Consider the following 57,671-nt stretch of genomic DNA (forward strand, 5'->3'; position numbering starts at 1 on the left):
CGAGTCCTGCCTGTGGAGCCATTTTTTTGTATAAAAAATTATTTTGCCGCTTTAGCTCAGTTGGTAGAGCACTTCCATGGTAAGGAAGGGGTCGCCGGTTCAAGCCCGGCAAGTGGCTTAATGAAATTCTTTGCAAAAGACAACGGTGCTGATAGTACTATCAGCACCGTTGTCTTTTTTTATTTATCAAAAACCGTTTTTTTATAAGATAAGGATGACTATCTTCAACTAGGAAGGTTTAAAAAGCTGGAATGAAAATGTGCCCATCAACTAAATAATAACTAATCCACTTAAATGAATGAAAGAAAAATCGAAAATCATGTGAAGCCATCTTTATGAAGAGGCTTGTTAGATGCTCGCCTGTCAAGCTAATGATAGGCGAGCAGTCTATAAAACATGATTTTCGATTCTTTCTTATTTTCATTAGAGTAGAACTTCTTTATTACCGCTGACTCCTATTGGCTGTTAAAAGCTTATTTCTTGATGAGGTCAAGCGCTGTGCTGGCAATATTTTCAGCACTCAAACCATAGCGCTCATAAAGCTCTGCTTGTGGGATTTCATCTGTGAATTCTTTGGCTGCACCGAAGGATTTTACTTTGATGGAGCTGTCGCCGTAGTAATGAGCGATTTTTTCACCGAAGCCGCCGGACAGGCTGCCGTCTTCTAGGGTTAGCACGAGCTGATGATTGGCTTTTAGGCGTTCAAGGGTCACTTGGTCGTAAGCCGTGATAAATTGAGGATTGATCAGAGTGGCATTTATTCCTGATGCGGCCAACTTTTGGTGAACCTCTTGGCCTAACTGGAAGAAGCCGCCGAGTGCTAAAATGGCCACTGTGTCGCCTAGATGTGTGACTTCATAGTGCGGTTTGGAATAGTCGCGACTTGTTGGTGCCCCGTGAGTGACGCCGTGTTCTGGGATGCGGATGGCGACTGGATGGTCTTTTTGCGTGAGTGCCCAGTCTAGCATGGCGGTCAGTTGTTCTGAGGTGGCAGGGGCCAGATAGACGATATTTGGGATGCTCGACAGGATTGGGATGTCGTAGAGGCCTTGGTGTGTGACTGCGCCGCCAGAGATGGAGCCGCCTCGGATGATGAGGACAGCTGGATTGTCATTGATGGCTAGGTCATGCGAAAGCTGGTCATAGGCCCGTTGCAGGAAAGTGCTCGAATGGAAAACCACTGGGCGGATACCGGCAGATGCCAAAGCGGATGCAAAGGTGATGGAATGGCCTTCTGCAATGCCAACATCGAAGTAGCGGTCAGGATGGGCTGCTTGGAATCGTTTTAGGCCAAACATGCCAGGGATGGCGGCATTGATTGTGACAATTGGCAGCTGGTCGCTTTCGATTTTTTTTGTTAGTTGGTCGACAATTAGGTCGCTGTAGTTTTCGCCGCTTGTTTGATTGATTGGTTCGCCCGTTTCTAAATCAAATGGGGTGCGCCAGTGATAGAGCATTTTATTTTCGACGGCTTTTGCAAAACCGTGTCCTTTTTCGGTATGGACATGGAGGACGATTGGATGGTCGATATCTTTGACGTTTTGGAAAGTGTCAATCATTGTTTGCAAATCGTTGCCCTCTTCAATGTAGCGATAATCGAAGCCCATTGCTTTGAAAAGGTTATTTTCTGAGGTACCTTTTGAGGCGCGAAGTTCAGCCAGCGTCCGGTAGAGTCCGCCAAAATTTTCATCGATGGACATTTCATTATCATTGAAAATGACGATTAGGTTGCTGTTTAGTTCTGCGCCATTGTTGAGTCCTTCAAATGCTAAGCCGCCACTCATGGAGCCGTCGCCAATCAGTGCCAGTACATTGCCGCTTTCGTTTTTTAGATCGCGTGCTTTGGCAAGACCTACTGCTAGGCTGATCGATGTGGAAGTATGTCCGACCGTGAAAAAGTCATGCTTACTTTCATGCTGGGAGGTGTAGCCGGTAATGTCAGTGAAATGTGCGGGATCTTCAAAGCCGGATTTTCGACCTGTTAAAATTTTATGCGGGTAGGCTTGATGGGAGACGTCCCATACAATTTTATCCGTTGGGGAATCAAAGACATAATGAAATGCTAGGGTGAGCTCAACAACGCCTAAATTCGGGCCGATATGTCCGCCGTGTTGGCTGTCTTTAAATAAAATTAGCTCGCGAATTTCTCTGGCTGCTTGTTCCATTTCTGAAATCGTTAATTTTTTTACATCGTCTGGACCATGGACTTGATCAAGAATGATGGTTTCTGTAGTGTTTGACAAAATGTGCCACCTCGGTTAATTTTTATTTTTGTGAAGAACTGTGCTAAGTTTACACCCTTGAGTGGGCTCCAAGTCAACTGTTTTGTGAAAAATTTTTCTTACTGACGGTCTAACTGGTATAATGGAGGGAGTAGCAGAATCACGAGGTTTTCTTTCGGGAAATTGATGAAAGGGGCAGTTTTTTGCATCTTTTTGTCCGTGTGCAGGAATTTGAACGAAGAGTAGTAGAAGTGAAACAAGAGTTGGAAAATAAACAAGATTGAACTATCGGTTTATTTATTCTATACTACAAGTATAAAATAAGGATCAGGGGCTGAGAACTTGAAAGATAAGAAACGGAAAATCATTACAGAGGCAAAAACAATCTTTCGTAAAAAAGGGTATTTGCTGACGTCTGCGGCTGATATTGTCGAGGCGAGCGGGATTTCAAAAGGGACGTTCTACAATTATTTTACCTCGAAAGAAGAACTGGCGATTGTCATTTTTAAACAGGAATATTCCGTGCTTCATCAGAAATTGGAACGGATGATGGCGGATGAAACACATACGAAAAAAGAGAATTTTATGGCAACCATGAATGTATTGATTGAATTTCATAGCAAAAATGCAGAGATTCTCAATATAACTTTTTCGCAGGCGATGGTTGATGATGATTTCAATCAATTTTTGGCTAGTGTGCGGCTTAGAAGCTTAGAATGGGTGAAAAAGCAGATTCTATTGATTTATGGCGCGGAGACGGAGCCATATGTGAATGATCTGACGTTGCTCTTAGTCGGGATGACCTTTATGTTTGTCTTTGTCAGTGGTGCGGCTAAAGAGGAAAATAAACTGATGGATGAGATCGTGCCTTATGTGTTTCACAGAATGGATGCACTCGTAGCAGATATTATCGCGACAAAAGAAGTGATGATTACAGAGGAGGATACGGCTTGCTTCATTCCAGATAGTGTGGGGCTTCGGAATAAACGAATGGCAAATTTACGGAAGAGTGTGGAGCAGCTGACGCAAAAAATCGATACGCTTACGATCGCGGATTCGGATAAGTGGCAGTATAAAGAGTCACTCAATGCGATTTTGGTCGAGCTGAACAACAAGGAGCTGCCCCGTGATTTTATTATTCAAGGGACGCTGCTTTACTTGAAACAACAGGCGCCGAAAGAGCTCAGCAAGGAAGTGCTACTGGTTGAAAAATTTGTGAATGATTTGTTATAGAATTTTTTTGAACGGTGCGGTCATTTATTCTTGACTGTATCGTTCTTTTTCTTTATACTAACTCTATCATTTTGAAAATGAATGAAAGGGGAATTATAATTGAATAGTTTAGCATCTGAAAAACCTGTAGACGTGAACGGCAGACCGTTTAATCGGAATTTGCTCGTTATAACAATGATTGTTGGTGCTTTTGTGGCGGTTCTTAATCAGACACTTCTGGCCACTGCCTTGCCGATGATCATGGACGATCTGGATATTACGGCGGCTACTGGGCAATGGCTTACGACTGCGTTCTTACTGACCAATGGGATTATGATTCCTATTACCGCTATGCTGATTGAAAAAATCAGTTCTAAAGTGCTGTTTATTACAGCGATGGTCGTGTTTACGATCGGTACAGTTATTGCGGCTGTCGCTCAAAGTTTTCCAATTCTCTTGACAGGACGGATCGTTCAAGCTGCCGGAGCTGGGATTATGATGCCGCTTCTGCAAACGATTTTTCTACTGATCTTCCCTCGTGAAAAACGCGGGGCGGCGATGGGAATTATGGGGCTAGTGATGGCTTTTGCACCAGCGATTGGCCCGACACTTTCAGGCTGGATCGTCGACTCTTATGACTGGCGCGTTCTGTTTATCGTGCTGATTCCAATTGCTGTTTTTGACATTATTCTAGCTTTCTTTGGAATGAAAAAGGTCGTGGCTTTAAAAGAAAATAAAATTGACATTCTGTCGATTATTCTATCATCTGTGGGCTTCGGTTCGATGCTCTATGGCTTTAGTTCTGCCGGAAATGATGGTTGGGGAGACCCGGTCGTTGTGACCACACTCATTATCGGAGCGGTTGTTACAGTACTCTTTATCTGGCGGCAACTCTCGATCGAGCATCCAATGCTTGAGTTTCGCGTATTCCGCTATCCGATTTTCTCCCTATCTGTCATCTTGAGTTCGATTGTCACGATGGCCATGATCGGCGCAGAAATCGTCCTGCCGCTTTACATTCAGTCTATTCGTGGTGAGACGGCGCTGCAATCCGGTCTGCTGCTCTTACCGGGAGCTATTGTCATGGGGATCATGAGTCCGATTACGGGGATCATTTTTGATAAAATTGGGGCTAGATGGTTGAGCATTAGCGGGCTGACAATTTTGACGCTCGGTACAATTCCATTTATGTTCCTGACAGCTGATACGCCACTTTGGTACATTGTTGTATTCTATGCGATCCGGTTCTTGGGGATTTCGATGGCGATGATGCCGATTGGGACGGCTGGAATGAATGCTTTACCGAATGAGCTGATCAATCACGGTTCGGCGGTCAATAATACGATTCGCCAAATTGCCGGTTCGATCGGGACGGCTGTTCTGATTACCGTTTTGACGAATGTAACGAAAGATCAGATGCCGGACAAAATGCTGGCTGCAACGGATCCGGCCGGCTTTGCTCAAAAAGCAATGGACGCTAGCCTGGATGGGATGAAAGCGGCTTTTCTAGTGGCGGTCATCTTTTCTGCAATCGGCATGGTGCTGAGTTTCTTTGTTAAGAACAAACAAAAACCGGCAATCGTCAGCAAAACCATAAAAGAAAATGTTTGATCAAGTCCTGAAATCGGGGGGCAGCTGGACAATTGCTGTTTCTGGCTGATTTCAGGTTTTTTTTAGTCGAAAAAAATGGCCATGCGTGGTATGATTTGTTGTAGATGAGGATGTGAGAAGATGGGGGAAATACGGGAAGCTTTGGCAGAGGATTTTCCAAAACTGCGTGATATTTTTGCAGAGAGTCGGAGGCAGCACTTTTTCTGGCTGGAGGAAAGGCAGATTGTGCTGGAAGACTTCGATCGACTGACGCATGATGAGCGGATTTGGCTTTATCAAGATGAAAATGGTGAACCGATCGGCTTTATTTCGGTCTATGAGCCGGAAAATTTTATCCATCTGCTGTTTATTGCAAATGACTGGCAGGGGCATGGGATTGCGACGCAGCTGCTGCAATTTTTGGTTGCGAAAGGGCCGGTTGATTATACACTCAAGTGTGTGGCTAAAAATGAAACGGCGCTCACTTTTTATCAGAAAATGAATTTTAAAGTCATTGGAGAAGGTATGGACCCTTTGGAAGGGAAATATTACGAATTATTTTTAAAAGGACGTGGCGAATCATGAAGGTAGGATTTATTGGTTTGGGAAATATGGCAACAGCAATCATCGGCGGGTTGCTTGAAAAAGGTGTGCTTACGCCGAAAAATATCCATGTAGCGAGCCGGACTTTTGAAAAGGTGCAGGCTTTTAGCGAGAAAACGGGCATCACGGCTGTCCAAGATGCGGGGCAACTGGTGCGGGACGTGGATGTGCTGATTCTGGCTGTGAAACCAAATATGTTTCAAAAAGTGCTGGCGCCGCTTCGGGAGGATCTGCAGGCCAGTCGTCCGCTCGTAATTTCGATTGCCGCTGGACTGACGCTCGACCAGCTGGCTGAGCTTACAGGTGGTGATCATCGAATTGTCCGCGTCATGCCGAATGTCAATGCGACGATTGGGGAATCCATGTCGGGCATCTGTGCCAATTCGTTTGTTACGGAGAAAGATTTGCAAGCGGCAGAAATGATTTTTGGAGCAGTAGGCAAAACCATGGTGCTGGATGAAAGTGAGTTCAGTATTTTTGCGGCGATTGCTGGTAGTTCGCCTGCCTTCATTTATCTGTTTATCGATTCATTGGCTCGCGGTGCGCTGAAAGCCGGGATGCCGAAACAAAAAGCCGTGGAGATTGTGGCGCAAACGGTTCTGGGCAGTGCCAAGATGGTGCTTGAGAGCGGGGAGCATCCATTCAGCCTGATTGATAAGGTCTGCTCGCCGGGTGGGACGACGATTGCTGGTGTGGCGGCGCTTGAAGATGAAGCTTTTATTTCGGCTGTCATGAAGAGTGTGGAAGCGACAATTGCACGGGAAAAAGAAATGACGGAAAATAGTTGACGGTGAAACCTTGTCTTGATTGTGAAGACAGGGTTTTTTTCTTGAAAATAATCGATTAAGATGGGCATCTTTCGGCTATACTAAGAGAAAAAGGAAGTGGGGGAGCAGCATGGTCAAACCAAAATTATTTTCAGCGGTGACAATCGGCTCGCAAAGTGTGACGCTTAAAATCATGGATATCAGTCGGCAAGAGGTTCTGGAGGCGCTGCGTGCGGATGTATCGATCGGGACGGACATTTATAATCACAAAACAATTGCTGCCAGCACCATGCATGAGACTTCGACGGCTCTGGCTGGATTTGTTCAACTGATGCGGGATTATGATGTAACGGAATATCGGGCGGTGGCTACAGCATCTGTCCGGGAAGCGCTCAATGCCGAATATGTAAAAGAACAGATCCGTTTGCAGACGGGGCTTGAGATTGCCTGGGTATCGAATGCGGAGGAACGATTTTTACATAGTCAGGCGGCCGCTCTCAAAACGCCCAATTTTAGCCAGCTGATCAGTGAGGGCACCATGCTGATCGATATTGGTTCGGGCAGTATTCAGCTGACGGTTTATGATGAAGGCGAGTTTATGTTTTCGCGCAATATCAAGCTGGGGCCGCTGCGGGTACGGGAACTTCTGGCGGAGCTTAAGGTGCAGACGAGTAATTTTGCGGATTTGTTGGAGGATTTCATCTTTAGCAAGATTCGCGACTATGCCCAATTTGCGCCGAAAGATGTGGCCTACAAACACTTTATTCTGATCGGGACGGACTTATTATTTTTTAAGCAGGCGTTTATGGGCGGCTCAGAGGATCATCAAATTACGCGGGACTATTTTGACCAGCTCTACATGCACATGCTCGAGATGCCGGAACAGGTTTTGGCGAAAAAGTATCAGCTTTCCTACGATGCGATCAGTCAACTGCTACCTTCTGCGATGCTTTTGAAGGAGCTTTTAAAGGTGACGGGGGCGGAGAGTATTTTGCTTTCGGATGCGGAACTGGTGGATGGAATCCTGGTGGAGGAGTCGATTCGCTATAAGAAAATTAAACTGAGCCATGACTTTAATGAGGACTTGATTGCTTCGGCTGAACATATCTCACGCAGGTACATGACCGATCAGAAACACAGCGAGATTGTACGTAAATTCGCGCTTCACCTTTTCAACCAATTAAAATCGCTGCACGGATTGAAAAAAAGAGAGCGGTTGTTGCTGGAACTGGCGGCAATTTTGCAAGATGTTGGTAGCTTTATCGATATGAATAATCATTACGTGCACTCGGAATATCTGATTGAGGCGACGGAATTGATTGGCTTATCGGAAACGGAGCAAAAAATCGTGGCGGCTGTGGCGCGCTATCACAGTACGGAAACGCCCTCAGCCGGATTGGAAAATTTTGGTCGATATGATACGGCAACGCGGCTGACAATTGCCAAGCTGACGGCGATTTTGCGCATTGCAGATGCACTGGATGACAGTCATCAGCAGAAGGTTGAACGGATTTCTGTTTCGCTGAAAAAAGAGCTGTTGCAGATTTCAGTATGGGCGAATGATGATTTGATGCTTGAAAAATGGACATTTGATGAAAAGGCAGAATTTTTTGCGGAAGTGTATGGAATCAAACCACAAATTATAGAAAAGGGTGGACTCTCATGACGGAAAAATTTGCAGAACCTGATCATTTTACGAATCGTGAGCTGAGTTGGCTCGACTTTAATTATCGTGTCTTGGAAGAAGCGCGGGACAAAGAGAATCCACTGCTTGAACGGCTGAAATTTCTTGCGATCACAGCCAGCAATCTGGATGAATTTTTTATGGTGCGGGTGGCATCGCTCAAAAAGATGGTTTCAGTTGATTATAAAAAACCGGATGCGGCAGGGTTAACACCGCGTGCGCAGCTGCATGCTATCAATGAAAAAACGCATCAGATGACGGACAAGCAGTACAATACATGGAATCGGACACTCTTAAAGCTGCTGGGAGAGCATCAGATCAATCTGCGTAAAATTCACCAGTTGACGGATAAGCAGATGGAATTTATCAAACATTACTTTGAGCAGGAGATCTATCCGGTTGTCACACCGATGGCGGTCGATTCCGCGCGGCCGTTTCCACTGATTGTCAATACCAGTTTGAATATCGCCGCTTTGATTTACAAGGAGGATGAGCCGAAGAAGAAGGAGTTTGCCACGGTGCAGGTGCCGACTATTTTTCCGCGGGTGGTCAAACTGCCGGATGCTCCGAATGATTTTATTTTGCTGGAGGAGATTATTAAGCACTATCTGGCGCGTTTTTTCCTCGGATATAAGTTGAAGGAAACTGCCTGCTACCGGATCATGCGAAATATGGACATGGATGTGGCGGAACAGGATGCTTCGGATTTGCTGAAAGAGATTGAAGAGCAGTTGAAAAAAAGGGAACGCAGTGCGGTGATTCGATTGGAAGTGGAGGCGGAAATCAGCAAGCATCTGAGCAAACGGCTTGTGAAAGCACTGAAAGTCGATGAAGATGAAATTTATCGCATCAAGGGTCCGCTCGATCTGACCTTTCTAGGAAAACTGGCGGGGCAAATCGAGGGGCACAGGGCCTTGGTCTACCCGCCGTTCAAGCCCTATCTAGCCAGCCATCTGCAAACGGCCAACTTATTCGAGCTGATTCGCAGTCAGGACATTTTTCTCCACCATCCGTACGATTCCTTTCAAACAGTGGTTGATTTTATCCGGCAGGCGGCACACGATCCGGATGTACTGGCAATCAAAATGACGCTTTACCGCGTTTCAGGCGATTCGCCAATCATTCGCTATCTAGGCGAGGCGGCTGAAAATGGCAAGCAAGTCACCGTGCTGCTTGAAGTCAAGGCGCGGTTCGATGAAGAAAATAATATCCACTGGGCGCAGGAGCTTGAAAAGGCCGGCTGTCACGTGATTTACGGACTTATTGGGCTGAAAACGCATTGCAAGCTGACACTGGTCGTCCGGCGAGAAGCGGATGGCATTCGCCGCTATATGCACATGGGAACGGGGAATTATAATGATATTACCGCTCGATTTTATACGGACCTGGGGCTTCTGACAGCTGATGCGGAAATGGGCATCGACGCCTCGAATATTTTTAATATGATTTCCGGTTACTCGGAGCCGCCGGTCTTCCATCAGTTGACGATTGCGCCGCACTGGCTGCGCAGCGAGCTGGTCGATCAGATTGAACAAGAGGCGGAACTTGCCCGCCAAGGCAAACCGGCCATCATCAAAATGAAGATGAACTCCCTTTCAGATACAGAAATGATTAAAGCGCTGTATCAGGCATCGGAAGCGGGCGTGAAAATCGAGCTGCTAATTCGCGGGATCTGTTGTTTGCGGGCGGGGGTAAAGGGCTTGAGTGAAAATATCACCGTGCATTCGATCGTTGGCCGGTTGCTTGAACACAGCCGAATCTATTATTTTGGTGCTGGCGGGGAAGAGCGTCTTTATTTATCGAGTGCGGATTTGATGCATCGAAATTTAAACCGGCGTGTCGAGCTGCTTTTTCCCATTCAGGATGAAAAAATCAGGCAGCGGATTATGGCGGAATTTGGTCAAATGTTTGCAGATAACGTGAAGACGCGTGTGCTGCGCGCGGATGGTAGCTATCATAAATTAGATAAGCGCGGCAAACAGCAGTTCAGTTCGCAGCAGTGGTTTATGGAGGCGGCTGAGAAGAAAAGTGAAGCAGAAGCAATCGAACTAAAAAGTAAGTCGCGGGTGTTTATCCCGATGAAACAAGAAGAGGATGAGGAGTGAGGCTGATGGAACATTTTGCGGTGATTGATTTAGGTTCAAACTCGGCGCGAATGACGATTACAAGGATTGAAGAGGATGGCAGCTTTGAAGTGGTTTGCCAAATGAAGGAAATGGTTCGACTTTCGGAAAAAATGGGCGAAAAGAAAGAATTGCAGGATGCCGCCATGAAGCGAACGGTCGAGGCCTTGAAAAAATTCCATAAAAAAAGCCGTGAATTCGATCAGCTGAAGATGCGCGCGGTCGCCACGGCAGCCACACGTCAAGCGGTCAATCAGAAGAAATTCTTAACGCGGGTCAAAGAAGAGGCGGGGATTGAGCTAGAGGTGATCAGCGGCAATCAAGAGGCTTACTATGATTATCTGGGCATTATCAACACGCTTCCTGTTACCAACTGTGTAATTATCGATACAGGCGGTGGTAGCACGGAGCTGATTCTCGTTCAAAATGACCGGCCAATCAATCTGATCAGCTTACCTTATGGGGCGGTCAATTTAAGCGAGCGCTTCTTAAATAAGGATCACATTTCGGCAGCCGCACTTTTCAACCTGATGACGTCGATCGACAAGCTATATAATGGCGTCTGGTGGCTGCGAAAAGGACACAACCTGCCAGTCGTCGCACTGGGCGGCAGCAACCGGACAATTGCCAAAATCGAGCGCCGCAGACGGGAAATTTTGGATTTTGAAAATCTGCACGGCTTTAAAATGCGCGATTTTGAAGTGTATGATATTTTTGAAGAAATCATCTCAAAAGACCTTGAGGAACGCGGTGCGATTCCGGGGCTTTCACGCGAACGTGCGGATATCATTGTTGGCGGAATCACACCACTAACGGCGCTGATGCGGTTTCTTGATTCCGACCGGCTGATTTTTTCGCAGTATGGCTTGCGCGAAGGCGTGTTTTACGACCACTTTCATCAAATGCAGACGAACGGTTTAATTGCCGAAACTGACAACAAATAGGCACACAGTCTCTGAAGCTCCGTGTAGCGGTTCCGCTTTTAGCGGCCGGTCCCGGCGTTTCAGAGACTTTTATATGGAGCGGAAGGACGGCGCAGTACCACTTTCCAGCTAGTCCCAGTGCCCACCGCATAAGCGCCCGCAAATGAACCTTGATTGATGCCGATACCAATGTGATCGAGTGAATTCACATAGAGCAGCGGTTCGCCAATTCGCAGTTCCGCAAAAGTCCGGCTGTAAGTCATGTAATTGCGGTAAATATCTCGATTGTGATGGCTGATCGACAACTCAAAAGCTTCCCCGTAACGTGCGCCAAATTGGACGAACTGTTTTCGCTCGATATTGGTCCACAGGTTGCCAAACGGGCGGTCAATAATGTCAATCGTGCCAAAAAGAGCCTCATCCGTCTGATAAGATTCTGCGACATCTAGTTGAACCAGCTGTTCCGGTGCAAGCGGCTTTCCAATATCCGCAAAAGAGATATGCCCACTTGCCAGACGCGCCGCCGTATAGGCAAAAATATCCCTGCCGTGAAACGTATGCGACTCGCCGGAATTCGGCAATCTGTTTTTCGTTTCATCAATGATGCGTACTTTTTCAATAAGTCCAGTATGAGCAAGGTGTGTCAGCGTCCCATTGTCCGGTGTGACGATCAGCTGACCGTTTGAAAGTCGTGCTACAACACTGCGCCGCCGGGAGCCCACGCCTGGATCGACGATTGAAACAAAAATGGTATCACTCGGCCAATAATGCACCGTTTGAAGGAGGCGATAAGAGGCTTCCCAAATATTGAACTGCGGGATTTGATGGGTCAAATCATTGATTGAAAGTGTTCGGTCGACAGTTTTGATGACACCATACATGGCGCTGACCGCTCCATCACTTAAGCCAAAATCTGATTGCAAGACAATTAATTTATTCATTTTTGTGTGACCACCCTTCTGAATTTTGACGCGTGCAAAGAAAATCAGGACGCTTTTTCTAGCTTAAATACGCTTTACGTCAATAAAAAAACGCCCTTATCCACAATTTGGAATAAGGGCGAGATTTCGCGGTACCACCTTACTTTGCAGATGATTCGTCCATCTGCCTTTAGAAAAGTACAAGCCGGAGCTGATACTTCTGGCTATGATAACGGGGCCGTACCGGTATATCTTACTGGAAAATTCAGATATACAGCTCGAAGATCATTTTCGGCAGGTGCTTTTGCTTTGTTTCACCAATATCAAAGCTCTCTTTTTGAAAAACAAGCTGCTTACTCTTTCTTGTCATCGCTATTAGCCCTAGCATACCCGATTCAAAAGTGAATGTCAATCAAGAATTTTGTGATTTGCCGAATTGTTCAGTTAATAATTCGTATCCGTGAAAAACCGCACAACCATGCTATTTGATAACCTTTCTCAATGGCGGGTTTTACTGTAATTCTAAATTGATAACTGTTATAATAAAAGTAATTTTAAGAATGAAACCGCTTCCTTTACAAGCAATGATCGAGCAGTGACAGCGGGGATCGAAGGAGGAAAAGCGTGTGAGCAGTAAGGTGACAGTGACGATCAATGGCAAGGTGCATCAAGTGGAGGCTGGGAAACGAATCCTTGACTACTTGAACGAACAAGAAATGTCCCATCCGCATATATGCTATAGCAAGCAGATGGGGCCCATTCAATCTTGCGACACCTGTATGTGCGAAGTGAACGGTGAATTGATGCGGGCTTGCAGTACGGAAATAGAGGACGGGATGGCGATCCAAACAGATTCTGAAAAAGCGACAGATGCCCAGCTTGAAGCGATGGATCGAATTTTGGAGAATCATCTGCTTTATTGTACGGTTTGCGATAATAATAATGGGAACTGCCGCGTACATAATACGACAGAAATGCTGGGGATTGAGGCTCAGGAGCGGCCTTACCGTGAAAAAGGCTATCTGAATGATTTTTCGCATCCATTTTACCGCTATGATCCGGATCAATGTATTCTTTGCGGGCGTTGTGTGGAGGCCTGCCAGAGCGTCCAAGTGAATGAAACATTGTCGATCGACTGGGAAAGAGAACAGCCACGGGTCATTTGGGATGATGACAAGCCGGCCAACTTGTCGAGCTGCGTGTCCTGCGGGTTGTGTTCGACGGTTTGTCCATGTAATGCCATGATGGAAAAATCGATGCTCGGTCAGGCTGGCTTTATGACGGGGCTTGACGAAGATGTGCTGGAACCGATGATCGATATGGTGAAAAAAGTCGAGCCGAATTATCAAACGGTTTTTGCGCTTTCCGAAATGGAAGCGGCCATGCGTGACACCCGAACTAAAAAAACAAAAACCGTCTGCACATTCTGCGGTGTGGGCTGTTCCTTTGAAGTCTGGACGAAGGACCGGAAAATTTTAAAAGTCGAGCCGACCGGGGAGGGCCCTGTGAACAAATTTGCGACTTGTGTGAAAGGGAAATTCGGTTGGGATTTTGTGAATAGTGATAAGCGCCTTACAACGCCGCTCATTCGGGAAGGGGACGAATTTGTGCCAGCTTCATGGGAGACGGCACTTGCGCATGTGGCCACCAAACTTCGCGAAATTCAGGCTGAGCACGGGAACGATGCACTCGGCTTTATCAGCTCTTCCAAGACGACCAATGAAGAAAATTATCTGATGCAGAAAATGGCTCGGCAAGTCTTTGAAACCAACAATATCGACAACTGCTCACGTTATTGTCAGGCGCCAGCATCGGACGGCTTGACAAGAACTGTCGGAATCGGGGCTGACTCGGGAACGGCAGATGATATTGAGTCGGCGGGGCTGGTGATTCTGGTAGGCTGCTCACCAGCTGACGGACATCCCGTTCTAGCAAGCCGCATCAAACGTGCGCATAAGTATAACGGGCAAAAACTGATTGTGTCTGATTTACGCAAACATGAGATGGCAGAACGTGCCGATCTTTTCATTCATCCTAAACAGGGCACCGATTTTGTCTGGCTGACGGCTGTGGCGAAATACATGATTGATCAGGGCTGGCATGATCAGGCCTTCATGGAAAGTCGGACGTTCAATCAGGCGGAATATCTTGCCTTTTTGCAGCCCTTCACGCTTGAATATGCAGAACGTGAAACCGGGATCAGTCGTGCGACGCTGAAAGAAATCGCGCAGGCCATCCATGAAGCAGATGGAACGGCCGTTTGCTGGGGCATGGGTGTGACGCAAAATATTGCTGGATCGCATACTTCCTCGGCGATTGCCAATCTGCTCCTTGTAACGGGGAATTTTGGCCGTCACGGCGCAGGTGCCTATCCGCTGCGGGGGCATAATAATGTGCAAGGCGCCTGCGATATGGGGTCGCTTCCGAATGTGCTTCCCGGGATTCAACCGCTTGCAGATGAGGGGATTCGCGGTAAATTTGAGCAGGCATATGGTGTGCCGATTTCAAGTGAACCGGGATTAAAGAATAATGAAATGCTGGATTCGATTGAACGCGGTGAGCTGCATGCCATGTATTTGGTCGGAGAAGAAATGGCCTGGGTGGATTCCAATGTGAACCATGTGCAGGAAGCGCTCGCCAAATTGGATTTCTTTGTTGTGCAGGACGTCTTTTTATCCAAAACAGCTCAGTTTGCCGATGTCGTTTTCCCAGCCTCCCCGTCGCTTGAAAAAGAAGGAACCTTTACCAATACGGAACGCCGGATTCAGCGTCTCTATGAAGTGATGCCGCCACTTGGAGACTCCAAGCCAGATTGGTGGATCATAACAGCACTGGCTGAAAAACTAGGCTTTGACTGGGGCTACACGCATCCAAGCCAAATCATGGATGAAATCGCCTCTCTGGCACCGTTCTTTAGCGGGGTAAATTATGACCGGATGCAAGGTTTCGACAGCCTCGTCTGGCCGGTTGATGCCGCGGGAAAAGATATGCCGCTTCTTTACGAAGAACGATTTAATTTTCCAGATGGTCTAGCGAGATTTTCCACATTGCCGTATATTCCACCAATCGAATTTCCAGAAGAATTTGATCTGCAGCTCAACAATGGGCGCCTGCTTGAACAATTTCATGAAGGCAACTTGACCGATAAATCCAAAGGGCTGGATTACAAATTGCCGGAAGTATTCGTGGAAGTATCACCGGAACTGGCCAAAGAGCGCGCGATTGAAAGTGGTTCGCTTGTTCGGCTCAGCTCGCCTTATGGTCGAATTAAACTGCGCGCCGTTGTAACCGATCGCATGAAAGGTCATGAAGTCTATGTGCCGATGCATTCTGTCAGCAGCGAAACCGCCGTGAACTTGCTCACTTCAAGCGCCGGCGATGTCAGGACTAAGACACCTGCCTATAAGCAAACCAAGGTTGCCCTGCAAGTATTGGAGAAAAAAGGCAAAAATCCGCTGCCCGATCATAATCCGCGCAACCGCAAACGTTATCCGCAAAATGGCGTAGAGGTCGAACGGAAATGGGCGCGCGCCGACTACCAGCCAATTTCAAAAGTAAACTGTGCATGCGGCGGGAAATGCGGCTGTAAAGAGAAAAGGAGTGAGCAAAATGGCTGAACCAATTTCAAAAATTCGTGAAACAGGGCCGACACTGGAAGAACAGCAGGCCGAGCATTTGCAGGAACTAAAAGACGCGTTTGCCAAAGAGGATTCCGGCTTTAAAGAAATGATTGAATTTGTCCGCCTGTTGAATGAAGCAGGGGCCTTGGAAGCCGTAAATAGTGCTGTAAAAGCCAAAGAAGAGATTGCCAAAACTTTCTTGAATGAATGGCGCAAAGAACCTACCACGAATGCCATCAACAATTTGATGCTCACCAGCCAGCTTTTGACAGAAACGAAACCCGAACAAACCGAAGCGATCATCAAAAAAATGAAAGAAACCGCCAAACAAGCCGAAGAAAGTGCTAAAAGCGAGGAAATCATCGGGCTGTTTGGCTTGATGAAAGCCTTGAAGGACCCAGATGTGAATCGAGCCTTGCGCTACGGCCTCACTTTTTTAAAAGGAATGGGCGAAAATTTGAAGTAAAATAAAAGCCGGGCCTGCGATCAAGCAGACTCGGCTTTTCAAAAAGAGGTGTCAAAAATGGAAACCAAAAAGCAGCTTCCGATTACGTTTTATCAAAAGGGGGAGAGCGGCACTAGAGCAGAACCGGTGGCCGTCGAATATCCGCTGACCATCTATTTGAACGGTGCCGAACTCGTGACGATCGTTTGCTCACCCGACTATTTGGAAGATTTGGTCGTAGGCTTTTTGACTTCGGAGGGAATCGTCCGCAGCCCGGCTGATATTGACCGAATCGAACTCATTGAGTCGAGCGGTCATGCCCAGGTGACAGCCAGCTTCGTGAACCAATTTAATGCCAAATACCGCGCTAAACGCTACATCACTAGCTGCTGCGGCAAGTCACGCGAGAACTTTTACTTTCAGGCGGATGCATCGCTTCTTGAAACGCATAATGACACGAACGTTCGACTGACGCCAGATGCCATTTTCCATCTGATGGACACCTTTGAAGCTTCTTCTGCGACCTTCCAAGAAACCGGCGGCGTCCACAATGCGGCGCTTTGCAGTACAGAGCAGCTGCTCGTCAGCCGAATGGATATTGGGCGGCACAATGCCCTTGATAAAATTTACGGCTATTCGCTCGTTCATCAGCTGGCAGTGGAGGATAAAGTGATTGCCTTTAGCGGCCGCATCTCTTCTGAAATCCTCGTCAAAACGGCTAAAATCGGCTGTGGCATCCTGTTATCACGTTCGGCACCAACAGAGCTGGCTGTTAAAATGGCCGAGGAGCTCAACTTGACGACCGTAGGCTTTATTCGCCACAACCGCTTTAATATTTATTCAGGCGCAGAACGTATTTTGCTAAAATAGCCACTCGTGATGAGGGTCATCGTAAATCTCTTTTCGGGAATAGGTATTGTAAAGAATAGCAGAACCGGCTCCAACAACAGCTACACATAGACTGACTAAAAGTTTTTTGCGCATATGAATCAACCCTTTCCTGTGAATTGTTTTTATCATACCGAATAAATATGACAAAACAACGACTAAATTGAAAAGAATTTAAGAATCAATCTGCAAATCCAGACTGTCGACCTGCTGCGAATGAATAAAGAAACGCTCCATCAGATCGGTCACTTCCGGCAAGTCAGGCAGATTGCCATGATCGGCATCTGGACTTGTAAGCACGATTTCCTGATAGTCCTTCGCCTGATGCTCAAAAATCAGCCGCGAGCTGAGCGCACTTTCGAGCGGCACGATACCGTCTGAGTCTGTATCCTCAAGATTGCCAGCAACAGACAGGACTTCAAGGGAAGCGGGAATCTGATTTTTCTTGCTGAGGAGATCATCCAGCATATCGGAATGCTCCTCCGTGTCATCAGCCGAGACAGGCTCCTCGTTTTGTTCCATATCGAGGTCATTGAACGGGGCACCGAGTACGATCAAGCGGCGCATATCTGGGAGCCCTGTTTTGCTTTCCGGTTTTTCCAGATAGTCGACCAGTGCCAGTCCGCCGTTCGAGTAGCCGAGCGCGTCGACCTCTTTGAACTGGTAAAGACGTTTTAATTCTTTTAAAGCGCCCGTGAGCCCATTTGCCCACTCACTTGGTTCAGCCTCATTCTCCTCAAAGGCGATCGAAATAAATGGATGCTGGGCATTCTGATCCAAGCTGCCGCTAAACTCGAGCGATTGGTCATGCCGAACCGTAACCGCCAATTCGCCACGGATTTCACCACGCCGAGTAAGTGCTTCCCGCGCCTCATCGAATGTATACGTCCCGCCGCCTGTGCCGTGAATGGCAATGATCGGGACTTGTTTGCTTAGGTCGACGGCTGCCGGTTTTTCGGCAGCTTTTTGTTGGGTGAAATGGAGTGTTAGCATGGCCGCGCTAACCAAAACGACCACCGCTAAAAGAGCTGCAATCAAACGTTTTGACATTGGAAATCCTCCCATTTTCATGAAAACAGCTGCGTGACAACAACTGTAAACTTCGCTATAATGCCACTATACACTATTTGTAAAGCGGAAGGGAACGGTTCATGTGATAGAAAAACAAATTGATACGATTGTAACAGATATGGATGGGACTTTATTATTGAAAAAAGGCGATGCGATCCATCCGCTGAATCAAGAGGTACTGTCAAAATGGCAGGCGGCAGGGAAAAAACTATTTCTGGCAACTGGTCGACTAGATCTGGCCATTTTGCCGTTTATTCATGCGCTGAAAATCAGCATGCCGGTGATTTCTTGCAACGGCGGCTTAGTGCGCGATTTTGGAACAGGTGAGATTCTCTATAAAAGCGATATTGAGCTAACAAAAATTGCCGAACTGTTAGCGCTACTAGCACCGCTTGAGGTTGACTATCATATTTATACGACGGATCGGATTTTGGGCCCATCCTACACTGGGAAAATCGCATTTTTCACCGAGCAAAACAAGCATTTGCCTGAAAATGAACAAGTTCCACTCACAGTGACAAAAGATCCGCTGGCGATCCTTAATGAAGGGGAATTTCCGCTTAAACTGCTCATCATTGAAGGGGATAAGGCGAAACAGCAGCAAATCAAAGAAGTTTTGGCAGACAGTGGCATGGCCGTGCTTTCCTCAGCGGCCAATCTGATCGACATCATGAATGAAGGAATCGACAAGGCAAAAGGGCTGCGCTTTTTGGCCGAGCAGGGTTATTTGGATTTGGCGCATACCATTGCATTTGGTGATAATGAAAATGATGCCGGCATGATTGAACTGGCAGAAATTGGCGTGGCGATGGCAAACGGAATTCCTCAAGCAAAGGAAAAAGCAGACTTTATCGGGTTATCGAATGAAGAAGGCGGTGTAGGACGCTTTATTTTAGACAAGCTCTAAGCTATTCTTTTTGCTTTTTCTCCTCGCGTGGTATGATGGATGTACCAAGTGAAGGAGATGGTGCAGATGGAAGAAAAGTTTGATTTAGGTCATTGTGTAAAAAAAGCATTTGTCATTGCGGCGGGAGTGAGCCTTGTTTTTATCGGAATCATGGCATTCCTGACCTTGATTGGCGTCATCATCGCGATTCCACTTCTGAAAAAAGGCAGTAAATATCTGCTTCAGGCAAATAAGTCCGCGGAGGAGGAGCTTCCAAAAGGTGGAAAACTCAAGCTCAAATGCGGCGATCGAAATTTAAAGCTAAAGTTTGATGAAGCAGAACTATTAGACGAAAAAAGTTGAAAAAAAGCCTGGCGCAGAGGGTGAATCACGCATGCGTCAGGCTTTTTGTATGGAAAATAGTAGGCTTAGTTGTTAACCGGTATTTGTTCAGCAGATTTATTCGGGCAGATTAGCCACGGGCGTTTGGTAGAAAGTAGAAAATCATCTTCTTTTAACCGTTTCATCAATGAATTTAGGAAAACACGGGAAATATTACAATAGTTAGCAAACTCATTTTGATTGAGGAAAGAAGGCAGTTCAATACCGCGGTCTGTTTTTGTCCCCAAGCGCTCTCCCAAATAGCACAGATTATATTTAACACGCTCCTCAGAGGACATATACAAACTCCGGTAGTGCTGATACTCTTCGCGACTGGTTTTTAAATATTTGGGTTCGATCATATCTTTTTCAAGCGCAAGCAATTGAGTGGGTGTTTTGGCAAGATAAAAAAGATTTTCATTGACATCGTCTAAGGAAATAAGATGTTTTTGTGAATAGTATTGAACGGGAATTTCTTCCGCTAGGTTTAAACTCATGTAGCCTTCTAAAATGAGCAGATATTTTCCGTCAAAGTCAGATTTTTTTAAAATGTCACCTTTTTTTAATTGTAATGTAGCTTTTCCCATATTTTTATCTCCTAGTAATTAATGTATTTAAATTTATAATACTATGATAACAATATTAACTTTGCTTTGTCTGTGAATATTTTGTGAAACTTTTAAAGGTTATTTGGTGAAATAAATAAAAAAAATTGATAATCGAGTCGTTTTTGGCGTTATTATGTCGGAATCGACTGATAAAAAATTCCGCATATAAAGTTCAAATTAATTTTTTTCTAACAGCTTTTTCAATTTGAAAAGTTTGCAAACTAAAAAAGTCGGGAAAATTTAATCAAATTGTTGCATGATTAACTAAAAATGCGGGAATGAAAATATTACAAGGAAGTGCATAAAAATGAAAGCGGTCGGATTTTATCGTTATCTGTCCATTGATGAAGCAGAAAGTCTTTTAGATTTAACTGTATCTGTCCCTCAACCGAAGCCACATGATTTATTGGTCAAAGTAAGCGCCATTTCAGTAAATCCAGTCGACACCAAGCAGCGCAGTCCCAAAGAAAAGCTGGAAAAAGAGCCGCGAATTTTAGGCTATGATGCTGTCGGGGAAGTCGTCGAAGTCGGGGAGCAAGTGACTCTTTTTCAAAAGGGCGATAAGGTTTATTTCGCGGGAGATGTGACAAGACAGGGAAGCAATGCAGCCTATACATTGATTGACGAACGGTTGGCAGCACTAAAACCTGAAAAATTAAGCGACGTAGAAGCAGCCGCCATGCCTCTTACAACCCTGACTGCATGGGAAGCATTGTTCGACAGATTGGGGATTAAGGCGGAAAAAGACAGCGGCAAGACGATTCTCATCATTAACGGGGCAGGCGGCGTAGGCTCTATTGCCACACAGCTGGCTAAACTGGCAGGCTTGGAAGTGCTGGCAACAGCTTCGCGGGAAGAAACCATTGAATGGACAAAACGTCACGGAGCTACGACCATCCTGGATCATCACCAGTCGCTACCGGAACAGCTGGAACGGCAAGGGAGGCAGACGGTCGACTATATCCTTTGTCTCCATGATACAACGCGTTATTTTGATGTCATGCAGGAAATGATTGCCCCAGAAGGAAAAATTTGCTCGATTGTGGAGCTGACTGAGCCGGTTTCCATGTCGCTTCTTAAAGACAAAAGCGCTACCTTCGTAAATGAGTTTATGTTCACGCGCGCCAAATATCAGACAGATACGATGATCAGGCAGCATGAAATCTTGACAAAAGCCGCGCATCTTTTTGACAAAGGAGAACTTGTTTCAACGGTCCATCAGGTCTTAGAACCATTTAATGCGGCGACAATGAAAGAGGCACATCGGATACTGGAAGAAGGGCGGTCAATTGGAAAATTAGTTGTAAAGGGGTTTGATGAAAATGAGTGAAAAACAAGTCTCACTTTATATTGCAGTAAGTCTGGACGGGTATATCGCGGATGAAGATGGCAGTGTCGGTTGGCTGGAATCGATCGACAGCGAAGGCGACACAGGGTATGAGGCGTTTTTTGATAATGTAGATACCGTTGTCATGGGGCGGACCACGTATCAGCAGATTTTTTCATTGACGGATACGTTCCCGTACAGCAAAAAGGATGTCTATGTTTTTTCCAACACAAAATCAGGCACGCGAGATGAGTATGCGGATTTTGTATCTGGGACGGTCGACAATTGGCTGAATGAAATTGAGGGGGAGCATGTCTGGCTGGTGGGAGGTGCGCAGCTCGTCAAACAATTTTTGAAAGAGAAAGCCATCGATCGATTTGTTTTGACGATTGCACCGATCATACTTGGAAAAGGTGTTCCGCTTTTTGAACAGGATGACACACATACACTTGAGCTTGAAGAAGTCACACGTTTCGGACAATTTGCCCAACTAATTTACAAAAATGTGGAGGAATAAACCATGAAAATTGCCAGCTTTGATGTCGATGCACAAAAAGGATTTACCCCGATTTGCCCAGAAGAGCTTCCCGTGCCGGGCGGAGCAGAAATTGTTCCGGCGCTGAATGAAATGGCCGAATTTGCTGACTTGCGAATCGGCAGTAAGGATGCCCATCCGCGGAATGCCGTCTGGGTGGTTGAAAAACCTGAGGAGATGCTTGCCCCGCTGGACTATCCGGAAGCCGATCTAACGTGGGTCAGACATTGTGTCCCGGGAACGGATGGGTTTGAACAATTGGACGGTTTGCCAGAACCCAATCAATATGATTATTTTGTCTGGAAAGGCATGGAACCGGATTTACATCCCTATGGCGCCTGTTACCATGACATCAGCGAACAGCTCTCTACAGGCGTCATTGAATTTCTACACGCTGAAAAAGTTGCGTTCATTCTTGTTGGTGGTTTAGCTTTTGATTTTTGTGTCAAAACGACGATTCTGCAACTTGCAAGAAATGGTTTCAAAGTCGTCGTCTATTTACCGGCCGTACGTGCGTTGACGAAAGATGGGGAAACTGAAACACTGAACCAATTAGAAAAGACAGAAAATGTTTCAATTGCTCATAATTATCAAGAACTTGCTACGTTTTGCCGGAAATAAATCAAGGGGGTGAGAGAAATGAGGAGAATTGGTGTTTTTCCGAGTACAGTTATTTTTATAACGGCTGTATTTACCATCGCGACCTACCCACTGCTCCCAGCTGAAATCGCGGTACATTTCGGTACGGATTTCTCTCCAGATATGTTTGTGCAAAAGTGGTTGGGACTAATTATGATGCCGTTTCTGATGATTATTTTTACAGGGACGGAATATTACGGGAAAGAAAAAGTGAGTCAGGAGACGCGACTTGAATTCGAATATTGCTTTCGTTTGCTGCTTGTCCTTTTGGCAGTCATTCAAATCAGCATCATTGTGTATGCCTTGGGATATGAAATTCCGACTGGCAGATTTGCGCTAATGACAGCGGGGGCGTTCATGCTGCTTTTGGCGGCGTATCTCTCCTATTCAAAGAAGCTGTTTCATTTTCTAAATCTGATCGGTTTTAAAAAGACCGATGCCTATACGCGGAACTTGTGGAAGAAAATCACGATAAGCACACTAACCGTTGCAGGAGTAGCATGTCTGGTGCTTGCCATCTTCATGCGTAATGACCCAAGTTACTTTATGATGGGGATGCTGCTAGGGATGGGTGTGATCGTAGTCGGTTCCGGTTTTTACCTGAACAAAAAGTGAAAAATATAACAGTTTTTATTTACAAGTGATACAGATTTCTATTATAATGAAGGTCGGAAGTCAAAATATACTGACATCGACCTTTTTTTGGCGTTGAGTCGGTTATTTTGAAAAAGCGCTTTCAAACGAAGGAAACAGTAAAGGGGAGAATTTATTTGACAAAACGTGTGAAAATACTAGGATTATTACTGATGTTGCTTAGTTTTGCGGCTCTTGCAGCTTGCGGCCCTGCTGATGAAAAAAAAGAGAAAGTAAAGTCAGATAAAGAAAATGTAATTAATATCATGGAAACGAGCGGTATCCCGAATGCCAGCCCGACACTGGCGGATAATAGCGTCAGCTTCCGTGCCATCAATCAGATTGGGGAAGGCCTGTACCGGCTCGACAAGGACGGCAAACCCGCTTTAGCAATGGCAGCAAGCGAACCGGAAGTTTCAAACGATGGCAAGACACTTGTCTATAAGATTCGCGAGGATGCGAACTGGTCGAATGGGGAACCTGTCACTGCAGCCGATTTTGAGTACGCCTGGAAGAAAGTAGTTGACCCTAAAACCGCTGCCGCCTATGGTCCGCAGATGGAAGAAATCGTGAAGAATGCGACACAAATTTTAAAAGGGGAAATGTCTCCAGATGAACTGGGAGTCCAAGCACTCGATGACAAAACGCTTCAAGTAGAGCTAGAAAACCCAGTGCCCATCTTTAAGGAACTACTTACAACCGCAACCTTTTTTCCACAAAATGAAAAATTTGTCGAGCAACAAGGCGAAAAATACGGCACCTCCAGCGAGACGCTCATTTCCAATGGTCCGTTCATCTTAAAAAACTGGAGTGGCACGAATTTGACCTGGGACTACGTCAAAAACCCAGCCTATTGGGACAAAGCGAATGTTCCCGCACCTAAAATCCATGTGACAGTCGTGAAAGACACCAATGCAGCCCTTAATTTATATAATACTGGCAAACTGGACCGCGTAGAACTGGACGGCGAATTCGTGAAGCAATACCAAACTGATCCTAATTTCCACACGTCGATTACAGGTCGTTCCGTATATGTCAAAATGAACCAAGGAAAAGAAGGTGAGGCGACCGTACTGGCAAACAGTCATTTGCGCCGGGCGCTTGCCATGTCGATCGATAAGCAAGGCATGGTGGACACACTGCTTGCCAATGGTTCCAAGCCGCTAGATGGAGATGTGCCGGGCGAAATCATGTTTGATCCGGAATCGCATCAGGATTTCCGCCAGCAGAACGGTTCACTTTTAGGCTATGACAAGGAAGCCGCTAAAAAATATTTCGATCAGGCGCTGGATGAACTGGGCAAAGATCAGCTCACCCTAACGATTACAAGCGGCGATACAACGCTGCAGAAAAAGCAGACCGAATTTATGCAGAACCAGTGGGAAACCAATCTTCCCGGCCTGTCGATCAAAATTAAAAATGTGACCAATCAGGCGAGCTTTCAAGCCGATGTCACCCAAGACTTCGAGCTGCTACTTGGCGGCTGGGGCGGCGATTATCAGGATCCGCTGACCTATCTGAACCTCTTTTTAACTGGCAGCCCAGGCAATCACACCGGCTTCTCAGATGCCAAATATGACGAGCTGGTCCTCGGCGCAAAAGGCAAATTGTCGAATCAGCCGGAAGAACGCTGGCAGGCACTTCTTCAAGCAGAACAAATTCTACTGAAAGATCAGGCAGTCCTGATTCCACTTTATCAAGGCGGCCGAGCCTATTTGCAGAAAGAACAGCTTGAAAACTATGTGACCTATCCGATTGGTGCTGAAAACTATAAGTGGATGACGAAAAAATAAATCCATTAAACCGCAGTTGTGAACGTGTGCAGCTGCGGTTTTTTAGACTGAATAAAAAATCAGCCTTTGGGAGTACTAATTTTCAGTCTGCAGCCTTTTCAATAAATCGCGCCCTTTTTCTATAATGAAATCATCCAATAGAGAAGGAGAGCCGGATCATGAAAAAAGGGACATTCGCACTTGTGATCGCATGTTTTATTGCCGTACTAGCTTTTGTGGAATTTAAGGCACCGATCGCTTCTGCTGCAACTACATATACTGTTTCCATCCAATCAGAAGGGGAACCGGTGACGAAACCGGCGTTTAAAGGTTATCAATTTACAGAAACGGCCTACACGAAGGATGGAAAAGAAGTGACACTGGAATTCTTATCGGACAAACCGCTACAAAAAAATTGCTCCTATAAGATCGTCGTACAGGATAATAAAATGGTTTTACGAGCAACTGAACTTCAATCGAACACCCATGTCGTTTCAAACAATTAACAGCTGAGGGGCTGTTTTAAATAAAATTCACTCAGAAAAGAGGTTATTCAAATGACTACATTTTTTAAATATCTATTGACGATTATTTTGGCACTGATTGCACTCAATATACTTTTTGATTTAATTGGTGTGACACTTCACTTCCTATTCCCGCTGCTGATTTTGGCGCTGATTGTTTACTTAATCATGCGCATCTGGAATAAACCAGCTAAAGACCATCGCTATTCAAAATCCGGTCGCGATCATTACGACTGGTAAAGTGGTCAATGTGATTCTGTTAAAAAGCTCCCTAGGCTTTTCATAAATTTTTACCCGATTAGTTCGCTAGTCGGGTATTTTTTTGGTCACTTCGTTAAACGGGATATTCGCGCTTATTCTATCAGAAAATGCTATGATAAAGAAAAAAGTCAGCATGAGGTCAAAAGTGGAGGTGATAAAATGCGTAAAGTCATCCAAATAGCCGCTTTTTTTCTGGTGATTCTTGCTTTTTTCAACGTTAAGCGAAAAAAAGTCAGCTAATCGGTCTATAAAAATCAAAAAAAGCGAAAGAACCGCAACTTTAAGCCGTTTTGCCCAATTGACAGATCGATTATGCTATAATGACTAGAAAGAAATAAAGTGGAGGAACAGGAACGCTTATGGATACTTTATTGAAGCAGCAATCGTGGCGGTTGATTGACCATACGATGGTGAATCCAGCCTTTGATGCTTTGCAGTCCTATGCAACGGACGATACATTATGCCGATCAATCGGAAAAAAGCAAGAGCCGCCTACTGTGCGCGCATGGGTGCATGATAAAACAGTCTCACTCGGCATACAGGACTCCAAACTGCCAAAATTAAAAGAGGGGATCCGCTTCCTAGAAGAGCAGGGCTACCGAGTTGTCGTGCGGAATTCCGGCGGTCTGGGTGTCGTGTTGGATCCAGAAATTTTAAATTTGTCACTCGTTTTCCCAGATGTAGAGCGGGGCATAGCAATCGACCTTGGGTATGAAACAATGTTCACGCTTGTGAAGGACATGTTTGCCCATTCAAAAGCAGTCATTCAGGCAGGCGAAATCGAGCATTCCTATTGTCCCGGCAGCTTTGACTTAAGCATCGATCGTCGAAAATTCGCGGGTATTTCTCAACGCCGCATGGAAAAAGGCGTCGCCGTCCAAATTTACCTAGGAGTAAGTGGCGACCAGACGAAACGCGCCGAACTGATTCGTGATTTTTACGCAATCAGCGGGAAGGATGAACAAGAAAAGTACCATTTCCCAAATGTCGACCCGGCCGTCATGTCCACGCTGGCGGAGCTCCTTGGCGAACCAGACTTGACTGTCAACAAAGTCCTCGTCAAGCTTTTGAACAGCATGCGTTTCTATGCCGAGCATTTCTATTCGGGCACCTTATCACCAGAAGAATGGGATTTATTTTCAGGTTATTATGAACGGATTCTCGCACGAAACGAAAAAATTCTCGCATAAAGCAGGGAGGCAGAGAGTGTGACTTATATCGAGCAGAAACTAAGAGAAGGCAAGGTATTCAAAGACCCCGTCCACGGCTATGTGCATGTTGAGGATCAGATGATTTGGGATTTGGTGGCAACCAGAGAGTTTCAACGGCTACGGCGCATTCGGCAACTTGGCACTACTTCCCTGACGTTTCACGGCGCCGAACACAGCCGATTCAATCATTCGCTGGGTGTTTATGAAATCGTGCGGCAGATCATCGATGTAACATTCGCTGAAGAGTTTCAAATTGATGCGGAAGAGCGGATGGTGGCCCTTTGTGCGGCGCTTCTACATGATCTCGGTCATGGCCCTTTTTCACACGCATTTGAAAAGGTTTTTGGAACGGATCACGAGGCTTACACGCGGGAAATCATTACTGGGGATACAGAAGTTCAGCAGGTGTTAAAACGAGGCGGGGAAGACTTTCCACTCAAAGTGGCAGATATTATTCGCAAGACCTATCCCAATCAGACACTCGTAAAACTGATTTCCAGCCAACTGGATGCTGATCGGATGGATTATCTGCTGCGAGATGCCTATTATACGGGAGTCAGTTACGGGAAATTCGATATGGAGCGGATCTTGCGTGTCATGCGCCCGAGCCCAGATGGCAATGGTGTCATCATCAAATATTCCGGTCTGCATGCCGTGGAGGATTACCTGATGAGCCGCTATCAAATGTATCAGCAAGTCTATTTTCATCCAGTCAGCCGCAGTGGGGAAGTCCTGCTTTGGAAAATCCTTGATCGTGCAAAAAAACTTTATGAAGCTGATTATGAATTTGAGCAGTATCCGACTGAGGTAATCCCATTTTTCACAGGAGAAGTAGCATTAAGCGACTATATTCGACTGGACGATACGATATTAACGTACTATTTTTCAGTTTGGCAAAATGAGGCAGATGAAATCTTAAGCGATCTGTGCGGACGATTCCTAGGCCGCAGATTGCTGCGCTATATTGACTATGATCCCGCCAAGGATGCACCGCTATACGACCAGCTAAAAGGGCTGCTTGAAAAAGCCGATATCGATCCGACGTATTATTTAGTGATTGATTCATCTTCTGACCTGCCGTATGATCTCTATCAACCGGGAGCCAGTTCCGGCAAAACGCCCATTCAGCTTTTGTTACCAAGTGGGGAACTGAAAGAACTCTCAACCGAGTCGCCCATTGTCGAGTCGATCGGTGGGAAAATTCGGACGGACATCAAGTTATACTATCCGCTCGATTTCATTGAAAACGGCCGGATTGCACCGGAAATTGCGGAGGAAATGATTCTCGCGCTTCATCAGCATCATCTAAAGTAAAAGCCAGCTAAAGAGAGATAAGCGTCCCTAGCTGGCTTCCAGTTGTCTTTATATATCCGATTTACGGATACCGCCGACAGCATAATCTGTTTTCTTCATTTCTTCTAAAATCACATGAATATTTTCTTTCGGTGCAGCAAGATTTTTAGAAACAGATTCCGTCACATCTGCTACGAGCGCCTTTTTTTGCTCATCAGAACGGCCTTCGAGGAATTTGATTGTTACGATTGGCACGGTCATCACCTCATCATTTGGATTTTGAAACATATTTATTATAGCAAATTTCACTTCATACAGGAAAGGAGGCAGTTATGCCGAGTTTTTTAGCTTATCCGCTTGAAATGCTGCCCTATGTTGTCATTACGATATTGATTGCTTTTACGATTCATGAATGGGCACATGCCCTCACCGCCTTGGCTTTTGGCGATGATACAGCGAAAAATCAGGGAAGACTTTCACTGAATCCACTGGTGCATGTCGATCTGATTGGCCTTTTGATGATCGTGATCGCTGGATTCGGTTGGGCAAAACCGACACCCGTCAATCGTTATAAACTGAAAAAGCGACGGCTAGGCAGTATTTGTGTCTCACTCGCCGGACCACTCAGCAATCTGTTGCTTGCTTTTATCGCGACAGGAATCATGATGTTTTTAGTGAAACAATACGGCTATAGTGATAGCATCTGGTTGAACTTTCTAGGTGTTTTTATTCAGCTGAATGTCGTGCTGTTTGTTTTCAATTTGATCCCCTTTCCGCCGCTGGACGGTTATCAGATTTTGACAGAATTTTTGCCAATGCGTTTTCGCGCTAAGCTTCAGCCGATTGAACAGTATGCGTTTCTGATCTTCTTGATCATTGCGCTTACACCGCTTTACAATTTGACGATCGGACCAATTTTCAACTTTTTCATTCCAGCAATCACACAGGCAATGCAGCATTTCTTTCTATTCCTGTTTTTTTAAAACAAAGTTGCTTTTCAGCCTGTTTTTTTCTATAATATTAGACGTCTATATTTCTGCACGGAAAGGGGTAATCTGACCAATGAAAAAGCCAGCCAAAGAGCGGCAACCCGTTAAAATTCATATTACCAATGTCGTCCGGCAGATGGAATCAGAAGAAAAAACGGAAATGTCGGTATCAGGCGTGTTTTATCTCCATGAGGGGAATCGCTACCTCCATTACGAAGAACGTCAGGTAACAGGAGATGTCCGTACTGTTCTCAAGTTGTCGGAAGAAGAACTCCTGCTTTTGCGAAGCGGAGCCGTCAATATGCGTATGCACTTCTTTCGGGATAAACGACGAAGCACGGCGTCCATCGATTCGGGAGCGGGGAAATTTCTTTTTGAATCGGAGCTGGTCGCCTTAGAAGAGAATTTTCAGACGGCTGATGGTCTGCTCGGCGAGATCGTTTTTCAATATGATCTGCTTCAAGCAGGCAGCTACATCGGTTCTTATAATGTCAAGATGAGGATAGAGGAGGACAAGGAAGTATGAATGTCATTCAAGCGAAACAGAATGATTTAATGAAACTGATCAAACAAGCAGTGGTTGCTTCAACAGGAATCGAGGAAAGCGCGGTCCCTGCCATTTTACTAGAGGTACCAAAAGAAAAAAGTCACGGAGACTACTCGACAAATATTGCCATGCAGCTGGCACGTGTAGCCAAAAAGGCGCCGCGTCAAATTGCAGAAGGGATCACGGCTGAATTAGAAGGAGCCGCCCAGATCGAAAAAATTGAGATTGCCGGACCTGGTTTTATCAATTTCTTTCTAGATAATCGCTATCTGACAGCAGTTGTTCCAGCAGTTTTAGCCGAACAAGCCGATTACGGTCGCTCGGATTTTGGACAGAAAGAACGGATCCAACTGGAATTTGTTTCTGCTAATCCAACAGGAGACCTGCATTTAGGACATGCGCGTGGTGCGGCAATCGGAGACTCATTGGCTAATATTTTAGATATGGCCGGATACGACGTTTACCGGGAATATTATATCAATGATGCCGGTAATCAAATCAACAACCTGGTTCTTTCAGTGGAAGCGCGCTACTTTGAAGCACTTGGTAAAGAGTGGGCATTCCCAGAAGACGGCTATCGTGGGAAGGACCTTATTGAATTAGGTCGCACACTTGCCGATAAATACGGAGAGGAATATGTCGAAGCAGAAGTGTCCGTTCGTCATAAAGTATTCCGTCAAGAAGCGCTGGCGTTTGAAACAGCTAAGCTAGAACGTGACTTGCAGGAGTTCCGTGTTCACTTTGACAATTGGTTCTCAGAAACCTCCCTTTACGAAGAAAATCAAATCCTGCCAGCACTTGAAAAACTGCGGGCGAATGGACATGTCTATGAACAAGATGGTGCAACTTGGTTAAGAACGACTGATTTTGGCGATGACAAGGATCGTGTTCTAATCAAAACAGACGGCAGCTACACCTACTTCCTGCCTGATATTGCCTACCATTTAAATAAATTGAATCGTGGCTTTGACGTACTGATTGACATTTTAGGTGCCGATCACCATGGTTATATTCCGCGGATGAAAGCGGCAATCGAAGCACTTGGCTATCAACCATCCCAGCTTGAAGTGGAGATCATTCAGCTCGTTCACCTTTACGAAAATGGCGAGCAGATCAAAATGAGCAAGCGTACTGGTAAATCGGTCACGATGCGTGATTTGATTGAAGAAGTCGGACTGGATGCAACGCGTTACTTCTTTGCGATGAGAAGTTCCGATACGCATATGAACTTTGATATGGGGCTGGCAAAATCCACCTCCAATGAAAATCCGGTTTACTATGTCCAATATGCCCATGCGCGGATTTCAAGTATCCTGCGTTCAGGTGCTGAAAATGGTCTGACAGCAAGTGAGACAGTAGATCTTGCGCTGATTCAGTCGGAAACCGAATTTGATTTATTAAAAGTGATCGGTGAATTCCCAGATGTCGTAGCAGAAGCTGCTCAAAAACGGGCACCGCACCGGATCGTTCGTTATCTGAATGACTTGGCCGCTGCTTTCCATAGATTTTACAATACGAATAAAGTACTTGATCCAAAACAACCGGAACTTTCCAAAGCTAGACTGGCACTTATTGAAGCTGCTCGGATCACGCTTCAAAATGGTCTGAAGCTGCTCGGTGTTTCTGCGCCAGAAAAAATGTAAGAGAGATTACGCTTCTTTAAAGTAAGTGAACAGGCTTGCCGTTGACGAGATTCCTAAAATGTACTAAAGTTAAAAAACAGAGACATTTTGAAACGGGGAGAGCAACAGATGAAGCGAAGAAGAATAATAATAGTAGCGCTGCTGTTCATATTTTTGTGCATCGCAACAAATATCCTCTATGATTATCAACTTGGCTCGATTCCGATTCTCTTGATGGCGTTCCTTTTCTTCTATCTCGCCTACCAGATTATCAAGCGAAGTTGACGCAGATAAATTTTTAGGTTGTATTAGCCAAAAATAACAGGTAAAATAGTAAAGTTGAATAAAATCGCGTATGTAGTAAATAAAGTAAATCGAATCATATAAGAAAGGGCGTGCCTGCTTTGGATTTAAGTAAGTTATCGCAAGAGGAAAGAACGGAACTATCTTTGATTGAGGTAGCTCATTATGTTTTAGAGCAACGTAGAGAAGTCATCTCTTTCCCAGAACTCGTAAAAGAAATTCAAAACTTCCTTGGCTTATCAGAAGCTGAAATAAAAGATCGTCTTGTTCAATTTTATACCGATATGAATATTGATGGTAATTTTATTTCGCTTGGCAACAACACTTGGGGCTTGCGTGCATGGTATCCAATTGATGCTATCGACGAAGAAGTTCAAACGCAAACCAAAAAAGCGAAGAAAAAACGTAAAAAAGATGATGACGACGAAGATGAGGATGACGAAGAAGCACTCATGGACGATGACATCGATTATGAAGATGACGACGAAGTGGAAGAACTTGGCGAAGAAGAAATCTCGCTGTCCGACGGTTTAGTGGACGAAGATGAAGATATGGATGATCATCTCCCAGACGGAATCGAAGGCGATCTTGCCACAGTTGAAGATGATTATTCTGACGGAGACTACACAGAAGACCCTGAAGAATAGAAGAAATGCCCGCCGAATTTGGCGGGCTTTTTTTGTGGGAATTTGATTTTCTGAAATAAAAGCTTGACTTCCGGCCCTATACTCGGTAATATTTTATTTGGGCTCCCTTAAATGGGACAAATCATGTATGATATAATACGCTCCTTCACTTAGAGATAAGTAGGGGCGTTTTTTATTGGAGCAGCTCCGATAATAAAAAGTGACCAGATGCAAAACTGAGACACAGTCCAAATTGCATGTGGGATTTTTTATTAAAAAAGAGTTTCGCTAGAATTCCCACCCAGCAAGTTCTGCTTGCGACTTTTTAAAAATGGAAGGAGAAGATTGTTTCAATGACAAAGTATATTTTCGTAACTGGCGGTGTAGTTTCATCGATCGGGAAGGGGATTACAGCAGCTTCATTAGGACGCTTGCTAAAAAATCGCGGTCTTAGTGTAACGATTCAAAAATTCGACCCGTACATCAACGTAGACCCTGGGACAATGAGTCCTTATCAGCATGGGGAAGTTTTCGTAACCGATGACGGCGCAGAAACAGATCTAGACTTAGGTCACTATGAACGTTTTATCGATATCAACCTGAACAAATACAGTAACGTCACAACAGGTAAGGTTTACTCAGAAGTTATTAAAAAAGAACGCCGCGGGGATTATTTAGGTGGAACCGTGCAAGTCATTCCGCACATTACGAATGAACTGAAAGACCGGGTTTTCCGTGCAGCGCGTATGACAAATTCCGATATTATTATTACGGAAATCGGCGGAACAGTAGGCGACATCGAGTCCCTGCCATTCTTAGAGGCCATCCGTCAAATCAAGAGCGATGTTGGTTCTGAAAATGTTCTTTACATTCACACTACGCTCATTCCATACATTAAAGCGGCGGGAGAAATGAAAACGAAGCCCACTCAGCATAGCGTGAAAGAATTACGCAGCTTAGGGATTCAGCCAAACCTTATCGTCGTTCGTACAGAACACCCTGTTTCACAAGAAATGAAAGAAAAAATTGCTTTGTTCTGCGACATTAAAGCTTCAGAAGTGATCGAATCCCGTGATGAAGATACACTTTACAATGTGCCGCTTTCCTTGCAGGCGCAAAAGATGGACCAAATCGTATTGGATCATCTGCAACTTGAAGCACCGCAAGCAGACATGACAGAGTGGAAAGAATTGATCCATCGTGTGAAAAATCTTTCCCAAAAAGTTCGGATTGCCCTTGTAGGTAAATATGTTTCCTTGCAAGATGCGTATCTTTCAGTAGCAGAAGCCCTTCGTCATGCGGGTTATTCACATGATGCAGAAATCGAGATCGACTGGATCGATTCTGAAAAAGTTACCAAAGAAAATGCTGCCGAAATTTTGGGCAAAGCAGATGGCATTCTTGTACCGGGTGGCTTTGGCGACCGGGCAATCGAAGGGAAAATTGCTGCAATCGAATATGCACGTGTCAACAAAGTACCATATCTCGGCATCTGTCTGGGTATGCAACTTGCCACTGTAGAATTTGCGCGCAATGTTTTAGGTCTAGAAGGTGCTCATTCTGCTGAAATTGCACCGGAAACGCCATATAATATTATCGACCTGTTGCCTGAACAGAAAAATATTGAAAATCTTGGTGGAACACTTCGTCTAGGTCTCTATCCGGCCCGTATCAAAGAAGGAACCAAAGCCAGCGAGGCATATGGCAAGTCGCTTGTTGAAGAACGTCACCGCCATCGCTATGAATTCAATAATGAGTATCGGGAGCAAATGGAAGAAGCCGGCATGATCGTGTCAGCTACAAGCCCAGACGGCCGTCTTGTCGAAGTGGTCGAACTAAAAGATCACCCTTGGTTCGTAGCTAGCCAGTATCATCCAGAATTCATTTCACGTCCGAATCGTCCACAAAGCTTGTTTAAAGCATTTGTTGGCGCAGCACTGGAAAATCAATAAAAACCATAAAAAAAGCACTTTGCGAGTCTTTCGCAAAGTGCTTTTTTTATTAGTTATTGGTGCTGGATAAGAAGGAAGCTTTGGTCCAGCCTAGTAATGTGTTGCCATTATAGACGCGGTACCAAAGTTCGCCATCAATCGTGGCTTTTCGATCGACACGTAAGGCTTTTCCTTTGTAGCCGGAAAGCGAGCCTAGTCGAATCGGTGAATCCTCAACTGGAAGCAGATAATAGCTGCCGGAAGTATTCGCCACATATTGCGTCAAATTCGTATTGATTTCCATACTTTGATTATAGAAAACGTCGATGGCTTTTTGGTCAACCCAGCCGACGATTTTGCCGTCCACGCTGAATTGATACCAGGTAGCGCGACTATTTTTGGCTTCACGTTCGAGTCGCATCTTCTTGCCCGTATAGGCCGAAAGCGGATTGACACTCACAGCGCCAGAGGTCCCGTATGGTTTCGTCCAGACCGTATGCCCAGCAGAAGTTTTCACGCGGCCATAAGCCCAAATCTGTTTGTCATACTCAAGACTTTCCGTATTAGAACTTGACAGGTTGGAAGCTTTGGTCCAGCCGAGTCTAGTATTGCCATCATTAATTCGGTACCAAAGCTCGCCATCAATCGTTGCTTTCCGGTCGACACGTAAGGCTTTCCCTTTGTAGTTGGCAAGAGAACCCAGTTGGATTGGTGAATCTTCAACCGGAAGCAGGTAATAGCTATTAGACGTGTTGGCCACATATTGTGTCAAACTAGTATTAACTTCCATGCTTTGATTGTAGAAAACATCGAGCGCTTTTTGGTCGACCCAGCCGACGATCTTGCCGTCCACGCTGAATTGATACCAGGTAGCGCGACTATTTTTAGCTTCACGTTCTAGGCGCAGATTTTTCCCTGTATAAGCCGAAAGTGGATTGACCGTTGTTGCGCCAGACATTCCATATGGCTTCGTCCAGACCGTATGCCCAGCAGAAGTTTTCACGCGGCCATAAGCCCAAATCTGTTTGTCATATTCAAGGCTTTCAGGACTAGAACTCGACAGGTTGGCCGCTTTTGTCCAGCCAAGTTTGGTATTGCCGTCATAAATCCGGTACCAAAGCTCGCCGTCAATTGTGGCTTTCCGGTCGACACGCAGCGCTTTTCCTTGGTAGGAAGACAGGGTGCCAAGTTTGATTGGAGAGTCCTCAACCGGCAGCAGATAGTAGTTGGCTGTTGGGGCATAAACGTATTGCGTCAAATTCGTCCCCACTTCCATGCTGGAATCATAAAAGACATCAATGGCCTTTTGATCGACCCAACCAACGATTTCACCATCTACACTGAACTGATACCAAGTAGCCCGGTAATTTTGTGCCTCACGTTCAAGCCGCAATTTCTTGCCTTCATAAGCCGAAAGCGGATTGACAGTTGTCGCACCAGTCATCCCATAAGGCTTCGACCAAACGGTGTGCCCGGTGGATGTTTTCACGCGGCCGTAAGCCCATACTTGCTTATCGTAAGCCAGTGAATTTGTATTCGTGTCATAAAGGTTCGACGCTTTTGTCCAACCCAGCAAAGTGCTGCCATTGTAGACGCGGTACCAAAGTTCACCATCAATTGTTGCTTTCCGATCGACACGTAGCGCTTTATTTTGGTAGCTGGAAAGTGAGCCCAGTTTGATCGGTGCATCTTCGACAGGTAGCAGATAGTAGCTGCCGGATGGATTCGTCACATATTGAGTCAAGCTGGTATTCGTTTCCATACTTTGATTATAGAAAACGTCAATCGCTTTTTGGTCGACCCAACCAACGATTTTGCCATCCACGCTAAACTGATACCAAGTTGCGCGATCATTTTTAGCTTCACGTTCAAGCCGCAGTTTCTTACCCTCATAGGCAGAAAGCGGATTGACCATTGTAGCACCTGATGCGCCATAAGGTTTTGTCCAGACCGTATGCCCAGCAGAAGTTTTCACGCGGCCATAAGCCCAGATTTGTTTGTCATACTGGATACCGCCACTGTGGATCTGATTATATTTTTCCTGAATGAGGGAGACCATATCAGTCATCGTATAGCCCCATTTAGAAAAATAGCCGATCGGGTCAGTATGCGTTGTTCCACCCAGATATTTGGTTACGGCATTGTGTGACCAGATCGTTCCCTTGCCATCAGCTTCAGCACTGTCAACACCTAAATTGTATTTATCCAGCATGTAAGCCACATAATACGCATAGTTATTGATTGATCGTGCAAAATCATCAAACGAACTAGAACGACAAAGCTCGATTTGGATAAAGCGGGCGTTGGCATATTGTCCAGCCCCCCAAACGCCATAATCAGTCGGATGAATTTGAATGATATTTGACTTATCCGCGAAGGCATGTACGAAAGCATTATTATAGTTATTGCTCATGTAATTGATTTCGCCTTGGATCGTGGAAGAGTCATTGGCTGTTTCGTGCAGAACAATTCCTTCAGGTTTACCATAGCCGTTCCGGTAATTAAACTTTGGAAACTGGCTTTTTAATTGATATTCAATGGATGCCGTAGAGAAATTTTTCGACTTAATATATGAATTTACATTCGGATATGCAGCTGCACGAAGTAGTGGTACTGGTGCAAGCACTTCTGTTTGTTCATCCTCGAAGCCGTCGTTTTCATCTGTGACTTCCCCATCTCGAATCGATTTAGGAATATAAATAGATTGGTTTTCCGCCCCTTTTAAGTCATCTTCTGCTTTATCTGCCGAGGGGGAACTTACTTCGTCAGCCGAAACAGCACCGGGAACAGCAAATACAGCTAAACCGGCCGCTACCATAGCTGATTTTAGAAGTAGTTTCAAGCGTACATCAACTCCTTTTTTGAAATGAAGAAAAGTAACGAAATTTCTTCATTCTCTATTATGACAAAGTTACTGCAGGAGCGTCAATACAGCATGATAAGAATGAACCAATAGGCATGCGCTATTCGGATGTTTTTTTGCAAAAGCTACATTTATTTTTAAATAACGTTATATTTATTACAAAAGGAATGATAAGTGTCATGAATTGAAGGAAAACGAATAGGAAAAATTATACAGTGAAAAGTAGAAAAAACAGACTAAAACACTTGATTTGACAAGCCTTTCCAATTATAGGAAACTATTTTTACAGGAAAAAGGAGAGAAGGGGAATTTGTGCGGAAGGTTATCATCATTTATAATCCGGTAGCGGGTAAGCGAAAATTCAAGCAATATATGCCCAGCGCGGAACAAATTTTAACAGAAGCGGGGTTCGAGGTTACTTTAATGTCTTCCACCAGCGAGCCAAAAAGTGTGACCAAACTAGCCGAACAAGCTGCGCGGGATGGCTATGATGCCGTGATCGGTGCAGGGGGAGATGGCACAATCAATGAAGTAGTAAATGGACTGATGCAAGTGGAGTCACGTCCAGTTTTAGGCGTCATGCCAGTTGGTACCACGAATGACTATGCAAGAGCGCTGGGATTGAATCACGATCCGTTAGAAGCTGTGCGGATGATTGCAGATTGGCAAACGATCACAGTGGATGTTGGGCAGGCAAATGATGATTATTTTATCAATAACGCCGCAGCGGGAAAAATCACCGAGATTACATATGCGGTGGAAGAAAAAAAGAAAAATCGCTATGGACGGCTGGCTTATTTGCTGGATGGGTTTAAAAATTTGCCGAAGCTGTCTCCAACCAAAGTGGATGTCACCTATGATGACCAAAATTTTAGCGGCCCGATTTTATTGATGTTTCTTAATAAAACGCACACAGTCGGCGGTTTGGAATCTCTTTGTCCAACGGCTCGCCTAAATGACGGCTATGTAGATTTGCTGATTTTAAAGAAAGTTCCGCCGCTGAAACTTTTGCAGCTGTTCCTCAATTTAAAGAGCGGCAAGCATCTCTCAAACGAAAATGTCATCCATGCGCGCGTCAAAAAAGTGAGCGTTCACTCACCAGAAACATTGAATATTTCCTTTGACGGAGTGTACGGCGGAGAAGCTCCCTATGAATTCAAAGTTTGTGAAAGTGCGCTCAAAGTCTTTGCGGACAAAGAAAAGACGCGGGTGAAGCTTAGAGACTAAAGCGGTTTCAGAAAATTATTTCGCAGTTTTTATGGTAATTCACAGGTAAATTTGGTATCATAGTTGTGTTAGGGAAAAATAGCTGCCACTATTTTTCACGGCGGAAATTCAAATTGATTAAGAGGGCAAAAAGTCTTCTTAAATTCCTGAGGGAGGAAATTGTATTATGCCTATCGTTAACATGACAGATATGCTGAAAAAAGCATTAGCTGGAAAATATGCTGTAGGTCAATTCAACATCAACAACCTTGAATGGACTCAAGCTGTATTGAAAGCTGCAGAAGCAGAAAAAGCACCAGTTATTCTAGGAGTATCTGAAGGTGCTGCTAAATACATGGGAGGATTCACAACAGTTGTCAAAATGGTTGAAGGTCTTGTTCATGACTACAACATCACTGTTCCTGTTGCTATCCACCTTGACCATGGTTCAAGCTTTGATTCTTGTAAAGCAGCAATCGATGCAGGCTTCACTTCTGTAATGATTGATGGCTCTCATCACCCAATCGATGAAAACGTAGCAATGACTAAACAAGTTGTTGACTATGCACATGCAAAAGGTGTATCTGTAGAAGCTGAAGTTGGTACTGTTGGCGGTACTGAAGACGGCGTTACAGGTGGAATCAACTATGCAAATCCACAAGAATGTCTGCGTGTAGTAAAAGAAGCTGGAATCGATGCTTTGGCTGCTGCTCTTGGCTCTGTACACGGTCCTTACCATGGCGAACCAAAACTTGGCTTTGACGAAATGAAAGAAATCTCCGAACTTACAGGTGCTCCACTTGTACTTCACGGCGGTTCTGGAATTCCTGAACACCAAGTGAAAAAAGCAATCGAACTAGGTCACAGCAAAATCAACGTTAACACTGAATGCCAAATCGTTTGGACTGCAGCTGTTCGCGAAAAATTAGCTACTGACGACAAAGTTTATGATCCTCGTAAAGTTATCACTCCAGGTATCGAAGCGATCATCAAAACAGTTACTGAAAAAATTCAAGAATTCGGTTCTAACGGTAAAGCGTAAGCCGAACTTTATATGAAGAGAAAGGCGGGAAGCTTCGAGCTTCCCGCCTTTTCTTTTTGTAATCATTTATCAGCTGGTTAAAATTTTTGTTAGTTTTACGATAAATAATGAAGATTTCTTCATAAATATTGTCGCATAGAGCAAACAATGTTATTATGGAACAATAGTTGACCGTTCGTACTGAAGATCAATAACTGCAGGAGAGGCTTGCAGTTTTTTTATGCTTGCAACCTAAATACCTAGGAAAAAATCGTTCCGCAGTCGCATGTAAGTTTTACATAAGCAGGGCATAATTAAAAATGGAGTTAGTTGGGTAATATAGATACATAAAGAAGAACAGATGAATGAACCACAAGGAAAGAGAGTAGGCGATAAGAATGAATATTGGAATCTTTACCGATACCTACAGCCCGCAGATCAGCGGTGTGGCTACTTCCATTATGATTTTGGAAAAGGAGCTTCGGAGACAAGGGCATAACGTATATATTTTTACAACGACTGACCCGAATGCAGATCGTAAAAGTGAAGAAGGAAGAGTATTTAGAATGCCCAGTATTCCATTTGTCTTTTTTCCGGAAAGACGTGTTGCTATCGCTGGAATGAATAAATTTATCCGGCTTGTGGGAGAGCTTAAACTAGACATTATTCATACACATACTGAATTCTCACTCGGATTACTCGGGAAAAAGATTGCAAAAAAATATCATATTCCTTCCATTCACACTTATCATACAATGTATGTTGATTATCTACACTATATTGCGAAAGGGAAGATTTTGACCCCTTCGATGGTACGAAAAATGACACGTTCTTTCTGTGAAAGCTATGCCGCAGTGATTGCGCCAACGCAAAAGGTGCAGCATCATTTGGAAGAATGCGGTGTACAGAATTATATTTATACCATTCCAACAGGGACCGATATTTCCAGCTTCAAAAAGTCATCTGCTGAACAGGTGGCAGAACTGAAACAGAAATTAGGTTTAAATCTTGAGGCACCCGTCATTCTTTCTTTGGGGCGCGTTGCCCATGAAAAAAATATTGATGCGGTCATTATGGCAATGCCTGAAATTTTAGCAGAAAAGCCGGATGCCCAGCTGGTTATCGTTGGTGACGGCCCGGTTCGCAAGGATTTGGAAAAAATGGCAGAATTGAACGGCCTCACTGAAAATATCCTTTTTACAGGTGCAGTCGACTGGCAGGAAATCGGCAGTTATTATCAACTGGGGGACTTATTTGTTAGTGCTTCGACTTCTGAAACGCAAGGATTGACTTATTTTGAGGCGATGGCTTCTGGAATTCCAGTCATAGCCAAGCAAGATGAGAGCATTGAAGGCATTTTGACGAATGAAGAGACAGCATTCTTATTTAAAAATGACGACGAGCTGGCCAAAACGATCATTCATGCGTTAGAAAATCCGGAGCTGGTTAAGCGCGTGATTGAATCGGCAGACCATGTGGTGGAAGCAATGTCTGCTGAACAATTCGGCTTGAATGTAGAGGCTGCCTATTTGGAAATCAAGGCGTACTTTGAAGATAAAGAAAAATTGGCAGATCGAATGAAACCAACGCTGATTCGTAGTAAAATCGCTTCACAGGTATTTTCGATCTCTTCAAACACACACATAAGGAAAGGAAGGTCATCACGGCATGATTAAACTCACAATGCTTTCTTCTGCTGAAAAAGTGAAGGGGCAAGGAGTCGCCTCCGCTTATCGGGAACTTGTCAATTTAGTCGATGAACGGCTGAGCGATCAGATCGATATGAAAATTAATCAGTGGGGGAAAGCAGATATTACCCATTATCATACGGTTGACTTTCCCTTTTATCTTTCCACCTTTCGAAAACAAACGCGCGGGGTTCGTGTCGGTTATGTGCACTTTCTTCCTGAAACAATGGAAGGGAGCTTAAAACTACCCGGCATTGCCCGTGCGGTTTTTTATAAGTATCTGATTTCTTTTTATAAGCGAATGGATGAAATTGTGGTGGTTAATCCATCCTTTATCCCCAAATTGACCGCTTATGATATCCCAGAGGAAAAAATTCACTATATCCCTAATTTTGTCTCGAAAAAAACCTTCTATCCGCTTGATCAGCATGCCAAACAAGCAGCGCGGGCAGAATACGGTATTCGTCAGGATGATTTTGTCGTGCTCGGAGTCGGCCAAGTGCAGCACCGTAAAGGTGTCCTCGATTTCATTGAAGTAGCCAAGGCATTGCCAGATGTCCAATTCGTCTGGGCCGGTGGATTCTCCTTTGGGAAAATCACATCAGGCTATGAAGAATTGAAAAAAATCTATGATGCACCGCCAGCAAATGTCAAATTTATTGGCATTATTGACCGGGTCAAAATGAACGCCTGCTTCAATATGGCAGATCTTTTTTTCATGCCATCCTACAATGAGCTGTTTCCAATGGCAATTCTGGAAGGAATGAGTGCCGGTGTGCCCATCTTGCTGCGCGATTTAGACCTATATGAAGAGATTCTGGATGGGTATTATGCGAAGGCCGTCGATAATGATGGGTTTATCCAAGCTATTCAAAAACTGCAGGGAAAAGGACCGGAATATGCTGAATTACAAGTAAAGGCGGCAAATGGAGCAGCCTATTATTCCGAGGACCGCTTGACGGAGATTTGGAAGGATTTTTATCAACAATTAGTGAAGGAGTGACTGCTGATGAACGGAAGTGCCAAAAAGAATCTGATCAATATTTTACTTATTATAGCCATCAGTGCGGGTTTTCTTATTTGGCAATTCCGCGATATCAAGATTGCGCAATTTGGTGATGAACTTTCAAAAATCCATTATTCATGGATTCTTGTGGCAATGGGGTGCATGATTGTATACTGGCTACTGGAGGCTTCAGTGTTGCAATTGACTGTTCAAACAGCCAGTCAGGGGCAACGTTTTTGGTCCTCATTCCGCATTACGATGGCCGGACAGTTTTTCAATACCATAACCCCCATGCAGATGGGTGGTCAACCAGCACAGTTGTATCTGCTCGTGAAAAAGGGAATGGACGCTGGTGCAGCAAGTTCTGTATTACTTGTCAAATTTATCGTCTATCAAGCCATGATTGTCATCAACTTTTTACTGGTGATTATATTTGGCTTTCAATTTCTGCTTGGTGGTGTTCCGCAAATCAAGTATTTAGTCGTTATTGGTTTTAGTGTTCATTTGTTCGTGATTTTAGGATTGATGCTTGTTGGGAAAAGTAAACGAATTACGACTAAATTGGTGCACCTTTTTTTGATTCCTGTTTCCCTCTTTGTCAAAAAGGAACGAACTACGGATCTTCGCGAACTGCTGGATGAAAAAATTAGCTCTTTTCATGAAGAAACAAGTAAAATGAGCAAGGATAAACATGTGATTGGTTGGGCATCACTGCTGACTACTTTGCAGCTCTGGGTCTATTTTACGATTCCTTATTTCATATTAATTGGTATGGGGATATCGACCGTTTCGCTTTACATGGCGATTACTTTCCATGCGTTTATCATGATGTTTGCAACGGTTATGCCAACGCCTGGTGGGACGGGTGGCGCTGAGTATACCTTCACGCTTCTTTTCGCGCCTTTTATGACGCATGTGGAGCTTTTTACAGCCCTGATTATTTGGCGAATCATTACATATTACAGTTGTATTATTTTTGGCGGAATAGCCCTGATGGTGCGAGATAAGAAAAGACTGCTTCCGCGGGATGGAAATCATTCAGCCAAACAAGCTGCCCCCTGATTTTAGCGGGCGGTTTTTAATCTCCTTTTGTTGCATAAAAACGGAAATTCAGCGATAATAAGTAGTAACGTTGAAGAGAGAGAAGGGTAAACATGTCAGAAAAACTAGTCATTCACGGCGGGCGTAAACTCGCTGGAACAATTTCGGTCGATGGGGCCAAAAATAGTGCGGTTGCGCTTATTCCGGCAGCGATACTTGCGGAATCCGAAGTGGTGCTGGAAGGTTTGCCGGAAATCTCAGATGTTTTTACCCTTTATGATATTATTGGTGAACTGGGCGGCAATGTGCAGTTCGATAAAAATAAAGCAATTATTGATCCCAGTCATTTAACAGCAATGCCGCTGCCGAATGGCAATGTGAAAAAACTGCGTGCTTCCTATTATTTGATGGGGGCGATGCTAGGGCGTTTCAAAAAAGCGGTCGTCGGGCTGCCCGGTGGTTGTTACTTGGGACCTCGACCGATTGATCAGCACATTAAAGGCTTTGAGGCACTTGGAGCAAAGGTAACCAATGAACAGGGTGCCATTTATTTGCGTGCGGATGAGTTGCGCGGAGCCCGGATTTATCTGGATGTCGTGAGTGTAGGTGCGACGATTAATATCATGCTCGCAGCAGTTCGCGCAAAAGGCAAGACCGTGATTGAAAATGCGGCAAAGGAACCGGAAATCATTGATGTAGCCACTTTACTTAATAATATGGGGGCTAATATCAAAGGTGTCGGAACAGATACCATTCGCATTCAAGGTGTAGAGCATCTCCATGGCTGTCACCATACGATTATTCCTGACCGGATCGAAGCTGGGACCTATATGGTACTGGCTGCTGCATGCAGTTCAGAGCAGGGGATTCGGATTGAAAATATCATTCCAGATCATATTGAAGGCATCCATGCAAAATTATCCGAAATGGGCGTCCCAATGCAACTTGAGGACGATGCTGTCGTTGTTGGCGGAACAGCCGATTACAAAAAAGTGGATATTAAAACTTATGCCTATCCAGGATTTCCAACAGATTTGCAACAGCCGCTCACAGCACTTTTAACACAGGCAGAAGGAAATAGTGTCGTGACAGATACCATTTATCCAAGCCGTTTCAAACATATCGCGGAGCTTGGAAGAATGGGCGGTCAGTTTAAACTGGAAGGCCGATCTGCTGTTGTTCTTGGCAAAACCGATCTCCAAGGGGCAAAAGTGACGGCTACCGACTTGCGAGCAGGAGCGGCGCTAGTCATTGCTGGACTTTTGGCAGAAGGCACAACGGAGATATTTGGCGTGGAGCATATTGAACGTGGCTACAGTAAAATTATTGAAAAACTAACCTCTATTGGTGCGGAAGTCGCCAAAGTTTCTGAAGAAGAAACCTTCGTAAGTTAACTTTCCAAACAGGTATGCTGAATGTTTTGAATGGATTGTTTCAGTACAGCCCTCACGTGAGCATGCCTGTTTTTTATTTTCCTAAAAAGACCGAATAAAATATAAAGGTGGTAAGTATATGGCGAACCTGTCCATAGCTCAATTAGAAAATTTGACGATCAAAGAGATTTATGCGCTTGCAAAAGAACATAAAATCGCCTATTACAGTAAATTAACCAAAAAAGAACTTATTTTTGCCTTGCTTAAATCGAATGCTGAAAAAGAAGGTTTTTTCTTTATGGAAGGAATTCTGGAAATTATTCCGACAGAAGGCTTCGGCTTTTTGCGTCCCATTAATTATTCCTCCAGTTCAGAAGACATCTACATTTCTGCCTCGCAAATTCGGCGTTTCGATCTGCGCACAGGAGATAAAGTAAGTGGCAAGGTTCGTCCGCCAAAAGAAAATGAGCGATATTACGGACTGCTTCAAGTAGCGGCAGTGAATGGTGAAAATCCGGAAACGGCCAAAGAGCGTGTTCATTTTCCAGGCCTAACACCACTTTATCCAAACAAACACATCAACTTAGAAATCAGCAAATTCCCACTGTCGACGCGTGTCGTTGATATGATTTCGCCGATCGGCTTTGGACAGCGCGGCCTGATCGTGGCTCCACCTAAAGCAGGGAAGACGATCCTCTTGAAAGAAATCGCCAATTCGATCACAAAAAATCATCCGGAAGCGGAACTGATTGTCCTTCTGATTGATGAGCGACCTGAGGAAGTGACCGATATTGAACGTTCAGTCACAGCTGATGTGGCTAGTTCTACCTTTGATGAAGGGCCAGATAATCACATAAAAGTGGCAGAACTTGTTTTAGAACGGGCGAAGCGTCTAGTAGAACATAAACGAGATGTGATCATTCTGATGGACAGCATCACCCGTTTAGCACGCGCTTATAATCTGGTTATTCCACCAAGCGGACGTACCTTGTCGGGCGGGATTGATCCAGCGGCTTTCCACCGTCCAAAACGCTTTTTTGGCGCGGCACGGAATATTGAAGAAGGCGGCAGTTTGACCATTTTGGCAACTGCACTGATCGATACAGGCTCGCGGATGGATGATGTGATTTATGAAGAATTCAAAGGAACAGGCAATATGGAACTTCACCTTGACAGTCAGCTAGCAGAGCGCCGTATTTTCCCAGCGATCGACATTCGCCGGTCGGGCACGCGGAAAGAAGAACTCCTTTTATCCAAAGAGCAGTTGGAGCAGCTTTGGAAAATCCGCAAAGTAATACCGCTTCAGGGAGATGGCCTTGATTTATCGGAACGCTTTATTCGTTATATGAAGAAAACGGATAATAATGTGGAATTTTACGACCTTTTACAAAAGGAAATGTTCAAAAAATAAGTCTTGCTTAACTGAGCGATGCTTGTTATAATTAGCTTACTGTGTATTTCTTAACAGATAAATACTCTGTTTCAGATGATTCAGGGCGAAGGAGTTGAAAAGAAATGAAAGCTGGTATCCATCCGGAATACCGTCCAGTTGTTTTCGTTGACACTAGTACTGATTTCAAATTCTTGTCTGGTTCTACTAAACATTCAAGTGAGACAATCAAATGGGAAGACGGTAACGAATATCCGTTACTTCGCGTCGAAATCTCTTCTGATTCGCACCCATTCTACACTGGTAAACAAAAACACGCAACAGCAGACGGCCGTGTCGACCGCTTCAACAAAAAATACGGACTATAAGAATCCGCTATTTAAGAGAAGCCAAAATAAGAAGATTCAAGCGCACTCCAATGGGGTGCGTTTTTGCTTGGGCTCTTCGAACGATAATAGAAGAAAATCATAAAAAATACGCACAGACCAAAATAAAAAAAACAAAAAAATAATAAAAAACAAACCCAAGTGAGTTAGAGCCCAAGCACAAGGCAGAGCGAAGCGTCGCGTTGTATCCACCGTCTGCCAGATGAAGCAGAAGCAGTAGACAAGGCAGAGCCCCGACGAAAGCCGAGGGTGCGAAGAACAACACCCAAGAAAATAAGGCTTTTCCACCAAGCAAAAAGCAACCCCCAAGTGAGTTAAAGTTAGCATAGCCCCCAAATCAACATCCCCAGAAAAGTTCCCCCAATCGACCAACAACCGACCACAAGCCACAGACAAACGTCCCGCAAACTCAATTCAAATTCCACATAATGACACCGCATAAAAAGAAGTTTCATAAAAAATAATAAAATCGCCATTCCTATCCCATAAACCACCATAAACAAAATTATCAGTAAAATAAAAAAAATATGAAACTTCACCAAACCCTCTTTACTTTTACAAGCAAACTTGCTTATAATAGCACTAATTACTATTTTTCAGAAAAGTAGTAGCGCCAGATCAAAATTTGGCAGCAACCAATTTATTAAGGAGGTTTTCAAGTGGAAGCAAAATTACAAGTAGGTGTGCTCGGCTTTGGGACCGTGGGTAGCGGAGTCATTCATATTTTAGAAGAGCATCAGGAAAAAATCAATCAAGTGACTGGCTATGATATCGCGGTTAAAAGTGTCCTCGTTCGTGATCTCGAAAAAAATCGCAGATACGCGGCCAAAGGGTTCAACCTAACCACTGATGCGGATGATATTTTAAACGACCCGGATATTGCTGTAGTGATTGAGGTGATGGGTTCCATTACCACCGCGCGTGAATATATTTTGCGTGCTTTGAAAGCCGGAAAACATGTGGTCACTGCCAACAAAGATTTGATTGCGCTGCACGGAGATGAGCTGGTAGCCGTTGCGCAGGAAAACAATTGTGACTTATTTTACGAAGCAAGTGTGGCTGGTGGAATTCCGATTTTACGGACGCTTGTCAATGCGCTTGCTGCGGACAAAATCAAGAAGATCATGGGAATCGTCAACGGAACGACTAATTTCATGCTGACAAAAATGACGACTGAAAAGAAAAGCTATGATGAAGTGCTAAAAGAAGCGCAGGAGCTAGGTTTTGCAGAAGCCGATCCGACAAGTGATGTGGACGGGATTGATGCAGCACGGAAAATGGTCATCCTAACGCGTCTTGCATTTGGAATGAACGTCAAATTGGAAGATGTAGAAACTGCTGGGATTCGCGGCATTTCACCACAGGATATTGCGATTGCCTATCAGCTGGGCTACAAAATTAAACTAGTTGGACGTGCCGAAGAAAATAATGGAACGGTGAATGTCAATGTTGGGCCGGTTCTTTTGCCACGTGCCCATCCTTTATCGGGTGTCAACTATGAAAATAATGCGGTTTTTGTTACGGGGGCAGCTGTTGGTGAGACAATGTTCTACGGGCCAGGTGCCGGAGAATTGCCGACTGCAACAAGTGTGGTCAGCGATGTGATAACGGTCGCTAAAAATATCCGCTTAGGGACAAATGGCAACGCGTTTAGCAATTTTAAATATGAAACGAAACATACGCCGAAAGATCAAGTCTTTTCAAAATACTATTTGCGACTCGAAATGGATGACAAAACGGGAACTTTCCTAAAATTAACACAGATTTTTGCAGAAGCAGGTGTGGGTTTTGATAAAATTTTGCAGGAACCACAGGATGATTATACAGCTACCGTCGTCATTATCACACATCTTACAAGCAAAGCACAATTAGAGGCGGCTGTAAAACGTGCACAGGACGAGCCGGAATTGAAACTGATCACCAACTATTCAGTCGTGGAGGGATAATCAATGTATAAAGGTTTACTAGATAAATATAAAGAATTTTTACCCGTAACAGATAAAACACCGCTTATTTCACTTGCAGAAGGAAATACACCGTTAATTCCACTGCCAAACTTATCCAAAGAATTGGGCGTCACGCTGTACGGAAAATATGAAGGCCTTAATCCTACAGGTTCATTTAAAGATCGCGGCATGGTTATGGCGGTAGCAAAAGCGAAGGAAGAAGGAGCAGAAGCTGTCATCTGTGCTTCAACGGGGAATACGTCAGCTTCAGCAGCTGCCTATGCAACACGTGCGGGTATGAAAGCTTACATTGTCATTCCTGATGGCAAAGTAGCTCTTGGCAAATTGGCGCAGGCGGTTATGTATGGTGCAGATATCATTGCAATTGAAGGAAACTTTGACGAGGCGCTAAAATCTGTTCGGGAACTAGCCGAAACGGAAGCTGTGACGCTTGTCAACTCTGTGAATCCGTATCGACTAGAAGGACAAAAGACGGCCGCATTTGAAGTTTGCGAGCAGCTTGGCGGTGCGCCGGATGTGCTGGCGATTCCAGTTGGGAATGCAGGCAATATCTCGGCTTACTGGAAAGGCTTCAAGGAATGGAATGCCCATCAAAACTGCGGACTTCCGCGCATGCACGGCTTTGAGGCAGAAGGTGCTGCGGCGATTGTCAAAGGAGAGTCGATTGCTGACCCAGAAACAATTGCAACTGCGATCCGAATTGGCAACCCGGCAAGCTGGCAGTTGGCAGAAAATGCACGCGATGAGTCGAACGGCTACATTCATGCTGTGACAGATGATGAAATTGTGGCGGCTTATAAAAAAGTAGCGGCCTATGATGGCGTCTTTATCGAACCGGGATCTGCGGCAAGCTTAGCCGGTGTCATCCAGCATGTCGAAAAAGGCCTGATCAAACAGGGCGAAACGGTTGTCTGTGTGTTTACTGGCAATGGCTTGAAAGACCCTGATACGGCCATGAACGTACATGATATAACGGTCAAGCATGCAACAGATCTAGATTCCATTCGCACTCATTTGCGAAATGGAGTGGAAGCCTGATGCAGATTCGTGTACCGGCAACAACAGCCAATCTGGGACCGGGTTTTGATTCATGCGGGCTGGCTTTGACGCTCTATCTGGTGCTCGATGTGCTGGAAGAAACGGACGAATGGGTCATCGAGCATGAACTGGGGGCGGGCATTCCGCGTGATGCCTCCAATGTGATCATTGAAACAGCGCTTCGACTGGCGCCAGATTTGACGCCGCATCGGCTAAAAATGACATGCGACATTCCGCCAGCACGGGGCCTTGGAAGCAGTTCGGCGGCTGTTGTGGCAGGAATCGAACTGGCCGATCAGCTAGCAGGTTTACAGCTTCCAAAGCAAGAAAAGGTACAATTTGCGGCGGCAATCGAAGGCCATCCTGACAATGTAGCGCCGGCTGTACTGGGCAACCTCGTCGTGGGGGCCAAACTGGACGATGCGGACTTTTATGTGCGGCATCTTTTCCCAGAGGCAGCCATTCTGGTGTTCATTCCGCAAGCCGAACTACTGACCTCAGATAGTCGAGCGGCCCTCCCCAATCAACTGCCTTATAAAGAGGCCGTTCAGGCAAGTGCGATCGCCAATGTGATGATTGCGGCGGTTTTGCAGAACGACTTAAAATTGGCCGGCCAAATGATGGAGCGCGACAGATGGCATGAAAGCTACCGGAGCCATCTTGTCCCCCATTTGAATGAAATTCGGGAACGCACGCGCAACTTAGGTGCCTATGCGGCTTGTCTAAGTGGGGCAGGCCCGACTGTGCTGATTTTCACGCCGCACGAGAAGGCGGCAGAAATAATGGCAGAACTACAACATTATGATGAGACGGCAACCGTGCTGAGTCTGGAAGTGGATGGAAGCGGCGCACGAATCATCAAATAGCAGAAAATCGGTTGGCGATATGTCTTTGGGGCAGGTCGCCAACTTTTTTTCATCTCATGTGCCAATTCCGGTCGGTCTGTGATAGAATAGGAAAAGAGTTTATTAGTATAAGGGAGCGTAAATCGATGGCACAGTTATTTTTTCGCTATGGGGCAATGAATAGCGGTAAAACGATTGAAATTTTGAAAGTAGCGCATAATTATGAAGAGCAAAATAAGCCAGTCATTATTTTTACTTCAGGAATTGATGACCGTGAGCAAGTGGGCGTGATTTCCAGCCGGATAGGGTTAAAACGTGATGCAATCCCGGTTTTTCACGAGACGAATATTTTTGAAGAAGTCGCTCAAATGAATCCGAGGCCGTACTGTGTTTTGCTGGATGAATCGCAGTTTTTGGAGAAAGAGCATGTTTTCCAGCTGGCAAAAATTGTGGATGAATTAGGCATACCTGTGATCGCTTACGGACTTAAAAATGATTTCAGAAATGAGCTTTTTGAGGGTTCAAAGTATTTGCTGCTCTATGCTGATAAAATTGAAGAGATGAAGACGATTTGCTGGTTCTGTGCGAAAAAAGCGACAATGGTTTTACGTGTAGATGACAAAGGCCAGCCTGTATATACGGGAGAGCAGATTTTGATCGGCGGTAATGACAAGTACTATCCTGTATGCCGCAAATGTCATGCTCATCCGCCAATTTCGGAATAAAAGAGGTGTCGTGATCAATGTATGATCGTTTACAAGCGGTGGAAAATCGCTATGAAGAATTAAATGAATTATTGAGTGATCCGGATGTTGTTTCTGATCCAAAACGGCTGCGTGACCTGTCTAAAGAACAGTCGGGCATTACAGAAACCGTAGAAACTTACCGGCATTATAAAGAAGTTTCGAGACAAATCGAAGAAACAAAAGAGTTGCTAGGTGAAAAATTAGATGACGATATGCGTGAAATGGCGAAAGAAGAATTAAATGATCTTCAGGCTGAAAAAGTAACGCTCGAGGAAAAAATGAAGCTGCTTTTGGTACCAAAAGATCCAAATGACGATAAAAATGTCATCATGGAAGTGCGTGGTGCTGCTGGTGGCGACGAAGCAGCGCTCTTTGCTGGCGATCTTTTCAGAATGTACACGCGGTATGCTGAGGGGCGGGGCTGGAAAGTCGAAGTCATGGATGCGAATCCAACAGGCATCGGCGGTTATAAAGAGGTCATCGTCATGATCAACGGAGATGGAGCCTTTTCACGATTGAAATATGAAAATGGCGCGCATCGTGTGCAGCGTGTACCGGAAACTGAGTCTGGCGGCCGGATTCATACCTCCACAGCCACAGTGGCCATTTTACCAGAAGCAGAAGATGTGGAGATTGATATTCAGGATAAAGATATTCGTGTGGATACATTTGCTTCAACTGGAGCTGGAGGTCAAAGTGTCAATACGACCATGTCGGCCGTTCGCTTGACGCACATTCCAACAGGGATCGTCGTTTCCATGCAGGATGAGCGTTCTCAGATTAAAAATAAAGAAAAAGCAATGAAAGTACTGCGCGCCCGTGTTTATGATAAATTTGAGCGAGAAGCGCGGGAAGAATATGATGCCAATCGGAAGTCAGCGGTAGGAACTGGGGACCGTTCCGAACGGATCAGAACCTATAATTATCCACAAAATCGCGTAACGGATCACCGAATTGGTTTGACCATTCAAAAGCTTGACCAAGTAATGGAAGGCAAATTGGATGAAATCATTGATGCGCTGATCATGGAAGACCAAACGAGCAAGCTGGAGCATTTGAATGATGCTGAATAAATCCATCGGCACACTGCTTCATGAAGCCAAACAAATATTGACGGAGCGGCATTTGGATCTGAATGCCGCTGAAATTTTGATGGAGACAAGGTTGGGGCTCTCACGTTCAGCACTATGGCTTGGGCTAGACCGGGCAATCAGTGCAGCAGAACAGGCACAATTTGAAAAAGATTTTGCAAGATATCTTGATGGAGAGCCTGTTCAGTATATCCTTGAAACGGCCCCCTTTTACGGCTATGATTTCTATGTGGACAAACGTGTCTTGATTCCACGCCCAGAGACAGAAGAGCTAGTACTGCTTGCAGAAAACCATTTAAAGAAGATCCCTGCCCAAAATGCGCTGGATGTTTGTACGGGTAGCGGGATTATTGCGATTACGCTCAAAAAACTATGCCCAGACCTTCCTGTCACTGCCACAGATATTTCGGCGGATGCACTCCAAGTAGCTGAAAAAAATGCCCAGACACTTCAAGCAGATGTGCGATTTCAAAAGATGAATCTGATTGACCAATTTCTGGAAACGGGAGATAAATTCGACTTGATCACTGCGAATCCGCCCTATATCGCGGAAAGTGAGAAAGCGGAAATGTCGGCCTCTGTATTGGCACATGAACCATCTTTGGCGTTGTTTGCTGAGAATGAAGGATTAGCCCTTTATCAAGAACTTATCCACAATTTACCGAAGATCGTCATGGAAAAATATTGGATTGTCGTTGAAATTGGTTATACACAGGGGAATGCGGTCAAAGAACTTTTTCAGAAAAGTTTTCCACAAGCAAATGTGATTATCCACAAAGACATAAATCAGAAAAATCGGATGGTAAGTTGTACAAATATGCTGGTATAAAGGCGTTTCTCAAGAGAAGCGTCTTTTTCTTATGGAATAACTTATCCACAGAGCTGTGGATAAAATAATGCGCAAAAAAAATTTTTAATTAAATTCTAATGAGCGAAATAAAAGTTATAGACAGTGTTTCTACACAATATCCACAGATTCACATGAAGTTATACACATTGACAAAGTTATTATCCACAGAATGGGGATAACTTTTAAAGTATCGGCATTTGCGAAACAAGCATGAAAAACGTACAATAGAAGGCAAGTAGAAAAAAGGAGATCGAAATATGGACACGCATTTTTGGAAAATTGAGATGGGGCAAGCGAATACAGAAATTTATCAGCAAGCGGCGGAATTCCTGAAAAAAGGAGAGACGGTGGCATTTCCGACAGAGACCGTCTATGGCTTAGGAGCAGATGCAACAAGTGAACAAGCCGTCCAAAAAATCTATCAGGCAAAGGGGCGCCCAGCAGATAACCCGCTCATTGTTCACATTGCGAAAAAAGAGCAGATGCATGATTTTGTGACGGAAATTCCGCAGCAAGCGGCACAACTTATCGACGCATTCTGGCCAGGGCCGCTCACCATTATTTTGCCTGTTCGATCTGGGGCACTCGCTCGTAATGTGACGGCCGGGCTGCAAACGGTTGGTGTCAGAATGCCCTCACATCCGGTTAGTTTAGCCTTACTTGAAGCAGCCTATTTGCCAATCGCGGCTCCCAGTGCCAATCGTTCTGGCCGTCCCAGTCCAACAAGCGCGGCGCATGTTGCAGAAGATCTGACGGGGCAGATAGCTGGAATCGTGGACGGTGGCGAAACGGGTGTCGGGCTTGAGTCGACTGTCATTGACTGTACGACAGAGGTGCCGACCATTTTGCGTCCCGGTGGCGTTTCAATCGAGCAGATTGAGCAGGTGATCGGTCAGGTTCATTCGGCGAAACGAGTGTTGGATTCGGCAGAGGCTCCCAAGGCTCCCGGAATGAAATACACTCATTATGCCCCGAATGCGCCTGTTTTTATCGTGGAAGGTAGTGTGGAATTTTGGCATGAGACGATCAGAAAGCAGCAGGAAGCGGGCGAAAAAGTCGGTTTGCTGGTTTCGGAAGGATTAGCAGATAAGCTGATGGACATGGATAATCTGGAAATCTGGCTTACAACGAGTCGTGAAAAATCATTGGATCAGGTTGCGCAACAGCTTTATAAAGGCCTGCGTGCGTTTGACCATACAGATTGTAGCGTTATTTTAGCCGAAAGTTACGAACGGACAGAAATTGGTGAGGCGATCATGAATCGTTTGGAAAAAGCAGCCGGCAGCAAATATTTACGCGAGGCAACGGAGGGGCGATAAGGATGCACATTTTAATCGTATGTACAGGAAACACCTGCAGAAGCCCAGTAGCCGAAAAATTTCTGGCTGATCTGCGGCCGGATCTGGCCGTTCAGTCACGCGGTTTATTTGCTCAACCAGGTGCGCCTCTATCGGAAGGCTCGGCGCATTTATTGGAAGCGGCCGGCTTGTCGACTGAGCATGCAGCAACAGTGCTCACCGAAAAGGATATCATTTGGGCTGACGAGATTTTTGTTATGACAGCGGACCAGCTAGTAGCACTCGAAATGCGCTTTTCGCAAGCGGAAGGAAAAACAGGATTGCTTTCTCCGGCGGCGGAACCCATTCCCGATCCATATGGTGGAGGGTGGCAGGAATATCAGCAAATGTTTGAAGCGGTCAAACGAGCTATTTCCGAACGTTTTTAATAAGTGAAGCGCTTCACGACCATTTTTTTCTTAAAATAGAAGAAAAAACTTGCTTTTCGGACAATTTTAAGTGATTATAGGTGTAATACATAGTCTTTCCTACGCAAGTTTATCAAAAAATGGATGGGGGTTCTCAGATGGTTTATTTACAAAAACAAGACAAGGAAGTTTTTGATGCCATTCGTCTTGAATTAGGCCGACAAAGAAATAACATTGAATTGATCGCTTCTGAAAACTTTGTAAGCGAACAAGTGATGGAAGCAATGGGATCAGTACTGACGAATAAATATGCAGAAGGCTACCCAGGCAAGCGCTACTATGGCGGTTGTGAATACGTGGACATTGTGGAAGATTTAGCGCGCGATCGTGCCAAGAAACTATTTGGAGCTGAATATGCCAATGTTCAGCCGCATTCCGGTGCACAAGCCAATATGGCGGTTTACCATGCTGTTTTGAAACCAGGCGACACGGTGCTCGGGATGAACCTTTCCCATGGCGGCCATTTAACACACGGCAGTCCAGTCAATTTTAGTGGAGAGCTATACAATTTTGTTGAATACGGCGTGCGTGAAGACACCAAGCAACTGGATTATGAAAATGTTCGGGAAGCGGCTTTAAAGCATAAGCCTAAAATGATTGTGGCTGGAGCAAGTGCATATCCGCGGGCCATTGATTTTGCGAAATTCCGTGAAATTGCGGATGAAGTGGGTGCTTATTTAATGGTCGATATGGCGCATATTGCCGGACTTGTAGCAGCCGGCTTGCATCAAAATCCAGTTCCTTATGCTGATTTTGTTACTTCAACCACGCATAAAACGTTGCGCGGCCCTCGTGGCGGTCTCATTTTAGCCAAAGCTGAATGGGAAGCAAAACTGAATAAAGCGATTTTCCCAGGGATTCAAGGCGGCCCGCTGATGCATGTGATTGCAGGTAAAGCTGTAGCATTCGGCGAAGCGCTTCAACCAGAGTTTAAAACGTACTGTGAGCAGATTATTAAGAATTCCAAACAACTAGCGGAAACGTTACAAGCAGAAGATGTGGCTGTTTTAACAGGCGGCTCGGATAATCATCTTCTTCTGATCGACTTAAAACCGCTTGGCCTGACCGGTAAAGTAGCTGAAGGCGTGCTGGATCGTGTCGGAATTACCGTCAACAAAAATACCATCCCATTTGAAACGGAAAGCCCGTTTGTTACAAGTGGCATTCGTGTTGGTGTTGCGGCAATTACAACGCGCGGCTTTGATGAAGCAGCCACAGCTCGTGTAGGCGAACTGATTGCCAAAGTCTTGCATAATATAGAAAACGAAGAAGTTTTGGAAGATGTTAAGCAAAAAGTAGCCGAATTGACAAGCGAATATCCACTATATCCAGAACTTTAAAATTAAATGAACCGCTTTCTTTTATATAGAAGGAAAGCGGTTTTTTCATGGGCATTTATGGCAAATCGGTGAAATTATCATTTTCCCTTGTATTACTGACCTGTTTTGATACAATAAGAGAAGGAAATTTTTGATTTAACAAAGGAGCGAATTTATCAATGGCAAATGTACATGTAATCAATCACCCACTTATTCAACACAAATTAACGATTATTCGTGACAAAAATACGGGGACCAAAGCATTCCGTGAACTCGTTGACGAAGTAGCAACACTTATGGCCTACGAAATCACACGTGATATGGAAATGGAAGAAGTGGAAGTAGAAACACCGCTTACAGTAACGAAAACAAAAGTACTTGCTGGTAAAAAGCTAGGCGTTGTACCGATTTTACGTGCCGGACTTGGCATGACAGACGGTATTTTGAAACTGATCCCTGCAGCTAAAGTAGGACATGTCGGTTTATATCGGGATCATGAAACGCTAGAACCAGTGGAGTATTTTGTGAAATTGCCATCCGATGTGGAAGAACGACTTTTCATCGTGGTTGATCCGATGCTTGCAACAGGCGGCTCGGCAATCATGGCGCTAGATTGCCTGAAAAAACGCGGTGCCAAAAACATGAAATTCATGTGTCTCGTTGCAGCTCCAGAAGGCGTGAAAGCTTTACAAAATGCGCATCCAGATGTCGAAATTTATATTGCCGGCTTAGATGAAAAGCTCAATGAAGACGGCTATATTTTACCTGGCCTAGGTGACGCTGGCGACCGCTTGTTTGGTACAAAATAAACGTTAGAATCTGAGAAAATCCTTTTAAAAAGAAAAAATGTGCCGAAAACCGTAATTTCTGAATTTAAAGGAGATAAGTCATGAAAAAAATAAAAGTAATGAGCGTTTTTGGTACACGCCCGGAAGCCATCAAAATGGCTCCACTTGTTCTGGCATTAAAAAATCGACCGGAAGAATTTTCATCTAAAGTAGTTATTACAGCCCAGCACCGAGAAATGCTCGATCAAGTACTGGATATTTTCAACGTGGTCCCAGATGTCGATTTAGATATTATGCAAAAAGGGCAGACGTTGACGGATATTACGACGCGTGTGATGGAAGGGCTGCATGAAGTCATCAGCCACGAAGAACCAGATATCGTGCTGGTTCACGGTGACACAACGACGAGTTTTGCTGCTGGACTGGCGGCATTTTATAAGCAGACTGCTGTCGGCCATGTGGAAGCAGGACTCCGCACATGGAACAAGTACTCCCCGTTTCCAGAAGAAATGAACCGCCAGTTGACAGGCGTTCTGGCAGATCTTCATTTTTCACCGACTGATACGGCCAAGGAGAACCTGCTGAAGGAAAACAAACCGGCCGATAAAATTTTTGTGACCGGCAATACGGCAATTGATGCACTCAAAACGACCGTTCAAACGGACTATCATCATCCGATTTTGGATAACCTGAATGACAAGCGGCTGATCTTGATGACGGCCCATCGTCGTGAAAACTTAGGTGAACCGATGCAAGGAATGTTTGAAGCCATCCGTCAAGTCATCGAAGAACATCCAGATGCCGTACTTGTTTATCCGATGCATCTCAATCCAGCAGTACGCGAAAAGGCCATCAAAATCCTCGGCGATCATGAACGAATCCATCTCATCGAGCCGCTGGATGCCATTGATTTTCATAATTTCTTGAAACGGGCCTACCTGGTTCTAACTGACTCCGGTGGTGTACAGGAAGAAGCGCCTGGTATGGGCGTACCTGTACTAGTCCTTCGCGATACGACCGAGCGGCCAGAAGGTGTAGCGGCTGGAACCCTGAAACTAGTGGGGACGAACAAAGAAGCAGTTTACCGTGAAGCGAGTCATCTTCTCGAGGACGTGGCGGCCCATCAAGCGAT

At 45.0% G+C, this 57,671-nt stretch carries 52 protein-coding genes, 1 tRNA gene and 1 other annotated feature (1 of these 54 running past the window's edge); of the genes, 47 read left to right on the forward strand and 6 right to left on the reverse strand.

Translation table 11 applies throughout. The features are described from left to right. Positions 1-45: 45 nt before the first annotated feature. Positions 46-118: transfer RNA gene (locus CS921_RS07270), tRNA-Thr, on the forward strand. 355 nt (positions 119-473) lie between these two features. Here the strand turns inward: CS921_RS07270 and CS921_RS07275 are convergent. Continuing rightward, on the reverse strand, positions 474-2,243 hold the full coding sequence (locus CS921_RS07275) for a 1-deoxy-D-xylulose-5-phosphate synthase (protein ID WP_099222483.1): 1,770 nt from the start codon (positions 2,241-2,243) through the stop codon (positions 474-476). Between the two features lie 321 nt (positions 2,244-2,564). Here CS921_RS07275 and CS921_RS07280 point away from each other — a divergent pair, with 321 nt between their 5' ends. From CS921_RS07280 to ppx, 7 genes are all read left to right on the forward strand, one after another. Next, entirely contained in the window at positions 2,565-3,455 is an 891-nt protein-coding gene (locus CS921_RS07280; protein ID WP_099222485.1) for a TetR/AcrR family transcriptional regulator, read from the forward strand. Between the two features lie 99 nt (positions 3,456-3,554). Next, complete coding sequence (locus CS921_RS07285) at positions 3,555-5,045, forward strand: MDR family MFS transporter (RefSeq protein ID WP_099222487.1); 1,491 nt, start codon at positions 3,555-3,557, stop codon at positions 5,043-5,045. Positions 5,046-5,165: 120 nt separating this feature from the next. Further along, positions 5,166-5,609, forward strand: coding sequence for a GNAT family N-acetyltransferase (locus CS921_RS07290; protein WP_099222489.1), 444 nt, complete (start codon positions 5,166-5,168; stop codon positions 5,607-5,609). After that, a complete protein-coding gene (gene proC, locus CS921_RS07295) occupies positions 5,606-6,415 on the forward strand; it encodes a pyrroline-5-carboxylate reductase (protein ID WP_099222491.1) in 810 nt (269 codons plus the stop codon). The genes CS921_RS07290 and proC overlap by 4 nt, the downstream gene beginning before the upstream one ends. A 109-nt stretch (positions 6,416-6,524) precedes the next feature. Next, on the forward strand, positions 6,525-8,060 hold the full coding sequence (locus CS921_RS07300; protein WP_099222493.1) for a Ppx/GppA phosphatase family protein: 1,536 nt from the start codon (positions 6,525-6,527) through the stop codon (positions 8,058-8,060). Then, a complete protein-coding gene (locus CS921_RS07305; protein WP_099222495.1) occupies positions 8,057-10,183 on the forward strand; it encodes an RNA degradosome polyphosphate kinase in 2,127 nt (708 codons plus the stop codon). The genes CS921_RS07300 and CS921_RS07305 overlap by 4 nt, the downstream gene beginning before the upstream one ends. Positions 10,184-10,188: 5 nt before the next feature. Continuing rightward, on the forward strand, positions 10,189-11,145 hold the full coding sequence (ppx, locus tag CS921_RS07310) for an exopolyphosphatase (protein ID WP_099222497.1): 957 nt from the start codon (positions 10,189-10,191) through the stop codon (positions 11,143-11,145). Between the two features lie 59 nt (positions 11,146-11,204). Here the strand turns inward: ppx and CS921_RS07315 are convergent, their stop codons facing one another. After that, positions 11,205-12,065 carry an SAM hydrolase/SAM-dependent halogenase family protein gene (locus CS921_RS07315; protein WP_099222499.1) on the reverse strand — a complete coding sequence of 287 codons (861 nt, stop codon included), beginning with the start codon at positions 12,063-12,065 and terminating at the stop codon, positions 11,205-11,207. 111 nt (positions 12,066-12,176) lie between these two features. Continuing rightward, positions 12,177-12,423: a binding site (T-box leader), on the reverse strand. A gap of 247 nt (positions 12,424-12,670) precedes the next feature. Between CS921_RS07315 and fdhF the strand changes: the two genes are divergently transcribed. Genes fdhF through fdhD form a run of 3 tightly spaced genes read left to right on the forward strand, consistent with a single transcriptional unit; the run spans position 12,671 to position 16,979 of the window. Then, positions 12,671-15,661, forward strand: coding sequence for a formate dehydrogenase subunit alpha (gene fdhF, locus CS921_RS07320; RefSeq protein WP_099222501.1), 2,991 nt, complete (start codon positions 12,671-12,673; stop codon positions 15,659-15,661). Next, positions 15,654-16,130 (forward strand): helical membrane plugin domain-containing protein, encoded by a 477-nt coding sequence (locus CS921_RS07325; RefSeq protein WP_099222503.1) that lies wholly within the window; start codon positions 15,654-15,656, stop codon positions 16,128-16,130. The genes fdhF and CS921_RS07325 overlap by 8 nt, the downstream gene beginning before the upstream one ends. 57 nt (positions 16,131-16,187) lie before the next feature. Continuing rightward, positions 16,188-16,979, forward strand: coding sequence for a formate dehydrogenase accessory sulfurtransferase FdhD (gene fdhD / locus CS921_RS07330; RefSeq protein WP_099222506.1), 792 nt, complete (start codon positions 16,188-16,190; stop codon positions 16,977-16,979). Between the two features lie 192 nt (positions 16,980-17,171). Here fdhD and CS921_RS07335 read toward each other — a convergent pair whose 3' ends face one another. Then, positions 17,172-18,047, reverse strand: coding sequence for an alpha/beta hydrolase (locus CS921_RS07335; RefSeq protein ID WP_162921712.1), 876 nt, complete (start codon positions 18,045-18,047; stop codon positions 17,172-17,174). A gap of 103 nt (positions 18,048-18,150) precedes the next feature. Between CS921_RS07335 and CS921_RS07340 the strand changes: the two genes are divergently transcribed. Together CS921_RS07340 and CS921_RS07345 are read left to right on the forward strand one after the other, a co-directional pair. Further along, the gene (locus CS921_RS07340; protein ID WP_420843745.1) at positions 18,151-18,975 is read left to right on the forward strand and encodes an HAD family hydrolase; all 825 of its coding nucleotides are present in this window, start codon (positions 18,151-18,153) and stop codon (positions 18,973-18,975) included. 66 nt (positions 18,976-19,041) lie between these two features. Continuing rightward, entirely contained in the window at positions 19,042-19,317 is a 276-nt protein-coding gene (locus CS921_RS07345; protein ID WP_099222510.1) for a hypothetical protein, read from the forward strand. A gap of 65 nt (positions 19,318-19,382) precedes the next feature. Here the strand turns inward: CS921_RS07345 and CS921_RS07350 are convergent, their stop codons facing one another. Then, entirely contained in the window at positions 19,383-19,922 is a 540-nt protein-coding gene (locus tag CS921_RS07350) for a cyclic nucleotide-binding domain-containing protein (protein WP_099222511.1), read from the reverse strand. 328 nt (positions 19,923-20,250) lie between these two features. Between CS921_RS07350 and CS921_RS07355 the strand changes: the two genes are divergently transcribed. The 9 genes from CS921_RS07355 (at position 20,251) to CS921_RS07395 (ending at position 28,159) form a co-directional block, all read left to right on the forward strand. Beyond that, a complete protein-coding gene (locus CS921_RS07355) occupies positions 20,251-21,273 on the forward strand; it encodes a zinc-binding alcohol dehydrogenase family protein (RefSeq protein WP_099222512.1) in 1,023 nt (340 codons plus the stop codon). Next, complete coding sequence (locus tag CS921_RS07360) at positions 21,266-21,787, forward strand: dihydrofolate reductase family protein (RefSeq protein WP_099222513.1); 522 nt, start codon at positions 21,266-21,268, stop codon at positions 21,785-21,787. The genes CS921_RS07355 and CS921_RS07360 overlap by 8 nt, the downstream gene beginning before the upstream one ends. Positions 21,788-21,790: 3 nt before the next feature. Beyond that, positions 21,791-22,426 (forward strand): nicotinamidase, encoded by a 636-nt coding sequence (locus tag CS921_RS07365; protein WP_099222514.1) that lies wholly within the window; start codon positions 21,791-21,793, stop codon positions 22,424-22,426. An 18-nt stretch (positions 22,427-22,444) separates the two neighbouring features. Next, on the forward strand, positions 22,445-23,059 hold the full coding sequence (locus CS921_RS07370; RefSeq protein ID WP_099222515.1) for a DUF1648 domain-containing protein: 615 nt from the start codon (positions 22,445-22,447) through the stop codon (positions 23,057-23,059). Positions 23,060-23,250: 191 nt separating this feature from the next. Next, on the forward strand, positions 23,251-24,870 hold the full coding sequence (locus tag CS921_RS07375) for an ABC transporter substrate-binding protein (RefSeq protein WP_099222826.1): 1,620 nt from the start codon (positions 23,251-23,253) through the stop codon (positions 24,868-24,870). Between the two features lie 158 nt (positions 24,871-25,028). Then, positions 25,029-25,355: a YxeA family protein gene (locus CS921_RS07380; RefSeq protein WP_099222516.1), complete on the forward strand. Its 327-nt coding sequence runs from the start codon at positions 25,029-25,031 to the stop codon at positions 25,353-25,355. Positions 25,356-25,406: 51 nt separating this feature from the next. Continuing rightward, positions 25,407-25,613: a hypothetical protein gene (locus CS921_RS07385; RefSeq protein WP_099222517.1), complete on the forward strand. Its 207-nt coding sequence runs from the start codon at positions 25,407-25,409 to the stop codon at positions 25,611-25,613. A 380-nt stretch (positions 25,614-25,993) separates the two neighbouring features. Next, the gene (gene lipL, locus CS921_RS07390; RefSeq protein ID WP_099222518.1) at positions 25,994-26,824 is read left to right on the forward strand and encodes a lipoyl-[GcvH]:protein N-lipoyltransferase; all 831 of its coding nucleotides are present in this window, start codon (positions 25,994-25,996) and stop codon (positions 26,822-26,824) included. A gap of 18 nt (positions 26,825-26,842) precedes the next feature. Continuing rightward, entirely contained in the window at positions 26,843-28,159 is a 1,317-nt protein-coding gene (locus CS921_RS07395; RefSeq protein ID WP_099222519.1) for an HD domain-containing protein, read from the forward strand. A gap of 48 nt (positions 28,160-28,207) precedes the next feature. Here CS921_RS07395 and CS921_RS07400 read toward each other — a convergent pair whose 3' ends face one another. Then, entirely contained in the window at positions 28,208-28,393 is a 186-nt protein-coding gene (locus CS921_RS07400) for a 2-hydroxymuconate tautomerase (RefSeq protein ID WP_099222827.1), read from the reverse strand. 77 nt (positions 28,394-28,470) lie between these two features. Here CS921_RS07400 and CS921_RS07405 point away from each other — a divergent pair, with 77 nt between their 5' ends. From CS921_RS07405 to CS921_RS07425, 6 genes are all read left to right on the forward strand, one after another. Beyond that, entirely contained in the window at positions 28,471-29,121 is a 651-nt protein-coding gene (locus CS921_RS07405) for a site-2 protease family protein (RefSeq protein ID WP_099222520.1), read from the forward strand. Between the two features lie 79 nt (positions 29,122-29,200). Next, positions 29,201-29,653 (forward strand): YwiB family protein, encoded by a 453-nt coding sequence (locus CS921_RS07410; protein ID WP_099222521.1) that lies wholly within the window; start codon positions 29,201-29,203, stop codon positions 29,651-29,653. Then, entirely contained in the window at positions 29,650-31,317 is a 1,668-nt protein-coding gene (argS, locus tag CS921_RS07415; RefSeq protein WP_099222522.1) for an arginine--tRNA ligase, read from the forward strand. The genes CS921_RS07410 and argS overlap by 4 nt, the downstream gene beginning before the upstream one ends. A gap of 108 nt (positions 31,318-31,425) precedes the next feature. Further along, positions 31,426-31,581: a hypothetical protein gene (locus CS921_RS15540; RefSeq protein ID WP_162921713.1), complete on the forward strand. Its 156-nt coding sequence runs from the start codon at positions 31,426-31,428 to the stop codon at positions 31,579-31,581. Between the two features lie 119 nt (positions 31,582-31,700). Further along, a complete protein-coding gene (rpoE, locus tag CS921_RS07420) occupies positions 31,701-32,246 on the forward strand; it encodes a DNA-directed RNA polymerase subunit delta (RefSeq protein WP_099222524.1) in 546 nt (181 codons plus the stop codon). A gap of 332 nt (positions 32,247-32,578) precedes the next feature. Next, positions 32,579-34,177: a CTP synthase gene (locus CS921_RS07425; RefSeq protein ID WP_099222526.1), complete on the forward strand. Its 1,599-nt coding sequence runs from the start codon at positions 32,579-32,581 to the stop codon at positions 34,175-34,177. A gap of 49 nt (positions 34,178-34,226) precedes the next feature. Here the strand turns inward: CS921_RS07425 and CS921_RS07430 are convergent, their stop codons facing one another. Next, the gene (locus CS921_RS07430; protein ID WP_099222528.1) at positions 34,227-36,998 is read right to left on the reverse strand and encodes a GW domain-containing glycosaminoglycan-binding protein; all 2,772 of its coding nucleotides are present in this window, start codon (positions 36,996-36,998) and stop codon (positions 34,227-34,229) included. A gap of 333 nt (positions 36,999-37,331) precedes the next feature. Here CS921_RS07430 and CS921_RS07435 point away from each other — a divergent pair, with 333 nt between their 5' ends. From CS921_RS07435 to wecB, 19 genes are all read left to right on the forward strand, one after another. After that, positions 37,332-38,246, forward strand: coding sequence for a diacylglycerol kinase (locus tag CS921_RS07435; protein WP_240422322.1), 915 nt, complete (start codon positions 37,332-37,334; stop codon positions 38,244-38,246). A gap of 166 nt (positions 38,247-38,412) precedes the next feature. Continuing rightward, on the forward strand, positions 38,413-39,267 hold the full coding sequence (fba, locus tag CS921_RS07440) for a class II fructose-1,6-bisphosphate aldolase (RefSeq protein WP_099222530.1): 855 nt from the start codon (positions 38,413-38,415) through the stop codon (positions 39,265-39,267). A 377-nt stretch (positions 39,268-39,644) separates the two neighbouring features. Then, complete coding sequence (locus CS921_RS07445; RefSeq protein WP_099222532.1) at positions 39,645-40,922, forward strand: glycosyltransferase family 4 protein; 1,278 nt, start codon at positions 39,645-39,647, stop codon at positions 40,920-40,922. After that, a complete protein-coding gene (locus CS921_RS07450; RefSeq protein WP_099222534.1) occupies positions 40,915-41,937 on the forward strand; it encodes a glycosyltransferase family 4 protein in 1,023 nt (340 codons plus the stop codon). Before CS921_RS07445 ends, CS921_RS07450 begins: the two co-directional genes overlap by 8 nt. 6 nt (positions 41,938-41,943) lie before the next feature. After that, on the forward strand, positions 41,944-43,002 hold the full coding sequence (locus CS921_RS07455) for a lysylphosphatidylglycerol synthase transmembrane domain-containing protein (RefSeq protein WP_099222536.1): 1,059 nt from the start codon (positions 41,944-41,946) through the stop codon (positions 43,000-43,002). A gap of 92 nt (positions 43,003-43,094) precedes the next feature. Beyond that, the gene (locus CS921_RS07460) at positions 43,095-44,375 is read left to right on the forward strand and encodes a UDP-N-acetylglucosamine 1-carboxyvinyltransferase (protein ID WP_099222538.1); all 1,281 of its coding nucleotides are present in this window, start codon (positions 43,095-43,097) and stop codon (positions 44,373-44,375) included. A gap of 118 nt (positions 44,376-44,493) precedes the next feature. Beyond that, a complete protein-coding gene (gene rho, locus CS921_RS07465) occupies positions 44,494-45,765 on the forward strand; it encodes a transcription termination factor Rho (RefSeq protein ID WP_099222540.1) in 1,272 nt (423 codons plus the stop codon). 104 nt (positions 45,766-45,869) lie between these two features. Beyond that, entirely contained in the window at positions 45,870-46,112 is a 243-nt protein-coding gene (locus tag CS921_RS07470) for a type B 50S ribosomal protein L31 (RefSeq protein ID WP_099222542.1), read from the forward strand. Between the two features lie 677 nt (positions 46,113-46,789). Further along, complete coding sequence (locus CS921_RS07485; protein ID WP_099222548.1) at positions 46,790-48,076, forward strand: homoserine dehydrogenase; 1,287 nt, start codon at positions 46,790-46,792, stop codon at positions 48,074-48,076. 3 nt (positions 48,077-48,079) lie between these two features. Beyond that, on the forward strand, positions 48,080-49,135 hold the full coding sequence (gene thrC / locus CS921_RS07490) for a threonine synthase (protein ID WP_099222550.1): 1,056 nt from the start codon (positions 48,080-48,082) through the stop codon (positions 49,133-49,135). After that, complete coding sequence (gene thrB, locus CS921_RS07495; RefSeq protein ID WP_099222552.1) at positions 49,135-50,001, forward strand: homoserine kinase; 867 nt, start codon at positions 49,135-49,137, stop codon at positions 49,999-50,001. The genes thrC and thrB overlap by 1 nt, the downstream gene beginning before the upstream one ends. A 125-nt stretch (positions 50,002-50,126) precedes the next feature. Then, positions 50,127-50,705, forward strand: coding sequence for a thymidine kinase (locus tag CS921_RS07500; protein ID WP_099222554.1), 579 nt, complete (start codon positions 50,127-50,129; stop codon positions 50,703-50,705). Positions 50,706-50,722: 17 nt separating this feature from the next. After that, entirely contained in the window at positions 50,723-51,799 is a 1,077-nt protein-coding gene (gene prfA, locus CS921_RS07505; RefSeq protein WP_099222556.1) for a peptide chain release factor 1, read from the forward strand. Then, entirely contained in the window at positions 51,789-52,646 is an 858-nt protein-coding gene (gene prmC, locus CS921_RS07510) for a peptide chain release factor N(5)-glutamine methyltransferase (RefSeq protein ID WP_099222830.1), read from the forward strand. The genes prfA and prmC overlap by 11 nt, the downstream gene beginning before the upstream one ends. 278 nt (positions 52,647-52,924) lie before the next feature. Continuing rightward, positions 52,925-53,986 (forward strand): L-threonylcarbamoyladenylate synthase, encoded by a 1,062-nt coding sequence (locus tag CS921_RS07515; RefSeq protein WP_099222558.1) that lies wholly within the window; start codon positions 52,925-52,927, stop codon positions 53,984-53,986. Positions 53,987-53,988: 2 nt separating this feature from the next. Continuing rightward, entirely contained in the window at positions 53,989-54,393 is a 405-nt protein-coding gene (locus CS921_RS07520; RefSeq protein WP_099222560.1) for an arsenate reductase/protein-tyrosine-phosphatase family protein, read from the forward strand. Positions 54,394-54,530: 137 nt separating this feature from the next. Then, complete coding sequence (gene glyA, locus CS921_RS07525) at positions 54,531-55,772, forward strand: serine hydroxymethyltransferase (RefSeq protein WP_099222562.1); 1,242 nt, start codon at positions 54,531-54,533, stop codon at positions 55,770-55,772. A 158-nt stretch (positions 55,773-55,930) separates the two neighbouring features. Further along, complete coding sequence (upp, locus tag CS921_RS07530; RefSeq protein ID WP_099222564.1) at positions 55,931-56,560, forward strand: uracil phosphoribosyltransferase; 630 nt, start codon at positions 55,931-55,933, stop codon at positions 56,558-56,560. A gap of 80 nt (positions 56,561-56,640) precedes the next feature. Beyond that, positions 56,641-57,671, forward strand: the 5' portion of a protein-coding gene (gene wecB, locus CS921_RS07535) for a non-hydrolyzing UDP-N-acetylglucosamine 2-epimerase (RefSeq protein WP_099222566.1). The gene runs 109 nt beyond the window's last position; only the first 1,031 of its 1,140 coding nucleotides appear in the window; its start codon is at positions 56,641-56,643; its stop codon lies beyond the right edge, outside the window.

The organism is Listeria costaricensis, from assembly GCF_900183385.1.
Lineage (GTDB): Bacteria > Bacillota > Bacilli > Lactobacillales > Listeriaceae > Listeria > Listeria costaricensis.

Bases quoted from the DNA above. Each gene is read 5' to 3' on its own strand.
- prfA (WP_099222556.1), top strand. From the start codon at position 50,723: ATGTATGATCGTTTACAAGCGGTGGAAAATCGCTATGAAGAATTAAAT.
- CS921_RS07290 (WP_099222489.1), top strand. From the start codon at position 5,166: ATGGGGGAAATACGGGAAGCTTTGGCAGAGGATTTTCCAAAACTGCGT.
- CS921_RS07335 (WP_162921712.1), bottom strand. From the start codon at position 18,047: ATGTCAAAACGTTTGATTGCAGCTCTTTTAGCGGTGGTCGTTTTGGTT.
- CS921_RS07460 (WP_099222538.1), top strand. From the start codon at position 43,095: ATGTCAGAAAAACTAGTCATTCACGGCGGGCGTAAACTCGCTGGAACA.
- CS921_RS07370 (WP_099222515.1), top strand. From the start codon at position 22,445: ATGAGGAGAATTGGTGTTTTTCCGAGTACAGTTATTTTTATAACGGCT.
- glyA (WP_099222562.1), top strand. From the start codon at position 54,531: ATGGTTTATTTACAAAAACAAGACAAGGAAGTTTTTGATGCCATTCGT.
- CS921_RS07450 (WP_099222534.1), top strand. From the start codon at position 40,915: ATGATTAAACTCACAATGCTTTCTTCTGCTGAAAAAGTGAAGGGGCAA.
- thrB (WP_099222552.1), top strand. From the start codon at position 49,135: ATGCAGATTCGTGTACCGGCAACAACAGCCAATCTGGGACCGGGTTTT.
- proC (WP_099222491.1), top strand. From the start codon at position 5,606: ATGAAGGTAGGATTTATTGGTTTGGGAAATATGGCAACAGCAATCATC.
- CS921_RS07375 (WP_099222826.1), top strand. From the start codon at position 23,251: ATGTTGCTTAGTTTTGCGGCTCTTGCAGCTTGCGGCCCTGCTGATGAA.
- CS921_RS07305 (WP_099222495.1), top strand. From the start codon at position 8,057: ATGACGGAAAAATTTGCAGAACCTGATCATTTTACGAATCGTGAGCTG.
- CS921_RS07350 (WP_099222511.1), bottom strand. From the start codon at position 19,922: ATGGGAAAAGCTACATTACAATTAAAAAAAGGTGACATTTTAAAAAAA.
- thrC (WP_099222550.1), top strand. From the start codon at position 48,080: ATGTATAAAGGTTTACTAGATAAATATAAAGAATTTTTACCCGTAACA.
- CS921_RS07325 (WP_099222503.1), top strand. From the start codon at position 15,654: ATGGCTGAACCAATTTCAAAAATTCGTGAAACAGGGCCGACACTGGAA.
- CS921_RS07360 (WP_099222513.1), top strand. From the start codon at position 21,266: ATGAGTGAAAAACAAGTCTCACTTTATATTGCAGTAAGTCTGGACGGG.
- CS921_RS07410 (WP_099222521.1), top strand. From the start codon at position 29,201: ATGAAAAAGCCAGCCAAAGAGCGGCAACCCGTTAAAATTCATATTACC.
- fba (WP_099222530.1), top strand. From the start codon at position 38,413: ATGCCTATCGTTAACATGACAGATATGCTGAAAAAAGCATTAGCTGGA.
- CS921_RS07470 (WP_099222542.1), top strand. From the start codon at position 45,870: ATGAAAGCTGGTATCCATCCGGAATACCGTCCAGTTGTTTTCGTTGAC.
- rho (WP_099222540.1), top strand. From the start codon at position 44,494: ATGGCGAACCTGTCCATAGCTCAATTAGAAAATTTGACGATCAAAGAG.
- lipL (WP_099222518.1), top strand. From the start codon at position 25,994: ATGGATACTTTATTGAAGCAGCAATCGTGGCGGTTGATTGACCATACG.
- fdhD (WP_099222506.1), top strand. From the start codon at position 16,188: ATGGAAACCAAAAAGCAGCTTCCGATTACGTTTTATCAAAAGGGGGAG.
- CS921_RS07300 (WP_099222493.1), top strand. From the start codon at position 6,525: ATGGTCAAACCAAAATTATTTTCAGCGGTGACAATCGGCTCGCAAAGT.
- CS921_RS07445 (WP_099222532.1), top strand. From the start codon at position 39,645: ATGAATATTGGAATCTTTACCGATACCTACAGCCCGCAGATCAGCGGT.
- upp (WP_099222564.1), top strand. From the start codon at position 55,931: ATGGCAAATGTACATGTAATCAATCACCCACTTATTCAACACAAATTA.
- CS921_RS07365 (WP_099222514.1), top strand. From the start codon at position 21,791: ATGAAAATTGCCAGCTTTGATGTCGATGCACAAAAAGGATTTACCCCG.
- CS921_RS07520 (WP_099222560.1), top strand. From the start codon at position 53,989: ATGCACATTTTAATCGTATGTACAGGAAACACCTGCAGAAGCCCAGTA.
- CS921_RS07380 (WP_099222516.1), top strand. From the start codon at position 25,029: ATGAAAAAAGGGACATTCGCACTTGTGATCGCATGTTTTATTGCCGTA.
- CS921_RS07385 (WP_099222517.1), top strand. From the start codon at position 25,407: ATGACTACATTTTTTAAATATCTATTGACGATTATTTTGGCACTGATT.
- CS921_RS07500 (WP_099222554.1), top strand. From the start codon at position 50,127: ATGGCACAGTTATTTTTTCGCTATGGGGCAATGAATAGCGGTAAAACG.
- CS921_RS07455 (WP_099222536.1), top strand. From the start codon at position 41,944: ATGAACGGAAGTGCCAAAAAGAATCTGATCAATATTTTACTTATTATA.
- CS921_RS07345 (WP_099222510.1), top strand. From the start codon at position 19,042: ATGGAAGAAAAGTTTGATTTAGGTCATTGTGTAAAAAAAGCATTTGTC.
- prmC (WP_099222830.1), top strand. From the start codon at position 51,789: ATGCTGAATAAATCCATCGGCACACTGCTTCATGAAGCCAAACAAATA.
- CS921_RS07425 (WP_099222526.1), top strand. From the start codon at position 32,579: ATGACAAAGTATATTTTCGTAACTGGCGGTGTAGTTTCATCGATCGGG.
- CS921_RS07515 (WP_099222558.1), top strand. From the start codon at position 52,925: ATGGACACGCATTTTTGGAAAATTGAGATGGGGCAAGCGAATACAGAA.
- argS (WP_099222522.1), top strand. From the start codon at position 29,650: ATGAATGTCATTCAAGCGAAACAGAATGATTTAATGAAACTGATCAAA.
- CS921_RS15540 (WP_162921713.1), top strand. From the start codon at position 31,426: ATGAAGCGAAGAAGAATAATAATAGTAGCGCTGCTGTTCATATTTTTG.
- ppx (WP_099222497.1), top strand. From the start codon at position 10,189: ATGGAACATTTTGCGGTGATTGATTTAGGTTCAAACTCGGCGCGAATG.
- CS921_RS07405 (WP_099222520.1), top strand. From the start codon at position 28,471: ATGCCGAGTTTTTTAGCTTATCCGCTTGAAATGCTGCCCTATGTTGTC.
- CS921_RS07355 (WP_099222512.1), top strand. From the start codon at position 20,251: ATGAAAGCGGTCGGATTTTATCGTTATCTGTCCATTGATGAAGCAGAA.
- CS921_RS07315 (WP_099222499.1), bottom strand. From the start codon at position 12,065: ATGAATAAATTAATTGTCTTGCAATCAGATTTTGGCTTAAGTGATGGA.